Origin of the sequence: Cloacibacillus sp. (assembly GCF_020860125.1) — a bacterium.
Taxonomy (GTDB): Bacteria; Synergistota; Synergistia; order Synergistales; family Synergistaceae; genus Cloacibacillus.
Genome location: NZ_JAJBUX010000118.1, coordinates 1 through 57,671 on the forward strand (window position 1 = coordinate 1; position 57,671 = coordinate 57,671).

Annotated in this window: 43 protein-coding genes, 1 tRNA gene and 1 other annotated feature (1 of these 45 running past the window's edge); of the genes, 20 read left to right on the top strand and 24 right to left on the bottom strand. The window is 55.9% G+C overall.

The window, feature by feature from the left end:
* Window positions 1-195: 195 nt before the first annotated feature.
* The 9 genes from LIO98_RS14295 (at window position 196) to LIO98_RS14335 (ending at window position 12,517) form a co-directional block, all read left to right on the top strand.
* A complete protein-coding gene (locus LIO98_RS14295; RefSeq protein ID WP_291958672.1) occupies window positions 196-1,203 on the top strand; it encodes an ornithine cyclodeaminase family protein in 1,008 nt (335 codons plus the stop codon).
* 52 nt (window positions 1,204-1,255) lie between these two features.
* Window positions 1,256-2,446: a DUF3798 domain-containing protein gene (locus LIO98_RS14300; RefSeq protein WP_291958676.1), complete on the top strand. Its 1,191-nt coding sequence runs from the start codon at window positions 1,256-1,258 to the stop codon at window positions 2,444-2,446.
* A gap of 75 nt (window positions 2,447-2,521) precedes the next feature.
* Window positions 2,522-3,631 (top strand): Xaa-Pro peptidase family protein, encoded by a 1,110-nt coding sequence (locus tag LIO98_RS14305; protein WP_291958679.1) that lies wholly within the window; start codon window positions 2,522-2,524, stop codon window positions 3,629-3,631.
* A 16-nt stretch (window positions 3,632-3,647) separates the two neighbouring features.
* Entirely contained in the window at window positions 3,648-5,015 is a 1,368-nt protein-coding gene (locus LIO98_RS14310) for a M20/M25/M40 family metallo-hydrolase (RefSeq protein ID WP_291958681.1), read from the top strand.
* A gap of 433 nt (window positions 5,016-5,448) precedes the next feature.
* Window positions 5,449-7,653, top strand: a complete 2,205-nt coding sequence (locus LIO98_RS14315) for a lectin like domain-containing protein (protein WP_291958684.1) — start codon at window positions 5,449-5,451, stop codon at window positions 7,651-7,653.
* A gap of 373 nt (window positions 7,654-8,026) precedes the next feature.
* A complete protein-coding gene (locus LIO98_RS14320) occupies window positions 8,027-9,451 on the top strand; it encodes an amino acid carrier protein (RefSeq protein ID WP_291958687.1) in 1,425 nt (474 codons plus the stop codon).
* A 64-nt stretch (window positions 9,452-9,515) separates the two neighbouring features.
* Complete coding sequence (locus tag LIO98_RS14325) at window positions 9,516-10,658, top strand: saccharopine dehydrogenase C-terminal domain-containing protein (RefSeq protein WP_291958689.1); 1,143 nt, start codon at window positions 9,516-9,518, stop codon at window positions 10,656-10,658.
* A 107-nt stretch (window positions 10,659-10,765) separates the two neighbouring features.
* Entirely contained in the window at window positions 10,766-11,848 is a 1,083-nt protein-coding gene (gene eutH, locus LIO98_RS14330) for an ethanolamine utilization protein EutH (protein WP_291958692.1), read from the top strand.
* Window positions 11,849-12,070: 222 nt separating this feature from the next.
* Window positions 12,071-12,517, top strand: a complete 447-nt coding sequence (locus tag LIO98_RS14335; protein ID WP_291958695.1) for an Lrp/AsnC family transcriptional regulator — start codon at window positions 12,071-12,073, stop codon at window positions 12,515-12,517.
* Window positions 12,518-12,639: 122 nt separating this feature from the next.
* On the opposite strand, the gene LIO98_RS14340 is transcribed toward LIO98_RS14335, so the two are convergent.
* The 12 genes from LIO98_RS14340 to LIO98_RS14395 all read right to left on the bottom strand — a co-directional run bounded on the left by LIO98_RS14340 (window position 12,640) and on the right by LIO98_RS14395 (window position 33,042).
* Window positions 12,640-12,834 (bottom strand): hypothetical protein, encoded by a 195-nt coding sequence (locus LIO98_RS14340; RefSeq protein WP_291958697.1) that lies wholly within the window; start codon window positions 12,832-12,834, stop codon window positions 12,640-12,642.
* Window positions 12,809-13,000, bottom strand: coding sequence for a hypothetical protein (locus tag LIO98_RS14345; protein ID WP_291958700.1), 192 nt, complete (start codon window positions 12,998-13,000; stop codon window positions 12,809-12,811). Before LIO98_RS14345 ends, LIO98_RS14340 begins: the two co-directional genes overlap by 26 nt.
* Before the next feature lie 18 nt (window positions 13,001-13,018).
* Window positions 13,019-15,769, bottom strand: a complete 2,751-nt coding sequence (mgtA, locus tag LIO98_RS14350) for a magnesium-translocating P-type ATPase (RefSeq protein WP_291958703.1) — start codon at window positions 15,767-15,769, stop codon at window positions 13,019-13,021.
* A gap of 515 nt (window positions 15,770-16,284) precedes the next feature.
* Entirely contained in the window at window positions 16,285-16,788 is a 504-nt protein-coding gene (locus LIO98_RS14355) for a winged helix-turn-helix domain-containing protein (protein WP_291958707.1), read from the bottom strand.
* Between the two features lie 18 nt (window positions 16,789-16,806).
* Entirely contained in the window at window positions 16,807-19,470 is a 2,664-nt protein-coding gene (gene mgtA, locus LIO98_RS14360) for a magnesium-translocating P-type ATPase (RefSeq protein WP_291958710.1), read from the bottom strand.
* A 353-nt stretch (window positions 19,471-19,823) separates the two neighbouring features.
* Entirely contained in the window at window positions 19,824-19,946 is a 123-nt protein-coding gene (locus LIO98_RS14365) for a hypothetical protein (protein WP_291958713.1), read from the bottom strand.
* Window positions 19,947-20,162: 216 nt separating this feature from the next.
* Window positions 20,163-20,609 (bottom strand): CGGC domain-containing protein, encoded by a 447-nt coding sequence (locus tag LIO98_RS14370; RefSeq protein ID WP_291958716.1) that lies wholly within the window; start codon window positions 20,607-20,609, stop codon window positions 20,163-20,165.
* 147 nt (window positions 20,610-20,756) lie between these two features.
* The gene (gene pbpC / locus LIO98_RS14375) at window positions 20,757-23,069 is read right to left on the bottom strand and encodes a penicillin-binding protein 1C (RefSeq protein WP_291958719.1); all 2,313 of its coding nucleotides are present in this window, start codon (window positions 23,067-23,069) and stop codon (window positions 20,757-20,759) included.
* Window positions 23,056-28,440: an Ig-like domain-containing alpha-2-macroglobulin family protein gene (locus LIO98_RS14380; RefSeq protein ID WP_291958722.1), complete on the bottom strand. Its 5,385-nt coding sequence runs from the start codon at window positions 28,438-28,440 to the stop codon at window positions 23,056-23,058. Before LIO98_RS14380 ends, pbpC begins: the two co-directional genes overlap by 14 nt.
* A gap of 210 nt (window positions 28,441-28,650) precedes the next feature.
* Window positions 28,651-30,264 carry a M20/M25/M40 family metallo-hydrolase gene (locus LIO98_RS14385; RefSeq protein WP_291958724.1) on the bottom strand — a complete coding sequence of 538 codons (1,614 nt, stop codon included), beginning with the start codon at window positions 30,262-30,264 and terminating at the stop codon, window positions 28,651-28,653.
* A 4-nt stretch (window positions 30,265-30,268) separates the two neighbouring features.
* Entirely contained in the window at window positions 30,269-31,690 is a 1,422-nt protein-coding gene (locus LIO98_RS14390; protein ID WP_291958726.1) for an amino acid carrier protein, read from the bottom strand.
* A 257-nt stretch (window positions 31,691-31,947) separates the two neighbouring features.
* Complete coding sequence (locus LIO98_RS14395; protein WP_291958729.1) at window positions 31,948-33,042, bottom strand: Coenzyme F420 hydrogenase/dehydrogenase, beta subunit C-terminal domain; 1,095 nt, start codon at window positions 33,040-33,042, stop codon at window positions 31,948-31,950.
* A gap of 619 nt (window positions 33,043-33,661) precedes the next feature.
* Between LIO98_RS14395 and LIO98_RS14400 the strand changes: the two genes are divergently transcribed.
* A complete protein-coding gene (locus tag LIO98_RS14400; RefSeq protein ID WP_291958732.1) occupies window positions 33,662-34,039 on the top strand; it encodes an Lrp/AsnC ligand binding domain-containing protein in 378 nt (125 codons plus the stop codon).
* Between the two features lie 117 nt (window positions 34,040-34,156).
* Here LIO98_RS14400 and LIO98_RS14405 read toward each other — a convergent pair.
* Both LIO98_RS14405 and LIO98_RS14410 read right to left on the bottom strand, forming a co-directional pair.
* Window positions 34,157-34,232, bottom strand: a tRNA-Thr gene (locus LIO98_RS14405).
* A gap of 98 nt (window positions 34,233-34,330) precedes the next feature.
* Complete coding sequence (locus LIO98_RS14410) at window positions 34,331-35,965, bottom strand: class I adenylate-forming enzyme family protein (protein ID WP_291958734.1); 1,635 nt, start codon at window positions 35,963-35,965, stop codon at window positions 34,331-34,333.
* 77 nt (window positions 35,966-36,042) lie between these two features.
* Window positions 36,043-36,338: a binding site (T-box leader), on the bottom strand.
* A 182-nt stretch (window positions 36,339-36,520) separates the two neighbouring features.
* Between LIO98_RS14410 and LIO98_RS14415 the strand changes: the two genes are divergently transcribed.
* Entirely contained in the window at window positions 36,521-37,975 is a 1,455-nt protein-coding gene (locus LIO98_RS14415) for a right-handed parallel beta-helix repeat-containing protein (RefSeq protein WP_291958735.1), read from the top strand.
* Window positions 37,976-38,071: 96 nt separating this feature from the next.
* On the opposite strand, the gene LIO98_RS14420 is transcribed toward LIO98_RS14415, so the two are convergent.
* The 3 genes from LIO98_RS14420 to LIO98_RS14430 form a co-directional block, all read right to left on the bottom strand.
* Window positions 38,072-38,527: an acetolactate synthase gene (locus tag LIO98_RS14420; RefSeq protein WP_291958737.1), complete on the bottom strand. Its 456-nt coding sequence runs from the start codon at window positions 38,525-38,527 to the stop codon at window positions 38,072-38,074.
* A 124-nt stretch (window positions 38,528-38,651) separates the two neighbouring features.
* Window positions 38,652-39,959: a phenylacetate--CoA ligase gene (locus LIO98_RS14425; protein ID WP_291958739.1), complete on the bottom strand. Its 1,308-nt coding sequence runs from the start codon at window positions 39,957-39,959 to the stop codon at window positions 38,652-38,654.
* Window positions 39,960-40,265: 306 nt separating this feature from the next.
* Window positions 40,266-40,565 carry a hypothetical protein gene (locus tag LIO98_RS14430; RefSeq protein ID WP_291958742.1) on the bottom strand — a complete coding sequence of 100 codons (300 nt, stop codon included), beginning with the start codon at window positions 40,563-40,565 and terminating at the stop codon, window positions 40,266-40,268.
* Between LIO98_RS14430 and LIO98_RS14435 the strand changes: the two genes are divergently transcribed.
* Together LIO98_RS14435 and LIO98_RS14440 are read left to right on the top strand one after the other, a co-directional pair.
* On the top strand, window positions 40,552-40,995 hold the full coding sequence (locus tag LIO98_RS14435) for a sigma factor (protein WP_291958745.1): 444 nt from the start codon (window positions 40,552-40,554) through the stop codon (window positions 40,993-40,995). The two genes, LIO98_RS14430 and LIO98_RS14435, sit on opposite strands and share 14 nt — an antisense overlap.
* A 232-nt stretch (window positions 40,996-41,227) precedes the next feature.
* Window positions 41,228-43,075: an Ig-like domain-containing protein gene (locus LIO98_RS14440; protein WP_291958748.1), complete on the top strand. Its 1,848-nt coding sequence runs from the start codon at window positions 41,228-41,230 to the stop codon at window positions 43,073-43,075.
* A 761-nt stretch (window positions 43,076-43,836) separates the two neighbouring features.
* On the opposite strand, the gene LIO98_RS14445 is transcribed toward LIO98_RS14440, so the two are convergent.
* The 7 genes from LIO98_RS14445 to LIO98_RS14475 form a co-directional block, all read right to left on the bottom strand.
* Window positions 43,837-44,835, bottom strand: coding sequence for a GGGtGRT protein (locus LIO98_RS14445; protein WP_066747700.1), 999 nt, complete (start codon window positions 44,833-44,835; stop codon window positions 43,837-43,839).
* 12 nt (window positions 44,836-44,847) lie between these two features.
* Complete coding sequence (locus LIO98_RS14450; protein WP_066747697.1) at window positions 44,848-45,540, bottom strand: hypothetical protein; 693 nt, start codon at window positions 45,538-45,540, stop codon at window positions 44,848-44,850.
* A 121-nt stretch (window positions 45,541-45,661) separates the two neighbouring features.
* A complete protein-coding gene (locus LIO98_RS14455; protein ID WP_291958758.1) occupies window positions 45,662-47,050 on the bottom strand; it encodes a phosphomannomutase/phosphoglucomutase in 1,389 nt (462 codons plus the stop codon).
* A gap of 143 nt (window positions 47,051-47,193) precedes the next feature.
* The gene (locus LIO98_RS14460; RefSeq protein ID WP_291958761.1) at window positions 47,194-47,811 is read right to left on the bottom strand and encodes a nitroreductase family protein; all 618 of its coding nucleotides are present in this window, start codon (window positions 47,809-47,811) and stop codon (window positions 47,194-47,196) included.
* Window positions 47,812-47,839: 28 nt separating this feature from the next.
* Complete coding sequence (locus tag LIO98_RS14465) at window positions 47,840-48,364, bottom strand: prepilin peptidase (protein ID WP_291958763.1); 525 nt, start codon at window positions 48,362-48,364, stop codon at window positions 47,840-47,842.
* A 143-nt stretch (window positions 48,365-48,507) separates the two neighbouring features.
* Window positions 48,508-49,125, bottom strand: a complete 618-nt coding sequence (locus LIO98_RS14470) for a nitroreductase family protein (protein ID WP_291958761.1) — start codon at window positions 49,123-49,125, stop codon at window positions 48,508-48,510.
* A gap of 28 nt (window positions 49,126-49,153) precedes the next feature.
* Window positions 49,154-49,933, bottom strand: a complete 780-nt coding sequence (locus tag LIO98_RS14475) for an A24 family peptidase (RefSeq protein ID WP_291958765.1) — start codon at window positions 49,931-49,933, stop codon at window positions 49,154-49,156.
* 85 nt (window positions 49,934-50,018) lie between these two features.
* Between LIO98_RS14475 and LIO98_RS14480 the strand changes: the two genes are divergently transcribed.
* The 7 genes from LIO98_RS14480 to cas1c form a co-directional block, all read left to right on the top strand.
* Window positions 50,019-50,213, top strand: a complete 195-nt coding sequence (locus LIO98_RS14480; protein ID WP_066747684.1) for a 2-hydroxymuconate tautomerase — start codon at window positions 50,019-50,021, stop codon at window positions 50,211-50,213.
* Window positions 50,214-50,767: 554 nt separating this feature from the next.
* Window positions 50,768-53,047 (top strand): CRISPR-associated endonuclease Cas3'', encoded by a 2,280-nt coding sequence (locus LIO98_RS14485; protein WP_291958768.1) that lies wholly within the window; start codon window positions 50,768-50,770, stop codon window positions 53,045-53,047.
* A 15-nt stretch (window positions 53,048-53,062) separates the two neighbouring features.
* The gene (gene cas5c, locus LIO98_RS14490; RefSeq protein WP_273308441.1) at window positions 53,063-53,773 is read left to right on the top strand and encodes a type I-C CRISPR-associated protein Cas5c; all 711 of its coding nucleotides are present in this window, start codon (window positions 53,063-53,065) and stop codon (window positions 53,771-53,773) included.
* Entirely contained in the window at window positions 53,770-55,506 is a 1,737-nt protein-coding gene (gene cas8c, locus LIO98_RS14495; protein ID WP_291958776.1) for a type I-C CRISPR-associated protein Cas8c/Csd1, read from the top strand. Before cas5c ends, cas8c begins: the two co-directional genes overlap by 4 nt.
* 14 nt (window positions 55,507-55,520) lie before the next feature.
* Window positions 55,521-56,483, top strand: a complete 963-nt coding sequence (cas7c, locus tag LIO98_RS14500) for a type I-C CRISPR-associated protein Cas7/Csd2 (protein ID WP_291958779.1) — start codon at window positions 55,521-55,523, stop codon at window positions 56,481-56,483.
* A complete protein-coding gene (gene cas4, locus LIO98_RS14505; RefSeq protein ID WP_291958783.1) occupies window positions 56,483-57,154 on the top strand; it encodes a CRISPR-associated protein Cas4 in 672 nt (223 codons plus the stop codon). The genes cas7c and cas4 overlap by 1 nt, the downstream gene beginning before the upstream one ends.
* Window positions 57,155-57,170: 16 nt before the next feature.
* A protein-coding gene (cas1c, locus tag LIO98_RS14510) for a type I-C CRISPR-associated endonuclease Cas1c (RefSeq protein ID WP_291958786.1) crosses the window boundary here: on the top strand, window positions 57,171-57,671 show its start. Its footprint extends 534 nt past the window's final position; the window shows 501 of its 1,035 coding nt (coding positions 1-501); its start codon is at window positions 57,171-57,173; its stop codon lies beyond the right edge, outside the window.

The window sequence follows — 57,671 nt, forward strand, 5'->3', positions numbered from 1 at the left end:
CTATATATATAATTAAACTCTGCAAATGAGGCTAATTCTTTATTATTTTCTCCGTATTTTTCAAGAAAAAATAAATTATAGATAATTTAATTGACACGAAGAAACACAATGATATAATGAAGTCTAGGTTTTTATTAAATGTAGGATAATCCTATAGATACTACGGCTGGTTAAAAAAGCAGGGAGGTAATCTTAATGCCATGTAAATTGATCAATGCGGAGATCGTTGAGAATCTACTGACGATGAAGGACGCGGTAACCGCCTGTGAAGAGGCGTTTCGCGACTGGGGCAACGGCGAGGTCGTCTGTCCGACGAAAATCACTCTCGAACTTGGCGAGGACGCGGAGTGGCCGCCCTATAAGAACGGCCTGAACGCGATGCCGGCGTATATCCACAGCAAAAAGAGCGCGGGCATCAAGTGCGTCGGCGGTTCGCTGAACAACCCGCAGTGGGGGCTGCCCTATATCATTGCGCTGATTTTGCTCTTCGACCCCGCCACGGGAATATTCCGCTGCGTGATGGACGGCGCTCAGATAACGAATTACAGGACCGGGGCTCAGGCCGCCGTCGCCGCGAAGTATATCGAGGACAAGAAAAAGATAAAATTCGGCCTTTTCGGCGCCGGTGTGCAGGGCCGTACCCAGCTGATGGCCTTCAACGAGGTTTTTGAGATAGAGGAGGTCCACCTCTACGATATAAATCCCCAGGCGGCGAAAGCCTTTGTCGAGGAGATGTCGAGGGTGGTCGACACGAAATTTATCATAAAAGAAGATCCCAAAGATGTCATGGAGGTCACGGATATTGTCGTTTCCGTGACGCATGGCAAAAATAAGTTTATCAAGAACGAATGGTTCAAAAAGGGACAAATCATCTTCCCGATGGGTTCATTCACCGAATGCGAGGACGAACTTCTTCTGGGAGCCGACCATGTGATCGTGGACTCCGTCGGCCAGACGATGCACAGAGGGGCGCTGAAGAGCGTCGTGGACGAGGGGAGATTCAAGGAAGATAATATCAGCGCCACCATCAGTGAGCTGGTATGCGGTAAAAAGGAATACCGTATCTCACCGGATGAAAAGATAGTCTGCATCCCGATCGGGACCGGCGCGATGGATATCGCTGTCGCCACGATGATCTATGAGAAGGTAAAGGAACAAAACCTTGGCGAGTCCTTCGTCTTTAATAACGCGGTAGAAAATTAGTCATAAAATCACTTGAATCGCTGAAATGTAATGTGAAAATGGAGGGATGAAGATGTTTAAGTATCTGAAAGTTGGTCTCGCGGCGACGGCGGCGCTTTTATTGGGCGGCGCGGCCTGCGCCGCTCCGGCGTTCCATGTCGGGATCGTCACCGGTACCCTTTCCCAAAGCGAGGATGAAATACGCGGCGCCGAGTACTGCCTGAAAAAATATGGCGACGTATCCAACGGCGGTATGATCCGGCATGTAACCTATCCTGATAATTTTATGTCGGAGATGGAGACGACGATATCCCAGATAGCGGGGCTGGCCGACGATCCGCTGCTGAAGGTCATCGTCATCAACCAGGGTATCCCCGGCACTACGGAGGGTATCCGGCGGGTGAAGCAGAAGCGCCCCGATATAATCTGTCTTGTCGGCGAGGCCCACGAGGACCCGAACGTGATAACTTCGGCGGCGGATATGGCGACGACGATAGACTTCATCGATAAGGGTTATCTTCTCGCCTACACGGCGAAGCAGATGGGCGCGAACACCTTCGTGCATATTTCGTTCCCGAGGCATATGAGTTATGAGAGCATCGCGCGCCGGGTCGCCATAATCAAGGCCGCCTGCCAGGACCTGGGGTTAAAGTTCTCCTACGAGACCGCGCCGGACCCGACGAGCGATGTCGGCGTGGTGGGCGCGCAGCAGTTCATGATCGAGAAGGTGCCGGCGTGGATAAAGAAGTACGGAGAGAAGACGGTATTCTTTACGACGAACTATTCTCTCCATGAGCCGCTGCTGAGGCAGCTCGCACGGTACGGCGGCATGTATATCGAGGCGGACAGCCCGTCGCCGCTGGTCGGTTATCCGGCGGCCTTCAGCATCGACCTATCAAAGGAGACGGGGAACTGGCCCGCGATCCTGAAGAAGGTGGAGGATGCGGTGATCAAGGCCGGTGGAAGCGGCAGAATGGGCACCTGGGCCTATTCCTACGGTTACGCGAATACGCTGGCGCTGGTAGACTTCGGCATAAACGTCGTCGAGAAGAAGATGAAGCTGTCAAGCAAGAAGGATTTCCTCACCTGCTTTGACCGCGCGACGCCGGGGTCAAAGTGGAACGGCAATTATTATACCGACCTGGGGACCGGTGTGACGAGCAAGAACCTGATGCTCATTTACCAGGATACCTATATCTTTGGCAAGGGTTTCATGGGTGTGGCGGATATAAAGGTGCCGGAAAAATATCGTAAAATAAAGTAAATCTTTGTGCCGGACGGAGCCGTTGAGGGATGGAGAGGCGGCTCCGTTTTATTTTTTAACGAGGGAGTGACAGCGATGGCGGTTTTTGAAAAGATGGAACAGCTGGTCCCGCTGCTGAAAGAGGCGGGCTATGAGGCGGTCTTTATCGCGCCGTCTCCCGATCTTGAATATATATGCGGCTTGGACTGCCTTCCGGACGAGCGCTTCAAAGGGCTGCTGGTGACGGACAAGGGCCGCTTTTTCTTTATGACGCCGAAGCTCTACCTGGAAGAGATGTGCGGCATCGCCGGCGATCCCTCTCTCTGCGAGGTGTGGGAAGACCACGAGGGCTTTGTCGGAGCCTTTATCAACGGCTGTAGAAAGGTCGGCCTGGAATCGGGAAAGATCGCCTTCAACGACGCCGTGAGGGCGGTGGACATGCTCAAAATATCCGCCGCGATGGACGGGATCGTCTGCTGTGACGGGGAAGAACTTATTAGCCCGCTGCGCAGCGTCAAAACGGAGGAAGAGATATCCCTTATGGGAAAGGCGGCCAAGGTCGCGGACGACACCCTGGCGGAGGTCGTGAAATACATACGTCCGGGAGTGACGGAACGCTGGATCGAGGGAAAACTTACCGAAATACATAACGACCTGGGAAAGGGCGTATGCCGGCATATCAGCCACATCGTGGCCTCCGGCCCCAACGCGGCGCTGCCGCACTATAACGGCGGCGAACGGGTGATAGGTGAGAGGGACGTCGTGCTCATCGATTTTGCCGGCAGATATGGCAGCTATTTTTCGGATATGACGAGGACCTTCTTTGTCGGCGAACCGTCGGAAGAGGAAAAAAAGATTTATGGGATAGTCCTTGAGGCGCAGACGGCCGGAGAAAAGGCCGTACATGCCGGAGTCAGCGCCGGAGAGGTGGACCGTGTCGTGCGTAAAATAATCGAAGAGGCAGGTTACGGCGATTATTTTCCCTACCGGGTCGGCCACGGCGTAGGGATATCGGTCCATGAGACGCCGTTCATCAAAGCGTTTAATAAACATATCCTCCGTCCCGGCAATGTCTTCAGCATAGAGCCGGGGATATACCTGCCGGGGAAGTTCGGCGTCAGAATAGAAAACCTGGTCGCGGTGGGATACGACGGCACCGCCGTCGTGCTGAACAAGCTGCCCAAATCGATGCTCGTCCTTTCTTAGACCGGAGGCGCGGAGCATGAATGATCATGATGTGACGGCGGTATACAGATATATAGACGAGAATATGGAGCTTTATCTCGGCTGGCTCATGGAGGCGGTGCGCCAGCCGAGCGTCTCTATGTACAACGCCGGCATGGGCGAGATGGCCTCCCTCTGCGCCCGTTTTCTTGAATACAAGCTTGGACTGAAGGCCGAGATGATAGAGACCGGTGGCTCGCCGTACATATATGCCCACCTTGACGAGGGGGCGAAGGATACGCTGGCCTTTTATAACCACTATGACGTCATGCCGGCCGAGCCGCTGGAGGAATGGAAGTCATCCCCCTTCGAACCCGTCGTCCGTGACGGCAGGCTGTGGGGGCGGGGCGTGGCAGACAACAAAGGCAGCATGTTTTCCCGTATCTGCGCGGTGCACGCCTGTAAACAGGTGTACGGCAAACTTCCCGTGAACCTGAAATTTTTCTACGACGGCGAGGAGGAGATCGGAAGCCCTCATCTTGACGATTTTGTGCGCGCCAACGGCGGACTGCTGAAGTGCGACGGATTCTTTTGGGAGGGCGGCAGCCGCGATCTCGAACGGGGGCGTCCTCATATCACCCTCGGAGTAAAGGGCATCTGCAAGATAGAGCTATCATGCCGGACCGCCGGCAGAGATTTACATTCGGCGAACGCGGCTATCGTCGCCAACCCCTTTTGGCGTCTCGTGTGGGCGCTCGCCTCGATGAAAAACGAAAAAGAGGAGATCCTCATCGACGGATATACCGACGATATCATCCCGCTTTCAGATAAAGAGCGGAAGATAATCCACGATATGAGCTTCGACGAGCAGGCCTCGCTCAAATCATACGGCATCGGTTCATTTTTGAACGGCGAGAGGGGAAATTCCCTGAAAGAACGGCTGGTCAACTCGCCGACGATCAACATAAACGGTTTCAGAGGCCCGTCGAACGACGCGGATACGAAGACGGTGCTGCCGGGGGCGGCCTCCGCCTTTCTCGACCTTCGGCTGGCGGCGGGGCAAACCCCGGAAAGGACCCTGAAAAAGATCCGGGAGCACCTTGACGCGAAGGGGTTCAAAGATATAGAGATAAAATTAAAATCCTCATACGAGCCATTCCGCACCAGCTGCGAATCCACACTCATGAGAGCCGCGGCCGCATCCGCAAGGGAGATATACGGAATGGAGCCCAACATCGTCCTCAACGACTGGGGCAGCAGCGGCGTCTGTTCCGTATGCGGCAGGCTGGATATCCCCTGCATAATGATAGGCGTCATGAACGAGGACAGCAGAGAGCACGCTCCCAATGAGAATATCTATTTAGAGGATTATAACTGCGCGATGAAGATGATCGCCTCGATTATAACCAAGCTGCCAAGTATGTAAAAACGATTATCAAGCCGCCGCCCAGGCGGCGCATATCCGCCATAGCTGTACCGAGGCACACAAAAGAGAAGGAGCCTTAGGGTTTCTTCTCTCCTTTTCTATGGCCGCGTAATTTCCCTACGTAATGGCGGCAATAATAACTGTAAAATTTACGTTTATCTTATGAACTTACATATAGTAAATTTATAGATAATTGAGAGAGTATGGCTCGGAAAGCTGGCGGCGTGACTCCGGAATATTGGCGGACGGCAGCCGGAGGCGAATACGCCGTGGCCGCTGCACAATCCCCAACGAAGTTGGTGTGCTGCGCAGGTGCTTTGCCTGTGCGAAGAAATATGCCGTTGCACCCTTAATTGTGCGGGCGCACCGGCAGCGGGTAGCTTCGTGTCTGCCGGGCTTGCTTTGCGATTACAGCTGCCATTTACAGGAAAGGATGATGACTGACCAAATGAACAAAAAGATAAGGATACTGGCCCCGCTTCTCTGTGCGGCGATACTTGCGGCGCTCCCCGCCTTCGCGGCCGTCGCGCCGCTCAATCCGGCCTTCACCGAATATGTCGTGAAGCATGACGGCGGCGCGAAGAACGTGGGCGCCGTGAAAAAGAATATAAGTGGAGCGACGCGCGCGTCGGACTTTGGCTATGCGCCCTCGCCGCTTAACTGGTCGCATCTCCGCGGCGTCGTATACCCTGTCGGCGCCCCGCGCGGCGGCTCGGCAGCCCGTGCCGCGCGCGCCGCGGACCAGCTGCCCGCGACATACGACCTCCGCCCCTCGATGCCCGCCGTAAGAAATCAGGATCCCTTCGGCAACTGCTGGACATACAGCGCGATGGCGGCGACGGAGTCCAATTTGATCAAACAGGGGCTTGCCTCCTCCTCTGACATCGCGCTCTCGGTCTGGTATATTACCTACTACGCCTACAACTCCGGCAGCGGCTTCGTTCCCTTCACAAATGCCAGCGGACAGCCCTACTACAACGCCGGCGGCGACGACTGGCGCGCGGTGGCGCTGCTGGGACGCGGCACCGGCTCGCTTTACGCCGCCGAGGCCCCCGCGCCGCTCACGGTGGGCGCGGTATACGCGCCGGCGGCAGCTCCGCGGCGTTACAAGCTCAATAACGCCTTCTACCTCGGCAGCGACGAAGTCCGTGAGGTGCCGCTCTCGGAGGGGCGGCGCGATATGATAAAGGGCGCGGTGATGGAATACGGAGCCGCCTCCGTCGGCATATATCAGTTCAGAGACAACGACGAATCACAGCAGATCATCTCCAAAGACGTCTTTTCCGATGAAGATTTATCTTATTACACCGGCTTACAATATGGCGATAATGATATCGACGGCTCCGCAGTAAACTTTGTCACCAATCATGCGGTGACGATCGTCGGCTGGGACGATAACTACTCGAAGGAAAACTTCGCGGCGGGTAATCAGCCGCAGGAGGACGGCGCCTGGATAATCCGCAACAGCTGGGGCGCCGACTGGGGAGGAGACGGAGGCTATTTCTACGTCTCCTACGAAGAGGGAACTCTCTGCGACGGCGTCATATACGACACCTCCGCCGCGCGCTCCGGCGAGCGCGTCTATCAGTATGACCCGCTGGGCCCCATAACGTGGTACAGCTTCTATAAAGCTGGTTCTACGGAGCCGGTCCAGTATTTTGCGAACCTCTTCACGGCGGCGGCCGACGACCGGATATCCTCCGTTGCCTTCTACGTTCCCGAACCGGGTAACGGTTACGAAATAAAGATCTATCAGAACTGCGGCGCCAACTCGCCCGTCAGCGGCAGCCTTGCCTCAACGGTCTCCGCCGACGGCCTGCTGCCGGGGTATAACACCGTGGCGCTGAAAACGCCTGTCGACGTCGCAAACGGGACGAGGTTTTCCGTCGTCGTAAAGGCGACGACAAAAGATGGCGGTTATCCATACCCCGTTCCCGTCGAATACCGGCTGGAGGATTACTCCGAAGAGGCTTCGGCGAACCCCGGCGAGGGCTGGGTCTCGGGTGACGGCGTGAATTTTCAGGATATCATTGACGCGGGCGGAGTCGGAACCGCCAGCATCTGCCTCAAAGCCTTCGGCGAACGGCAGCATAATCCCACCGATACGGCATTGGAGCCCTCCGGCCCGGTGACCGTCGAGGCTCCCGAGGGAGTTATGGCTGCCGCGGAGGAGGTCTCCGCCGAGGATAACACGAAGGTTCAGCAGACGGTGATCGCGGAGCTGAAAGATGAGAGCGTCGAGGGTATCGCCGCGGACAAAAACGTCACGCTCAAGGGCGTCTTTGCGCTGACTGTCAGCCACGGGAACACCGGCGGCGCGGCCTCGTTCACCGTGCCCTTCTCAACGCCGCTTAGCTTTGTGGGAGAACCCTATGTCATCATCCCGAAAAAAGACGGCTCCGGTTTCGTCGCCTTCCCCGCAAAATATTCGGCGGGGTCGCTCTCCTTCAGCGTCAGCGATCTCAACGAGTTCTTCTCCACGGCTGAAATAACGGTCGCCGACGTGCGGGAATCCGCCGCTCCAACGCCAGCGCCCTCGGGCGGCGGCAGCGGCGGAGGCTGCGCCGCCGGCCTTGGCGCCGCGGCGCTCGTACTGCTGATCCCGCTGGCGCTGGTCAGAAGAGGGCGTCGGAGCTGAGCGTTTTTGTCCGATAGATAGTACGAAAGGTAAGTAAAACAGAGGCGGAGCCTGCGCGTTAAATAGGCTTCCGCCTCTGTTTTTTATTTAACTGACCGCCGGTGGGAATATCCTTCGGCAGATATAAAAACATCCATACCATGACCTCTTTTTGTACCTCTAAAGAGGGATTTTTGCGACAAAAAGCAAATATTCCTCTTCAAATATGTATCTGTAGTATGCCGGCAAAATAAAATTTGGAAAAGTCACTTTTTTCAGACGGTTGTCCGTATATCAGGCAATTTATGAAATAATATTTATTATATATTTGCTTTTTTAATATAAGATACTATCATTCAGCGCTGAATAGATTATAAGGGGGAGTGATAGTTCTATGGAGCAATTTTTAGATTATATTGTCGGCATATTATGGGGACCGACTTTACTTATCGGTCTTTTAGGAACTGGAATTTATTTTAGTCTCATAACTAAATTCTGGCAGATACGCCATTTCTTTGATTCATTCCGCTTCTGTTTTTTACCCGGGAAAAGTGGCGAACTGCTGCCGGCCGATAAGACAAAGGTCACTCCATACCAGGCCGCCTGTGTCGCGATCGCCGGTAGTATCGGCTCCGGCAATATCGGCGGCGTGGCGAGCGCCATCGCGCTTGGCGGCCCGGGCGTCCTCTTCTGGATGTGGATGACGGCGCTTGTGGGCATGATGACGAAGATGGTGGAGGTCACGCTGGCCGTCTATTACAGAAAGCTGGACTCTGACGGCAGAAAGACCGGCGGCCCGCTCTTTTATATCGAAAGGGGACTGGGAAGTAAATTCAAGTTTTGGGGCATCTTTTCGCTTCTGTTTACCGTGGGGATATTCATGCAGCTTGTCCTCGCCCCCGAGGCCTATACGGTCGGCGAGTCTCTGCATGAGGTGACGGGGCTGAGGATCATCTATCTTTCGGCATTCTTCTGCCTGATGTGCGCGCTGGTAATATGGGGCGGCCTCCGCCGGGTCATCGGTTTCGCCTCGTTTATGATGCCGCTGATGTCCGTACTATATATCGTCTTCGGCGCTTACATCATTCTGATAAACATCACCCATATCCCCGCCGCGATTGCTCTGATAGTGAAGTCCGCCTTCACACCGATGGCAGCGGTGGGCGGTTTCGCGGGAGCCTCCTTTATGCTGATCGCCCGTACGGGCATTGCTCGTGGCCTCTTTAGCAATGAGGCTGGCTGGGGGACCAGCCCGATGGTGCACGCCACGGCGGATCAAAGGCATCCCATCGAACAGGGCATGTGGGGAGTCATGGAGGTTTTCATCGATACGATCGTCATCTGTACGATCACGGGCATGGTCATCGTCCTGACGGGCGAGTGGAACTCCGGCGTCTCGGGGTCGACGCTCACGATAAACGCCTTCTCGCATGGCCTGGGAAAGAGATTCACCGCCTATTTCATCGCGATATCGCTCTTCCTCTTTTCATGGACGACGGTCACGGGGTGGTATTCCTACTTCCACTCGATATTGGAATATGTCTTTAGAAACAGCACGCCGATGAGAAGGACCGCGCTGCGGATACTGAGGATCACAACGCCCTTCTTTGGCCTGCTGATGGCTTATATGATCGACGTGCTGAACACCAACGTATCCTACGCGTGGCTGATCGTCGACATCTCATCTTCGGTACCGACTTACGTGAACCTTGTAGTGCTGCTGCTGCTCTCAAAGACATTCGTGGCGATACTGAAAGACTATGAGGGACCGGGAAAGCTCTTTGGCCTGGACGAGTACTGCAAGGTCAAAGTCGATTAGTTATCAGATCTGACGGCAGGTTACAGAGGCGGTCAGTTCAATTCAATAAAAAGGAAAGATAATTATGAAAAAAGCATTGGTGTTAGGCTGCGGCCTGATTGGTAAGACGGTAGCGCTTGATCTGGCGGAGGATTTTTCCGTAACTGTAATGGATCCCTTTGAAAAGGCGCTGGCTACTCTGGCGGATAGGAACGATATCAAAAAGATTCAAAAACCGGCGGACGACGCGGCGGCTCTCGCCGAGGCGGCAAAAGATGCGGACATCGTCTGCGGGCTTCTGCCGAGCCACCTTGAAGGCGCATCTCAGAGGCAGATCCTCGAGATGGGGAAAAACTATGTCAGCCCAAGCGGATTCCTGCACAGCGAAGGGATGGACGAGCTTGCGAAAAAGAGCGGTTCGGTGGCGGTCTTTGATATGGGAATCGCCCCCGGAATGTCAAACTATCTTGTCGCCCGCGGCGGCGCGATGGTGGATGAACTTGACTTTGGCTGTATCTACGTGGGCGGCATCCCCGACAAGCTGGACCCGCCCTTCAATTACCGCACGGTCTTCTGCCTTGAGGATACGATGAATGAATATTGCGCGCCGGCGAAATATGTCAAGGATGGCAAGCTTACGGAGGCGCCGGCGCTCAGCGGCCTGGAAGAGATAGATTTCCCCGGAGTAGGCAGGCTTGAGGCCTTCTTCACCGACGGCCTCCGCTCCGCGGCGGTCAATGTGAAGGGCAAGTTTGTCGCGGAAAAGACGATGCGCTGGCCAGGTTATGTCGACACTATCAACATCATGAAGGCCGCCGGCTGTTTCAGCAGAGAACCTGTCGTCGTCGACGGCAAAGAGGTCATTCCCTTCAACGTTACCACGGAACTCTTCCGTCCGCTGTGGACGCTGAGGCCGGAGAAGGGGGACAGGGACCTCACCGTCATGCGTGTGGTGGCTCAGGGGCCGAAGGACGGCAAGTATGTGACAAATACCTGGGACATGGTAGATAAGTTCGACGAGAAGATGATGCTCCACTCGATGGCGCGCACCACGGGCTACGCCTGCTCGGTGACGGCGCGGGCGGTCGCGAACGGCATGATCACGGCTCCTGGCTTCCACGCTCCTGAGGCGCTGGCCGGGGACGACGCCTTCTACAATTACCTTATGCCCGCGCTTGCGAAATACGGCATCGTATTCAAGCACAGCCTTTTGGTAGAAGAGAGATAAGAATAAACTGCCCCCGGGCCGCCGGTCCGGGGGCCTCCAGCCGCCCTGCCGGATAATTAACGGCCGGGCGGCCGTATTGTCGGCGTCAATAATGTGGGGGGATGAAGATGGATATAAATACGATCGTTATGTCGCTGGTGGCGGTATTCATCTGCCTGGCCTGCGCGGATAAGATCGCCGGAGGCCGCTTCGGTCTGGGGGGACTGATCGACGAAGGCTTTTATACTCTGGGGCCGCTGGCGATGATAATGATCGGGATGATTATGATCTCTCCGGTGGTCGCCCGTATTTTGTGCCCTCTGGTATCGCCGGCCCTGCTGTCGATAGGCGCCGATCCTTCACTGTTTGTCGCCGCGATCCTGCCCAGCGACTCAGGCGGCGCCCCCCTCGCTTTGGATATCTGCCTTCTACGGGAGGCGGGGCTCTTCAACGGTCTCATCGTCGCGTCGATGATGGGGGCCTCGCTGGGGATAATCCCGCTCGTCCTCTCGGCGACCGACGGCGAAAGGCAAAAATATGTGATCTTGGGGCTGCTGATCGGTTTTATGTCTATTCCCCCGGCCGCCCTCATCTCAGGGCTGGCCGCCGGGCTGGACAAAGAGATGCTGCTGCATAATCTGCTGCCGGTTACGGCCCTCTCCGCGGTGATCGCCGCGGCGTTGGTATACGCGCAGTCATGCACGATCAAGGTTGTGATCTGCCTGGGGAGGGCGGTCTTATTCGTCGCCGTCTTAGGTTTCGCCGCCTCGACGGTGCGCGCGCTTACGGGGCTCGAGGTCATCGCTGGAATGGCTCCGATAGAGGACGCCTTTGTGATCCTGGGACAGATAGGGATAGTGCTGGCGGGAATATTTCCCCTGCTGCACCTGATTAAAAAAATTTTTCGCCGCCAGCTCGCGATGCTTTCGATAAAAATGCGGGTGGACGAACTTGCCATGATCGGCGTCGTTACGACGGTGGCCAACTTTTTCCCCGTCATCCCGATGCTGAATAAAATGACGAAAAGGGGCATCGTTGTCAACATGGCCTTTGCCGTGCCGGCCGCATATGCGATAGGCGACCATCTGGGGTTCACGGCGGGGTTTGAGCGTTCCTTTGTCTTCCCGCTGGTGGTCGGGAAATTATGCGGCGGTATGCTGGCAATAATCGCGGCTTCGCTCTACTGCAGGCATCTTGGACTGAAAGAGTGACAGCCCGCGTAATAATTTTCGAGTTAAGGAATATAAACAGAATAAAAAATTGATTAAGATGATAATTTTAAGTATATAATATTTAAAATATGCGTATCTTATGGATGTTATCAAACAGTGATTACCCAGTGAAGTTATCGCTGTTTTTTCTATTTGTCCTGTCTTATTGAGAATTTACGGGAAGCGAGGTACGCGGAAATCATACAGACTGGGAGTGATGAGATGATAAGAATGGTGAAGCCGGATTTGGATGAGATTGATTTCAGGATCGCCTATGAGCTGAAAAATGACTGTCGGATATCATATAAACAGTTGGGCAGTAAGATCTCGCTTTCTTCATCTTCCGTTTATGAGAGAACGAAAAAAATGGAGGAGAAGAACGTCATCCTGTCCTATAACGCGAAGGTCGACTGGGGCAAATTCGGATATTCGATCCATGCCTTCATCTTGTTAAAGGACGATAAGTTTATCGGAGATATGCCCTCCTTTCTGAAAAACAGGGACGAGGTCTTTAATCTCTATATGGTCTCCGGCGAGTATGATTATATGCTTGAGGTGCATATCGCCAATAAAGACGATCTGGGAAATTTTATTGATTATTTATACCGTAAGGTCGGCAGGACCTATACGCTGCTGATTCTGCGGGAGATCTGCGAGGTCCCCGAGTAGCTGTAGCGGCGGGAGGCCTGGTGAAATATTAACGGAGCCACGCCCGCGGAGATGAAAAATAACGGCGGGGCGGCGGGTATTTTTCACCGCCGCTCCGCCCTCTGTTTTTTCGCGGATCTAATCTAAAAGATGTGGTCGTAGACCTCCAGCTCCGGCAGGCGCTCTCCGCGTTCTTCCATCGAGGCGACGGCCATGCCGTGATCGGTGGTTATCCACAGATAGCGTTCGCCTGTCTTCGTGTCCAGGATCACATGGATCTCCTCGCAGTAGTTTTGCTGCGTGAAGACGGTCTCAAAGCGCTTTTTCTTTCTCTCCATACGTATCACCCGCCCTCCTGCCGCCGAGGGGTTTCATGCCCCAGAAAAGTAGATTCATCCCCGCCACCGCGGCGGCGCATATCAGCATGGACGCCCAGAATCCGATGTTTACGCCGAGCCATTCTGTTTTACCGAATAGGTCAAGCCAAATAGCGGTCCAGTTCATAGAATATTCCTCCTTTATCTACAGCAGTTCGCCGTAATGCCGCACGTAGGCCTTTTTGATGCTGGTCGCCAGCGCCATGTAGAGCAGTATGCAGGGGATCAGGTAGGCGAAGTACATCGCGGGGAGCGGCACAAATCCCAGCATCGCGCCGAATGGCGTAAAGGGAATAATTGTCAGCGCCACGATGCCCGTGAAGGTGATCAGCGTCACCGGAGCCGAAGCGTGGCTCTGTATGAAGGGCAGCTTAGGCGTGCGGATCATATGGATCACCAACGTCTGGCTCCACATGGATTCCACAAACCACCCCGCCTGGAAGAGCGTGATGTAGGCCGCCTGGATCCCGGCCAGCTCCGCGCCGGAAAAATGGGCGGGCAGGTCGTTGAAGAGGATGCCCTGCGAGACGAAGAGCGGGCAGAGTACGAAATACATGAACGCATAGGTCGTCCAGTCAAAGATCGAGCTGGTCGGCCCGAGCCAGAGCATGAAGCTGCCGACCGACGATGCGTCCCACTTCTTCGGAACGGCGAGGTACTCTTTGTCCACGTTGTCCCAGGGGATCGCCGTGCAGGAGAGGTCGTAGATCAGGTTCAGGAAGATCAGCTGCACGCTCATCATCGGCAGGAAGGGGAGCAGCGCCGAGGCCGCCAGTACGGAGAACATGTTGCCGAAGTTCGAGGAGGCGGTCATCTTGATATATTTGATCATGTTCGCGTAGGTCTTGCGCCCCTCGATGATGCCCTCTTCAAGTACCGAGAGATCCTTTTCCAGCAGGATGATGTCCACCGATTCTTTGGCGATGTCCACCGCCGTATCGACTGATATCCCGATGTCCGAGGATTTCATCGCCGCCGCGTCGTTGATGCCGTCGCCCATGAAGCCCACGCTGTGGCCGCCGCTACGCAGAGCGCTCACGACGCGCGCCTTCTGCTCCGGCGAGAGTTTCGCGAAGACCGCCGTCTCTTCCGCGGCCTTGATGAGTTTTTCCTCATCCAGGCGGTCGATGTCGCCGCCCAGAAGTATTCTTTCAACGGGGAGCCCGACGTGGCGGCAGACGCAGCGGGCCACCTTTTCGTTGTCGCCGGTCAGTATCTTGACGGTGACCCTGTGATCGCCGAGCGCTTTGATGGCCTCTTCCGCCGACTCCTTCGGCGGATCGAGGAAGGCCAGATATCCCAGCAGCACCATATCGCACTCGTCCTTGACGCCGAAGGCGCCGACGGGGGAGGGACTGGTCTTCTGCGCGAGGGCGACGACGCGCATGCCGTCCGCGTTGAGGCGGTCGACGGTCTTCAGCACCTTTTGCTTGAGGGATTCGCTCAGCGGCTCGATCTTGCCGTCATATTCCACGTAGGCGCAGATCGAGAGCATCTCCTCGACCGCGCCCTTCGTCACCATCTGCGTCTTGCCGTTCTTATCGCTGACTACGGTGGAGAGGCGGCGGCGGGTGAAGTCAAAGGGAACTTCGTCAACCTTCACATAGGCGTCGGAGAGGTCCGTAAGGCGGGGGTTTTCCGCCTCCTCCTCCTCGGTCTTTCTGATGATTGCCAGGTCCATCAGGTTTTTATAGCCGGACTGGAAGTAGCTGTTCAGGTAGGCGTGGCGGAGCACGCGGGCGTCCTCCTCGCCCATGACGTTCATATGATATTCCAGAACGACCTGGTCCTGCGTCAGGGTGCCCGTCTTGTCGGTGCAGAGTATGTCGATCGCGCCGAAGTTCTGAATGGAGTTGAGGTTCTTGACGATCGTCTTTTTCTTCGACATGGAGACGGCGCCTTTGGCGAGGCAGGTGGTGACGATCATCGGCAGCATCTCCGGCGTCAGCCCGACGGCGACGGAGATGGCGAAGAGGAAGGCCTGTACCCAGTCGCCCTTGGTAAAGCCGTTGATGAAAAAGACCACCGGCACCATGACCATCATGAAGCGGATCAGCACCCAGGAGACGGAGTTGACGCCTTTGGAGAAGCTGGTCTCCACCGCCTCCTCCGCGACGGCGGAGGCCATCGAGCCAAAGAGGGTGTCGTCTCCCACGGCGACGACCACCGCCGTGGCGCTGCCGCTGATGACGTTGCTGCCCATAAAGACGATATTGCCGTAGTCAGTGACGGCGTCGCCGGTCTTGGGGCCGCCCTCGGCGCTCTTCTCGATCAGGTCGCTCTCCCCCGTCAGCGCGGACTGGCTGATGAAGATGTCCTTTGCCTCGATGAGCCTCGCGTCCGCGGGCACCATATCACCGGCGGAGAGGCGGATGATGTCGCCCGCCACAGCGTCCTCAAGCGGTATCTCATGTCTTTTCCAGTCGTGCCTGTCGACGGTGCAGGTGACCGTGATCATGGCAAGCAGCCTCTCCGCGGCGTCGCCGGAGTGCGATTCCTGCACGAAACGCAGGATGCCCGAAATGCCGACCATCGTCATAATGATGACGACTGTGAGCACGTCAGCCTCTTCCGGCATATCCTGCATGACCGGCATCAGGATGTCGGTCACGGCGGAGACCGCTGCAAGGCAGAGCAGGATCGCCGTAAATGGATTGATAAAGGCTCCCGCCAGCCGCTGCGCCAGTGACTTTCTCCTTTTGCGCGTCACCCTGTTGGCGCCGTAGCGCTGGCGGTTTTTCTCGACCTGTACCTCTGAGAGGCCGCCGAACGAAGAATGGTATTTCCATAAAACGTCGTTTATGGGCGCGCCAGCGGCGAAGCGGAGGCGCTCGTTGATCTGCTCTCTGCGCGCCGCCTGCTCGGCGGTCTGTACTGTGATGTTTTTCTTTTTCATTTTTTCCATACCTCCTGACGAAGCGCCTGTCATTGACCGGGCGCGTCTGTTTCGCTGATTACCGGCGAACGGCCGAATTTTTAATTTCGCGCGGTTCGTCCGCGCATCAGAGGTGCCGTCCCCGTTATGGACAGACATAGCCTGCCCATAACGGGGCGATGCGTATGATCAGCTGTTTTTGCGGTGGGAAGCAGGATGAGGGCGGAGTTTAACGGCGGTGAAGCGGCAGCCCGCGTTTCGCCTGTTGGTGACTTTGCCCTGGGTCCTGTTTACTTTGTCCTGCGAAACTGTCGGGTTCCATCTGCTTCACTCCCTTCTCCGTTGTTGGCTGGTATGCGGCGGCACGCCGCAAAGGGGAGGGGTGTGCGTAGTTCTCCACGCGCTCCTTTCCCTGTCGTACTGCCAGTATAGCCGCCGACGTTAGTCCATCCAATGGCTGAAATCTTGCGATTTTCTTGCGATTCGGTAAGAAAATAGAGGCGGGGCCGGTTATCGTTTCCGCCGCCCCGCCCCGTCTATAATTGGTCGTTGAATTTGTAGCCGATCCCCCAGATGGTGAGGATATATTCCGGCGCGTCTGGATTCGGCTCGATCTTCTTTCTCAGTTTGCGTATAAAGGCCATGATGTTGCTGTCGGCGAGGAGAAAATCTCCGTCCCAAACGGCGCGGTAGATCTGTTCTTTGGTAAAGACCTCTCCGCGGTTTTGCGCGAGGAAATAGAGGATGTCGAATTCCTTCGGCGTCAGGCTGATCTCCCTGCCCTGCCGCAGCACCTTTCTGCTCTTCGGGTGGATCGCAAGCTCTCCCGCGTAAATACCGTCGTCGGCGGTATCCGATAGGTTGCCCCTGCTGCCGGCGACGCCGAGCACCAGTGTCGAGGCCTCGTCGTTAAGAAGCTCTTGGAGTCCGGCAAGCAGCCCCTTCGCGTAGGCGCTCTGCGGCGGCTCCTGTTCCAGCCTGTCGCGGAGCCATTCGGCGAGAATGGAATCCAGTGATATGAAGTGGATGTTCTTTTTCAAAGTATGGATTCCCCCTTCCTAGATCAATTCCCCGTGCCGCCTGATGTACAGCCGTTTTATAAAACTGACCAGCAGCATATAGAGAAGGACGACCGGCAGCAGAAAGCCGAAATATTCAAGCGGCAGCCGCGTCAAGCCCAGCGGATGCGCGAGCGGCGTCATCGTCAGACCGGTGAATACGACTATCCCCAGCAGCGTGATCAGCAGGACCGGGCCCGAGGCCCGGCTTTGCAGGAAGGGGATCTTTTTCGTGCGCAGCATATGAAGGATCAGCACCTGCGTCCACATGGATTCCAGGAACCACCCCGTCTGGAAGAGCGCCGCGTAGCGCAGCCTCAGCTCCGGGTCAGCGAGCTGCGTGTAGAGCAGGCCGCCGCACAGCCGCGGGCAGAGGATGAAGTAGAGGAAGAGGAATGTCATGATGTCGAAAATCGAACTGATCGGCCCGAAGGAGAGCATGAAGCCGCTCAGCGTCTTTCCCGACCACTCGCGGGGGGCCTCCGTATCCTCGGCGTCGACGCTGTCCCACGGCAGGACGATGCAGAGCGTATCGTAAAGCAGGTTCAAAAGCAGCAGCTGGATCGCCGTCATCGGGAAGAAGGGAAGCGCCACGCTGGCGCAGACGACGGAGAGGATATTGCCGAAGTTGGAGCTCGCCGTGATTTTGATGTATTTGAGCATATTGACGAAGGTCCGGCGTCCCTCCATGATGCCCTGTCCGAGAATGTTGAGCTCTTTTTCGAGCAGGATAACGTCGGCGGCCTCCTTCGCCGCGTCCACGGCGGTGTCCACCGATATCCCCACGTCGGCCTCGTTGAGGGCGGGGATATCGTTCATGCCGTCGCCTAAGAAGCCGGTCGTATGGCCGTTATCCCGCAGCGCCGACAGCAGACTGACCTTTTGTCCCGGCGTCAGTTCGGCGAAGATATCAGTTACTTTCACCGCCGCGCGCAGCTCTTCATCCGAGAGGCCGCCGATCTGCGCGCCCGTCAGCAGGGCCGCAGCGGGCAGACCCACGCGGCGGCAGATGGAGAGGGCGGTCTGCGAATTATCGCCGGTCATGACCTTCGGGGTCACGCGCAGCCGTTTGAGATCCTCTACGGACTGGGCCGCGGAGCGCTTAGGCGCGTCGAAAAAGACGAGGTAGCCCACGAGGGTCATATCATTTTCGTCGGCGGGAGAGAGCGTCTCCTGAGCGCCGAGCTCCTTTTTCGCCACGGCGATCACCTTCATGCCCTCTTCCAACATCTCGTCCACAATAGCGGAGACGCTGCCCTCCTCGTTTTCCCCTATGGGTATGGCCTCACCCCGGTATTCGGCGAAGCGGCAGCGTGAAAATACCCGCCGGATGTCGCCCTTCACAATCAGCAGGTGGCTGTTCTCCGACGTCCTTACCAGTGTACTGACGAATTTGCGCTCGTAGTCAAACGGTATTTCGTCAGTTTTACGGCAGAGTTTGGCAAGCTCTGCAAGGCGTCCGCCCCTGTCGGGCATTGTCCGGCAGGCCAGTATCGCGCTGTCGATGGGATTGGAGAGGCCGGAATGATGAAAACTGTTCAGATAGGCCAGCTCCAATGCCTCTGGGCTTTCGTTGCCGAGGATATCAAGATAGTATTCCAGCAGGATGCTTTCCTGCGTCAGCGTGCCTGTCTTGTCGATGCAGAGAACGTCCATGCTTCCCAAGACCTGCATGGCGTCGATGTTTTTAACGATGGCCCGCTTCCGCGACATGGAGAGGCTGCCCCTCGCGAGGCAGGCGTTGATCACCAGCGGCAGCATCTCCGGCGTCAGCCCGACGGCGACGGAGAGGGCGAAGGCGAAGGATTCCAGCCAGCTGCCGCGCGCGACGCCTGAGACCAGAAATACGGCGGGGACCAAAACGGCCATAAAGCGTATCAGCACCCAGGCGACGGAATTTTCTCCCTTTTGGAAGGCGTCGGAATTCTTGGAGTCAGGTCTGACGAAATTTCCGTAGAGTGTTTCCCGCCCTACCGCGATAACGACGCCCTCGCCCCTTCCGCTGATCACGGAGGAGGCCATGAAGGCGAGGTTCTTCAATCTTGTGAAGGGCGTCCGTTCGGCGTCGATACAGGGTGCGCTGTCTTTTTCGAGGATCGCGCTCTCTCCGGTGATGGCGGCCTGCGAGACAAAGAGGTCCATAGTCTTTATCAGCCGCAGATCGGCCGGTATCCGACCGCCGGCGGAGAGCATCACCAGGTCTCCCACCACCAGTCTTTCCGCGGGGATATCCACGAGGATTCCGCCGCGTTTGACGGTGACGTTTGCGTGGATGAGGCGGTCCAGACGGTCAGAGGCCCTCTTGGCCCTCGTCTCCTGAACGAGGCGGATGGCGCCGCTGACGAGGATCATGACGCAGATTATCAGAGACGTCGTGATGTTTCTTGTAAAATTAGAGGCCAGCAGCACATCGGTGACGAGAGAGATCACCGCCAGCGTGAAGAGGATCATCGTGAAGGGATCGACGAAGGCCCGCCGCAGCCGGTGCGGAAAGGTATCGTTTTTTCTGCTGGAGAGCCTGTTTTCGCCATATTTCGCGCGCATCGCCTCTACCCGCTCCTGCGGCAGTCCCGCGGGCGTCGTCGGTATGGCGCGGAAAATCTCCTCCGCGCCGCAGCCGGCGTATCTTTTCATGCGGGAGTCGGAAAGCATTTTCTTTGGCAAAAGGGTCTCTCCTTTTTATGAAATAGCCGTGACCCGACCGGTCAATAATAACCAGTAATAATTTATAGTTCAACCGTATATTAAAAGAATAAATAAAAGGTAAGCCGGAGTCGTTGCCGCCGCGCGGCGCGCATAGAACCCCGCGTGAGGGAGCAGACGGCAAATCCGCAGCCTGTACGCTGCAGTTTTGTTTTTATTTTTGACCTTTGATTGAATGATTTGGATGGTTTCGGCCCACGGCACCGGTTCAGCGGTTTTATATCTGTGTGAAAACCCTGAACCTGTGCTTGCCAAAACGCCCTTAGGCGTATATGTGAAACATTTTTGTTACCGTGGTGCTTTGGTTGAACTGACTATCTTGCCTTGAATACGATATGCTCTACGGGGACGCCGTCTTTTAGCTCGGCCGCCGTGAAGCTTCCTTCGGGCGACATCCAGTAGGCTACGCCGCCGATATAAACGAGTTTATTGCTCATTCATCCACCTCCTAAAAAATATTTATGGAAGTCATCCTTCCATATGTGGACATTCTACAGGTTTTTTAGAAATTGTCAAACGTTTGGTGTGCAGCAAAAGTGATAATTTACATATATGTAACCATGAAGTCTCTTTCACGAAGGCTTTTCGCCCCCGCCCGTTCTGGCGAAGGCGGCCACCCCCGCGTAAAAGGAATGGCCGCGTGATGCCGTTCTTTAGTCTTCCGCGCCGCAGAATGTTTCAAGCTCGTGATTTTTGTATATTCCCGCTTCGCGTTTTTCCGTCGCGTTGGTGCTGCGGAAGGTACCGTCGACGATGTTCTTATAGCCCTTTTTGCGGACTATCCCCTTGATATATTCGAGGTTCGGGCAGCGGTCGTGGTGGTAATTGTCGGTGACCATGCAGGAGGAGAGGTGTACGGCGACCTCGTCCTTTTTGACGTCGGTCTGGCGCGCAAGTTTGTTTGAGAAGTGCTCAAGTTTCGAGGCGATGCTGCCGCCGCAGCATCCGCCGCAGGTAAAGGCGATGTAGCGCGTTCCGTGGGGGTAGCCGCAGTCTTTGAAGAAGCCCTCCCGGTCGTAGAAGCACTTTGTGCAGGCGAAACCGCTGCATCTCAGCCTTGCGATGTCACACTGGATGATGATGACGAATTTGATGCCCATATAGATCCCCTCCGTTGTAAAATGTTGGATTTTACCGTCCCTACACCTGTGATTATACTATCGGCGCGCGGTTTTTCTCAAGCGGCGGCAGCGGCATAAAGCCTCTCTCCCGCCTCTCTGCCGCCGCAAACGCCATTTTTAGAGAGGTCAGCGGTTTTCTTCCAGCAGCGGCAGTTCCTCCGTTCCGTCGTCGGCCCGATTTTTTACCGTGATCTCTATCTCATCCGCCGCGCCGTATTCGTCCGCGGCGGCGATTTTATGGACGCCCTCGCGCATCTTCCACGCGATGGGTGCTCCCTCGCCGCTGTCGCCGGCCAGCTCGCCGTCGACGAACCAGTAGACGGGGCCTCTGCCGCCTTTGGATGAGAGGATAAGTTTATTATTCTCCGCGCCGACCGCGTAGACAGCGCCGCCCTTCGGCGAGGTGATAGTCAGTGGCTGTTCAGCCTCCCTGTTACCGCGTCCGGCGAAGAACCCCTCCAGTTCAGGCGGCCATTTTATCGAAATTTCCCCATCTTTCATCGTGTGAAGGAGGCAGGGCGCGGCGTCCGATACGCCCTCGATGAAGAGGTCGCGGCGTATCTGAGGGCACCACTGGTTTCTCGGCGCGCCGGAGAGTGCGCAGAGCTCCTTTCTCACAACGGAGGGCGGCAGTGTGAACCATGGATCGTCCTTTTTCGTGAGCTTCAGCATTATTCTGACGGCGGAGGGGGCGGCGGCTTTGAGTCCGACGAGGCCGCGGTGCGGTCTGCCGCCGGGATCGCCGAACCAGACGACGAGGGTCCATTTCCTTGTGACGGCGGCGGTCCAGGCGTCGCGCAGGCCGTACGAGGTGCCGGTCTTGAAGGCGACGGTTTTGCCGTCCGCCCCCGCCTCGCCGTAGAGCGGCAGGTTGCGCCGCGTATCTTTGAGGATGTCGAGCGTGAGCGCGGCGGCCTCCGCGGAGATGACCCTGGTTCCGGCTGACAGACCAGCCCTCTCGTTCCAGACGAGGGGGCTGTCGAGGCCGCCCGCGGCGAGCGTGCGGTAGGCGCGCGCCAGTTCGAGCGGCGATACCTCGCAGCCGCCGAGCGCGAGGCTGTCGCCGTACCATTCCGCCTCGCGCGTCAGCTGTGAGAAGCCGAGGCGGCGGAAGAGGCCGAGGACGTTTTCCGCGCCGGCGGCACGGAGGATGCGCACGGCGGGGATGTTAAGGGAATCGGCAAGCGCCGTCCGCGCCGACACGGGGCCGCGGAATAGGCGGTCGAAGTTGCGCGTCCCGCCGCCCGAAGGCTGCTGCGGCGTGTCGGCGAGCATCGTCGCCGGTATCGCGCGCCCCGATTCAAAGGCGAGCGCGTAGACGAACGGTTTCAGCGTGGAGCCGGGCGAGCGCGGCGATAGGGCGCAGTCCACCCAGGAGGCGCCGCTGCCGGTGCCTTCGCGCGCGTTGCCGACGTAGCCGCGTACCTTTCCGGTTTCATTCTCCACGAGCACCGCCGCCGCGGTCACTCCCGGCTCCATATTGCCCAGCGCCGCCGTCAGCTCGCCGGTGAGCAGCCGCTGCATGGCGCTGTCAAGTGTGGAGCGGAAACGTCCGTAGCCGTCGCGGGCCTCCGCTGCGCCTCCGTAACGCGCGGCGGCCTCCGCCGCCTGTATGCGGGCTGAGGATATCGCCCGGCGTTTTGTGGGCAGCGGTTCGGCCTTCGCGCGCCGCGCCTCCTGCGGCGTGGCGACGCCGCGGCTTTCGAGGGTGTCGATGAGCCGGTTTCGCAGCGCGAGCGCCCGTTCGGGATGGCGGTCGGGGCGGTAGTAGGCAGGGCCTCGCAGAAGCCCCGCGAGCAGCGCCGCCTCGGCGAGCGAGAGCTCTTTCACCGGTTTCCCGAACCATGAGCGCGCGGCGGCCTCCACCCCGCGCGTATTGCCGCCGAAGGGCACGCTGTTGAGGTAGGTCTCAAGTATTTCGTCTTTGTCCATGAAGAATTCCAGCGCCGCTCCCTGGGAGAATTCAACGGCCTTTGCCCAGGGGGTGCGCGGGCGGTCTACGGCGAGGCGCACGACCTGGCTTGTTATCGTGGAGGCGCCCGAGACGACGCGTCCGCCGGTGAAATTCTGCCACGCGGCGCGCGCGATCGCGATGGTATCGATGCCGCCGTGAAGGTAGAAACGGCGGTCTTCCAGCGCTATGGCCGCCGCCGGCATCCAGCGCCCCATGTCCGCCAGAGGGACCGGTAGCCGCCATTCCCCCGCCGCGGAAAGAGTGCCGCGCAGGGGGCGTCCCTCCCTGTCCGTCACGACGAGCGAGGCCGGGCGGTTCAGTATCGCGCCGAGCGGGAATGTGACGACGAGCGCCGCCTTCGCGAGAAGCAGGAACAGCAGTAGGACGAGGGCCGCCCTCTGCGGCAGCCCCCTTTTGCTGAAGCGTCTCCGTGCCGCCGCAAGCGCATCGCTCACGGCGGCGGGAAAATTTCTATTTAGCGGCATTTACCGCCTTTGCCGTCCCCTGCCGCGAATCAGCGGCGGCGCCGACGGTGATCGTCCCGCCGCCGCTGATGCTTGAGATTCCGGGGTCGTACATACATTCGGCGTATATCTGCGGCGAGGCGAAGGCGCCCTCCGTCACGGCGCGCAGCGAGTAGTGCCATTTGAGCGGCTTGCGCAGCTCCTCGATGAAGAGTATGAGCCGGTCGTCGCGTATCTCGGCGCGCACGCCCTCCGCGTTTTCCTCGCCGGTTCCCGTGAGGCGCGGGTTTTCGATCTCAAAGCCCGCGGGCAGCGGCATGACGGCGACGACTCCCCGCAGGCTGCCGGCCTTCGGCGTCACCGTTACGGCGGCGGTCAAGGCCTGGCCGCGCGCAGCCCTCCCGGAGATTATCTTTCCCTGCCTGTCGGCGATACGCTGTCGTATCTCGATGCCGTCGTCACGCGGCGGCACCGCGCCGGAGGGGATGTAGGAGAGGTTCCACGCCGAGTAGAGGCGCGCCTGGCCGCTGTTTACCGCTTTGTAGCCTCCGAGGCCGCCGGCGGTGACGCTTCTGTTGTTTTCACTCACCGTGCCGACGGTCTTCGCGCCGGGTTCCTTTATCAGTTTCCCCGAGATCGCCCCGCCGCGCGGCTGCGCGGAGAACCAGCGTCCGAGGGCGAGCATTGAGAAGCCGCCTTCCTGCGTGCTGCAGAGTCCGCGCTCTTTAAGCTCCTTCATCAGTCCGGCGGCGGAGGCCGCCGCCCCTGCTCCCGCCGGGTCTATATATGTCGCGGCGAGCAGCGACAGCGCGCCGTCGCGGAGGTTAGAATCGTAGTTTACGTTTTTGCCTGGTATCTCTTTCAACGGCGCGCCTCTGTGTCCGGTTATCTTTTCCGCCTCTTTCTTATCTCCCGCCGCGGCGTAGGCGCAGGCGAGCAGAAGCCGTCCCGAGGGTTCCATTTCGCCTGTCTTGTCGCGCAGGCTCTCCATCCAGCCAAGCGGCGGTTCGCCGGCGAGGGTAAGGACGAAGGAGGCGTAAGCCCTGCGCATCAGAGTCTCGCGCCAGGCCGCGTCGCCGTCGCTGTCCGGCATGACCGGCAGCAGCGCGCGCGCGTAGTCGACGGCGGCTTTAAGGGCGTCGGGCGAGACTTTATTGCCCAGGCGTTTCGCTTCAAGCAGGAAGTGGGCGCCGTAGAGGCTTTCCCACGGCTGCGACCAGGACTCGCCGCTCCAACGCGGGAAGCCGCCGTCGTAGCTCTGCATACTTTCGATTTTATCTATACGGCGCGCCAGAGCGCCTCTGTCCGCGAGGGCCGGGTCGGTATATTTGACGAGCTCCGGCTGCACGAGCAGCGGCCAGGCGGCGGAGACGGTCTGCTCAAAGCAGCCGTAGGGATAGGTGACGAGGAAGTCCGCGAGGGCCGAGAGCGAAATTTGCGGCATCGCCGAGAGCATTACAAGGGCCTGTGCGAAATTCCTCCCTTTGCCATCTCCTGAGAGGCTGAAGGATAGCGTCTTTCCCGGCTCGATCACCGCCGAGCCGCTCTCCGTAATGCGCGGCGCGGCGGGACGCACGGGGAGCTCGACGGTGTCTTCGATCACGCCGCCCTGCCATTCCGTCCGGTATGTCATTAGGGCGGTGCCGATGCCCTTCGCCTCATAACGGAGGGGCAGGGTCACGGAGCCGCCTCCCTTTATGGTTACCGTTCGGCTTTCATTAGCGCCGCTTTGCATCGCCAGTTCGGCGGGGGACTTTTTGCCCTCTGCCGAGAATTTGACGGTAAGCTCCCGCTCCGTCATATTGAAGAGCTGTACGTTTGCCGTAAACTTATCGCCGGGGGCGGCGAAGCGCGGCAGCACGATCTCCGCCGTTACGTCGCGGCCTATCTGCGTCGTCGTTTCCGCGCCGCCGGAGGCCGAAGCGGTGGCGGCAACGGCCATTATACGCGCCTTTCCGGAGAATTCAGGAATGTCGAATTCAACTTCGCATCTGCCGCCGGAGTCTGAGCGGCCCCTCTTTACCAGAGATAGCATTTTGAAGCGGCGCGCCTGTACGGGGCTGAGGCTGGACTTCATCGCCATGCCGTCCTCCATGCCGCCGCCCCCCGCTGTCAGAAGCGGCGTGGATGATTTTTCCGGCGTGATGAGCGCGCCGTAGAGGTCGTAGGTCTCCATCCCCGGCATCCTGCGGGCGGTGAAAAATTTCCAGGGGTCGGGCGTCGTGTACCCCGTCAGGCCGAGGACGGTTTCGTCGACGAGCATCACCGTGACGTCGGCGGCCGTACCCTTGCCGGAGCCGTCCTTCACCGTGAGGGTTATTTTATTTTTGCCCGGCTCCAGCTTCGGAACCCTGGCGATCTCCACCTTGAGACGGCTGGCGCCGTTGTCGGTCATCAGCGGCGCGATGCCGAAGGCGCGCGCCGGCGAACCGTCCTTTTGCGCGGGGCGCACGACCTGCGCCGTTATCCAGGCGTTGGGGCGCATATCCTCCGTCACTTTGAGGGAGAACTCCGTCTCGGCGCCGCGTGTTCCGCGCGTTTCGTTCCAGACGACCTCGGTAGTCTCCGCGTCAACAAGCAGCGAACCCGCAAAGGGGGCTTTCACCTTTACCTTCGCCGTCTCTCCCATTTTATATATCCGTTTATCTGTCGTGACCTCCGCCATGTCGGGGAAGGAGGAACTCTCGCCCTCGTCCGCGCCGTAGGCGTAGATCACCGCCGAGGCGCGCGATTTTCCGTCCGCCGTCTCGACGCGCAGAAGATATTCTCCGGCCTCCTTAAGTTCCGCCTGTGCGGAACCGACGCCGCCGGAAAGTTGTATCAGCCCCTCGCCGCGCGGTATCAGCTGTTCCTGGATCTCCCTCGTTATCCGTCCGCTGCTCTCAAATACCACGGCCTGACGCGCGCGGCGGAATAGAGAATATTTCATCTCTTTGACGCTGGCGGCTTTGCCGTCAACGGAGACCGCCGCGGCGCGGAAGGAGAGCGGTTTTCCGGGGGCGGCCTCGCGCGGCGCTTCGATGCCGGCCATTACCGACGAAGGATACCAGGGGATCGTGACCGTCTTGTATGTCCAGCGCCCTCCGTCGTCCATAACGCCCGCGCGTACCGAGAGGTCGAGCATTGATGGGGCGTTCCAGCCGCCGCCCTTTAGTGAGGCCTTTGCCTTGCCCTCGGCGCTTAGGTTGCCGGAGGCGATGAAACTCGATTCCGGGGTAAATTTCTTGTCGGCCTCTCTGAAAGAGAATGATTTCCAGTCCTTATGCGTAAAGGTGCGGTCGACGGTGCGAAGCTCCGTCTCCCACTGGAGCCCCGCGGCGGGGTTGCCGAAGGTGTAGCGGCCCGTTATCGACAGCTCGCAGCCGCCGTCCGCCGTGATCGACCGCGGCGCGGCCGTCGCCTCCACGAAGATTCGCGGCGCGGCGAACTCTTCGACGTATATCTCTTTATAGCCGACCGAATTTTCTCCGCCCGGCGTGAACAGCGCGATATTCCACGGCCCCGTCGGGGCGTCGGAGGGGAGAGCGAGCGACGCGGAGAAGGTCCCCTCGCCGGAGAGCTTCGCGCTCTGTGTCTTCCAGAGCCTGCCGCTGGGCGAGAATACCTTCATCGTCAGCGGGAAGGGTTTCGGAGCCTTTCCGTCCGTGCCGCGCACGATGGCCTGTACCGGCACCTCCTCGCCGGGGCGGAAGATATCCCTCGGCGTGTAGCAGTAGGCGGAATAACCCTTATGGAGCCACGGGCTGCCGGTGGTGTCGAAGTCGTCATTGCCGTTGTAGAGGCCCCTCTCAAAACGGATATAAGAGGTGTCACCATCCTTTTCCGCGAGCGCGACGACCGGCGCGCCGCGTCCGTCAGTATCTTTCAAAGCGATCCTGACAACGCCGTTTTTATCCGTCTTTCCCTCGCCGACGAGCTGGTTGGCCCATGACCAGAGGGTCACGCGCACTCCGGAGAGAGGCTTGGCCTCCGAGACGGAGAGCACCCGCGCAAACGCCGAGTCTTGGCCGAGCTTCACGGTGAGCCCGAGATCCGTCACGTTTATCGTCTGACGGCTCTCGCTCCAATCCCTGGAGCTGCGCCCCTGCGCTACGACGAGGAATACGCCGCGGCGTCCCTCGAGCAGCGGCTTCAGGTCCAGAGCGCGCCGCGCCGCCTCGTTCGGCTTTGCCTTCACAAGATATTCCTTATTGGCTACGAGCCGCGAAAGGTCCGTCGGATAGCCGCCCCAGCCGCTGCGCATCGCGAGGGGGATATTGTTGTCGTATAGCTGCCAGACGAGGATGTTGACCTTATCGAAGTTGACGCTCTTCAGCGGTATCCGCATCAGCTCCGCCGGGAACAGCACCCGCCCGGGGTCTGGGAAGCGCACCTGCGCCTCGATGTCGGGGAAGATGAAGGCGCGGCTCCAGTCCGCGGCAAGCGTCCATCCGGCAGCTTTCCTGCCTCCGGCGGCTGGCAGCCCCTTACGTACCGTGACCTTTATCCGCTCCTGCGGTTTAAAGTCTCCTGCGATCATAAAGCCGCCCTCATTCGGTTCCACGGTGAATTTAACGGCCGGCGACAGCTCTATGAAGGCCGCGGCCTTCGCCAGATCCACGGGGGAGGTCGTATCGATCCAGATGCGGCCGCCTCCCATCTCGGAGATCACGCCGGAGTCCCGCAGCTCCATGATCATCGCGCGTTTCAGTTTGACGGACAGCCCCTTCTCAAGGCCCAGGGGTCCGGCCTCCGAGGGAAGACCGGCGGCAAGAGATAGTTCGGCTTCCATTTCCGACAGACCGCTGACCGTGAGCCTGATCTTCCTCGATGCGGGGCCCTGTGTGATGGAGAAGTTCAGCGGGCGCTTTGCCGCGTCCTTTACCTCGGTGTAGCCGCGCAGGCGCGCGGGCGACACTGGCAGGGAAAATTCAAGTTCGAAAGCGGCGCTGCCGCTGTCGGGATCGAAGTTGGTCTGTTTCGCGCCTTTAAAGGCCAGCGCGGGAGTATTGAAAGAGAAGCTCTGCGTACCGGAAAGCGGCCGCCCCTCGCGGTCGCGCAGGCCGCTTTTCGCCGTCGCCGTGTATCTCGTGGCGGCGGAGAGCCTGCCGCCGTTGGGAATAAAGACGAAGGTCGCGGCGTCGCGCCACTTGCCGGAGCCCGATATCGGCGGCGAGAAGGAGAGCGGGTACTCGGAGGCCTTGAGTGCGTGCCCGACGATATCCTCGGAGACCGCCGCCTGGCTGAAAACGACCGTTATCTCCGCGCCGTCGGCGACCGTCCCCTGCGGCGAAAAAGAGCGGATGATAAAATCCCTCTCCCCCACGCCGAGAACCGGCGCGACGATGAAAAACATGACCGCCGCGGCAAGCGCCGTGATCAAAGCTCCAGAGCGATATTTTTTATCTCCCATCGTTAGACCTCCGTATATAGATGATTTTACTGATATAGTCAATGTACCATACCCTAAGCATACACTGAAAATGTGCGGATGATAAGGGGATAGTGTGAGTTTTTTTATGGAATGACGGCAGCGCCGCCGTCTTCGCCGCCGGAATAGAAAAACCTCCCCGCGGGCGGCGGGGAGGTGGGTTTTTAGTCTCTATTTATATATAAGAATATTTTACGCCCTCTCGATGATCTTCGCGATCGTCTCCGGCACGACCTTTTCAACGTCGGGGAGCCATACTCTCTCGAGCATCTGGTGGACATTACCGCTGTGCGGGCCGAGGTTGTAGCAGGGGATGTTGAGCGCCGCGATGTCGTCGAAGGGGATGTCGTAGAGCGAACGCGGGACGGAGAGCTGTTCCATGAGGGTCTTTTCCGCCACGGGATTCGTGCAGGACATATAGCTGATGTCGGCCATGCCGGGCAGGTATGGCATCATATCCAGCTCGTAGCCGTATCTGCCGGTTACGACCTCACGCACCGCATCCTCAAATACGGATATGTCGCAGTCAAGGTGCTCGTTGCTGTTCGCGGGATAGTAGGGCGGGGCCATGCCGATGACGAAGGCGGGGTAGTCGATGAGCGAGGCCTCGATCATCGTCCTGATGTGGGCGGCGGCGGCCTGCTGCATGTTCAGTTCGCCGGAGTTTATCTTTTCGGCGAGCTCCGCCTCTTTTTCTTTGATAAATTCGACGTAGCCCTCCCCCTTGACCTCCTTCACCTTACCGCACAGCTCGCTGAAACTCATTACCACGGGCTCCGCTTTGAGACGCAGTGATTCGGTGACGAGCCCTTTATCTTTGCAGATCTCGAAGGTTGCGTTGTAGCGTGTCATCACATTTTTGAAGGAGTCGAGGCATATATCACGCAGCTTCGCCATGATCTCCCGCTGGCGGCCCTCTCCGAGAAAGAGGATGTTGGCGCACCCCACGGCGTATTCCGGCATGGAGACGTCGTAGGTGGTCTTCATATCCTTCATGATCTGGAACGACGGCGACTGCGTGCTGATGCCGAGGTCGTCGCTCATGAGCTCGGGGTTCAGCTCGATATTGCGCACGGCCTCCGCGAGCATGTAGGCGGCGTTGAGCCCCTCGATATTCTGCGCGCAGTGCGCCAGCTTGCCCTTCGCCATTATCATTGGCAGCATCTTGCCGGTGCCGCCGCAGTAGACGCTGAATTTGTTGGGTTCGTCCGGAGAGGAAAGCTGCGGCTCGGTTACGACGCAGAGCCTGTAGTCAAGCCCGAACCGGCGGCGCAGCTCCGAGAGCAGCGGCATCATCGTGCGGCAGCCGGCGGAGAGGTTTTCCTCGTCGCAGACGGCGGCGAAGAGAACGCTCGCCTCCGCGTTCTCCGTGGTGAAGAGCGTGTGCAGGTTTATCGCGATGCCGGCCTTCATGTCGGCGGCGCCGCGCCCGAAGAGCCAGTTGTCGTCCTCCGTCGCCGCAAGCGCCGCGTTGTCGGAGCGCACGACCTCTTTAAGGCGTTCTTTGAGTTCGTCCGGTTTCAGCGCGTAGGGTTTGAGCTCGCCGTAGGAGTCTATCTCGACGGCGTCGTAGTGGCCGGAGAGGATGACCGTGCGGTTTGTGGAGCCCTTTTTAAGCGCCCAGACGACGGAACGCCCGAGGAAGTCGCCGCCGCTCTCCATTCCGCATAATTCCGGATGTTTTGCGAAGTATTCGTTCCGGCGGATGATATCGAATATTTTTTCGCCCATCGCCACCTCAAGTTTCGTGCCGGTGTCGCTCTGTACCGACACAAGTTCGTATAACAGCTCTCTGATTTCGCTCATATCTCTATTCCTCGTTTCCAATCAATATTTTTGCTTCTTCATGCTGGTATTTTGCGGTATCTTTCAGGTAGTAACGCGGATCGCTGAAGAACTCTTTTTTTAGCTCTGCGGCCTTGCCGCTCATCATCAGGAGGTCGACGATGTTTGGGATCACCGTTATCCCGAGGACGAAATCCAGGAACTGGAAGATGAATTCCAGGCCGCCGACGGCGCCGAGGAAGATGGCGGCGATGTAGCCGAACTTGACCATTTTGGAGAAGAAGGTGCCGAAGAGGTATTCGGCCTGTTTTTCACCGTAGTAGATGATGACGATGACCGTGGAGAGGACGAAGAGCAGCATACAGACGGAGACGACCCCGCCGCCGAACCGCTCGCCAAGCACGCTCTGGAAGGCGATGGAGGGCATCGCCGCGGCGTTTGCCGTGCCGACCTTTGTCCAGACTCCCGAGGTGAGTACGACGAGAGCCGTCATCGTGCAGATGATGATCGCCGAGACCGTGACCTCGAAGATGCCCCAGAATCCCTGACGCACGGCATGATCCGTAGTCGCCGCCGAGTGGGCGATCGGCGCGGAGCCCATCCCCGCCTCGCTGGAATATGTGCCGCGGGCTATGCCCCAGCGCATCGCCGCCGCGATGCCGGCCCCGGCGAAACCGCCGGCCGCCGCCGAACCGGAGAAGGCGCTTTTAAAGATGAGGACGAATACCGCGGGGATCTGCGCCGCGTTGGCGGCGATGACGCCGAGCGAGCCGAGTATATAGAGCACCGCCATGAAGGGGACCAGCTTTTCCGTGACCGAGGCGATCCGCGTGATGCCGCCGAAGACGACGACACCGACGAGCAGCATGAGGGAGACTCCCGCCAGCCAGGGCGCCACTCCGAGCACCTCCACCGTCTGGGTCGCGGAGACGGACTGGGCGGCGACGGAGAAGAAGATGACGACCATCGTGCCGAAGGCGTAGGTGAAGGCCATCGAGCGGCCGAGTCTTTTATTTTTCAGCCCCTTGCTGAGATAATACATGGGGCCGCCGACGTAATATCCCTCGGAATTTTTTTCACGGTAATAGAGGCCGAGGACGACCTCGGTAAACTTTGTCGCCGAGCCGATGAGCGCCGTAGCCCACATCCAGAGGACCGCGCCTGGGCCGCCGAAGGCGATCGCCACGGGGACGCCGATGATATTGGAGGCCCCGATCGTGGAGGCGAGCGCCGTCGTGGCGGCGGCGAAGGGGGATACGGAGCCCTCGCCGTCGATCTTTTTGAGCATGGAGCCAAAGGTCTGTCTCATGATGTAGGGGAAATAGACGAACTGGAAAAAGCCCAGACGCACGGTGAGAAAGATGCCTCCTCCGACGATAAGGACCAGCATGGGATAGCCCCAAAGCCAATTTGATACAGCGGTAACAGCAGAGATTATCTGTTCCATTAATCTCACTCCCTAATAACGGATTGTTTTTAGCGGCTCTTTTGAACGTTTATAATATACACAAGAATTGACTGAATAAACAGTGAATTATCACTAAATATTTTTGTCTGATTAGGAATATTAACTTTTATGGGAGGGATTTTTAGTGTAATTTTACCGGCGTAGGTGCAAACAGGCGAAAGAACGAAGAAAAGCCGCCCATCGGTGAAAAATGGGCGGTGAATAACGGCGCTTTATTATATCCGCCGCGGCGGTTTTCAGAGCGCGGATTTCAGGCCGGAACGCCGTACCAGCTCCCAGAACTCGCCGCGCTCCGGCGGGAATTTGCCGGGGGAGCTCAGCCGCTGCTGCTCGGCGGTTATCTCCTCTTCCGGCCGCTCGGATATCCTCATAGCCCCGGATATCGCCCCGAGCATCGCCGCGCCCTTGGGGGTATTTACGATGAGCAGCGATACGCCCAAGCCGTCGTAGAGCTCCGGCGCGTACTTTTCTATTCCCCAGCAGTCGGCGATCGTCATGTCCGAGGCGCGGCGCACGTCGGTGAAGCGGCACTTTTCGCACGACGGGCGCGCGATCGTACCCCTGTGAATGAACAAATTGTAGAAGCGGCCGTCCTCAAGAAAGCCGTCCGCACCATCCATCCTGTACATGAATCCCTTATTGCTGTTTTTGCGAAGCCAGGGATATCTCTTGGAGCGGAAGCGGACCTCCGCCAGTCTGCCGCCGTTCTCCTCCTCCAGTAACTTCTTATACTCTTCCCATATCAGCGGACTGGGCACGCTGTGGCAGATTAGGTCGCAGACGAAGAGGTTTTCCGCCAGCGGGCTGCCGTCAAAGAAAGAGCGCACTCCGGCGCACTGGCAGGGGGTGCCGGTGAATAAGACCTCGCTCCTGCCAAGCTCCTCCGCCAGCTTCTCATAAACGCCCCGCATGTCGCTCTGGACATATTTCGAGAGCCTCATCCGGTCACGTCCGGCGGCCGTCCTCGAAATACGGTGGACGACGCGCAGGCCGCCGTCGAAATCCGCGCCGCAGACGGCGCCGCCCCTGCCGAGGATGACGTCGGAGACGGCGGTGAAGGCGCCGCCGGAGGTCGAATGGCGGAGGACCTCTTCCGAGTTGTGAGTGGCGGAGAAGAAGCGCGGACGGCCCTCTTCCTTGAAGCTGCCCTCATGCCGCAGGGGACAGACCCGCGCGCAGATACCGCAGTCGATACAGTGTTCGTGGTCGATGACAGGGTAGAGAAAGCCCTCCTCGTCTGGCGTCATCCTTATCACGTGACGCGGGCATCTCGCCTCGCAGACGCCGCAGCCGCAGCAGTTTTCTTTGTCTCCTTTATAGACCGTATCCATATTTATCCTTCCTCTCAAGAGAGCCTCCGGCTCTCAGATATCCTGCGTATTCAAAAAACAGACAGGCGGACATAAAAATCCAGCCCGCGGCGATCGCAACGTCGACCGAATTCATTCCCAGCCATCCGGCCAGGATATAAGCCGGCGCGGCACGCACCGGTATCTGTATGATTGTAGCTTAAAACGTGAAGTCCATCCCGCCGATACCACGGAAAAAACCTGAAACGTATTGCAGCAGGGCATTTTTTGACTCCTGCGTGAGCTTTTCCGCGAACGGGGAGAAGTTCCTTGTGCTCGTCGGTAAGAGAAACCGGGAGTGCAGCGAAAAGCGGCTCGTAAAGATGGAAAAATATCTAAACATGACGGGTCAGTATTAGAAAGTTTACTATCTTTCATTAATAAACTAGCATAAACTACCTTTTTGCCGGTCGATTTTAGTATAAAATAATACCAGTGTGTGATACCTCTCAGACGAAGGGTGGTTCCATAAATGGCGGCTAAGGACGACAGGTACAATATCGACGATATCGGCTGGAAGATAATCGAGGAGCTGCAGAAGAACGCGCGGATATCGTTCAAGTAGCTGGCGGAAAACGTCAACCTCTCCACCACCGCGACGGTGGAACGGGTGCGCAACATGGAGGACGCCGGCATCATCGAGGGCTACGGTGCGCGGATCAACCCGCGCAAGGTAGGTTACTCCCTGAGCGCCATCCTCAACTTCACGATGAACTACGGCAATCCCACCTCGGCGATAGAAAAGATTGTCGCGGAGACTCCGGAGATCGTCTCCTGCTGGTCGATAACCGGCACCAGCGACGTGATAATGGAGGTCAACCTGCCCTCGCTGGAATTCCTCTCCTTGATACTGTCAAACCTCACGAGGCACGGCAAGGTGACGACGAACATCGTGCTGCCGGGACGCTTCAAAAAGCTCGACGTCAAGCGCCCGCGCGAGGTGCCGAAGGAGCTGCTAGAGGAACAGGAATTTAAATAGAGGCGAAGGCTGCACGCCTGATTTTTGGGATAGCCGTGTCTTATAGCTTGTCAGGTTCCATACGGCGGCTGCAAAGGCAGCAAAAAAGCCCCCGAAAGGGGGCCTGTTTTTATTAAATGGAGCCGGCGAGAGGATTCGAACCCCCGACCTGCTGATTACAAGTCAGCTGCTCTACCAACTGAGCTACACCGGCATAGACATATCCGTAAATATGTCGGAGAGTATTATACCTTATCTGCCCTTTTTGTCAAACAGAGGCATGAGCACCGCTTATGCAGAAAGCCGGGCGGCTCAGCTGTTTGTCTGCATCGCGACGAGGTTCTCCGCGCGGTACATCTGGCGCAGCTTCGGCTTTTCGATCTTGCCCGTCGGGTTGCGGGGGATCTCGGCGAAGATTATGCGGCGTGGGCGCTTGTAGCGCGGCAGGTCGAGACAGAACTTTTCGATCTCCTCCTTTGTGCAGGAAAAGCCCTCTTTGATCTCGATGATCGCCGCCGCGATCTCGCCGAGCCTCTGGTCCGGCAGACCGATCACCGCCGCGTCCTTTATCGAGGGGTGGGCGCGGAGGAAGTCCTCCACCTGAACGGGGTAGATATTCTCGCCGCCGCTGATGATAACGTCCTTTTTGCGGTCCACAAGGTAGATGAAGCCCTGTTCGTCCTGGCGCGCCATGTCCCCCGTCGCCAGCCAGCCGTCGTGCAGCACCTCGGCGGTGGCCTTTGGGTCGTTGTAGTAGCAGGTCATTACGCCGGGCCCCTTCACGGCCAGCTCGCCGACGCTGCCGTTGGTGACGGGGCGCCCCTCGTCGTCGACGATCTTCACCTTCCATCCGTAGCCCGGAACGCCGATCGCCCCGACCTTGTCTATATTGCCCACGCCGAGGTGGACGCAGCCCGGCCCGATAGATTCCGACAGGCCGTAGTTCGTATCGTACCTATGTTTCGGGAACACGCGGCGCCACCGGTTGATGAGGCTCGGCGGCACCGGCTGCGCGCCGATGTGCATGAGCCGCCACTGCGAGAGCTCGTAGTCCTCCAGACGGACCTTTCCCGCGTCGATCGCGTCAAGGATATCCTGTACCCACGGCACGAGCAGCCAGACGATGGTGCACTTTTCGTCCGAGACGGTTTTGATGATCGATATGGGGTCCGTGCCCTTGAGCAGAATGCCTTTGCTGCCGGATATGAGGCTGCCGAACCAGTGCATCTTCGCCCCCGTGTGGTAGAGCGGCGGGATACAGAGGAAGACGTCGTCGTGTTTCTGCCCGTGGTGGCTCTGCTCGACCTTCGCGGCGTGCATGAGGCTCTCGTGGTTGTGCAGTATCGCCTTGGGGAAGCCGGTCGTTCCCGATGAGAAGTATATCGCCGCGTCGTCCTCGTCGGAGAGCAGTATACGCGGCGCGTAGCTCGAAAGGTTCGCCGTCAGATGCAGATAATTTTCCGCGAAACGCGGGCAGCTGTCGCCGATGTAGAATATCAGCTTCACGCGGGGGATCTGCTCGCAGATATCCTCCACTCGGCCGATGAACTCCGGGCCGAAGAAGAGCGCGTCGACGTCGGCGAGCTCGAGGCAGTATTTTATCTCCTCCGCCGTATAGCGGAAGTTGAGGGGGACGGCAAGGGCCCCCGTCTTTAAAATACCGAAATAAAGCGGCAGCCACTCAAGGCTGTTCATCATGAGGATGGCGACCTTGTCGCCCTTTTTGATGCCGCGCGAAAGAAGCAGATTCGCGCAGCGGTTCGCCTTTTCGTCAAAGACGCTCCAGGTGATCTCGCGGCGGTAGCTCTCCGTGGGGCTGGATTCGATCAGCTCGTATTCCTTCCACGTGACGCGGCGCAGCTCCTTGACTTCGGGGTTTATCTCCACGAGCGCCGTCTCGTGGCAGAACTCTTTGGCGTTTCTCTCGAGCAGGTCTGTGATCGGCATTTTTGTCTCTTCCTCCTTAAACTGTGCGTAACCTTTTTCGGAGGGTGGGCATATAAAAATCCCCGTCCTCCTGTTATCCAGAGGACGGGGAATAATCACCCGTGGTACCACCTCAGTTTGACGTCCTCTCACGAAAGACGTCCTCGTCGGGTACTGTACGAAAAGCGCTTTACAAACGTAGTATACCCTGTCCACGATTACGGGCGGACCCGTCGCAGCCTACTCGGGAAGGTCATCAAAGATAAGAGGGACTCCCTTTTAGTGCGCTACTCTTGGAATGTATTTCAGTTCGCCCGTCCACCGCCTCGCACCACCCGGCGGCTCTCTGTAAGACAGCCGGCAGAACCTACTTCTTTCCAGTCATCGCATTTGCCATTATTACATTATAGGATATTCTTGCGCAGAGTTCGATTTATGTCAAGCTCTCCTTTCTATTTATTGGAACAAAACGGGCTATAAAAAAATTAAATTGACTAAAAATAGACAACAGATATCTATGAAATATAATGAATACTATGAAACATAGTTGCATAAAATAGAATAGGAGGAATATCTTTGAAGCGAATCACCGGAAGGTTTTTTGTACTGTTGCTTTGTGCTCTTTTGTTTGCCGGCAGCGCCGAGGCGGGGAATTTCAGCGAATTGCAGGGCGCAATAAATGGAACCAACGAAGGCGCGACTTTGACGTTATCGGATGATTACACATATGATGTCTCAAATGGTGAGACAGAAATAACAGTAGAGGGAATAATTATCGACAAGCCGATAACTATTGATGGAGCTAACCACGTAGTTGACGCTATGGGTATGGCGCGTATCTTTAAAGTTACGGGAACGAATGTTGTATTTAAGAACCTTACGATAACAAAGGGAGGATACGCGGCTGCCGATTCTAAAAAAGGCACCGTCAGTGGCGGCGGAGTTTATGTCGGGCGTAACCTGGTAGTCGCTTTTGATAATGTGAAGATTACAAAGTGCGGCACCGAGAAGGGGGTGCATACGAAGGATGGAGGCGCCGCTCTTTTTATCGACGCCAAAGCTAAGGTGACGTTCAAGAATTGTGAAATATCCGAAAATACGGGAAAAGACAGGGCTGGCGGCATATACTTAATTGGAAATGCAGTACTTGAAAATACAAACATAATTAATAATATATGTGGATCACGCGGCGGCGGTGTTTATGTTGATCCTGGTTTTACATATCCTGAACGCGGGGGCGAATGGGGCGGCAACATTAAAATGTATAACTGCACTGTCTCTGGCAATAGAGGCGGCCGCGGCGGTGGGGTTTATATAAATCCGGAAAACGAGACGCTGAATATTTTTGAAAACTGTACTATAGCGTCGAACGATGTGTCGACTGATGGTGTTGGCAATGGCGGCGGAATTCTTTTTTATTGTGCAAACGGAAAAGCAGTAAATTGCAAAATGGTTGATAATAAAGCAAAACGCGGGGGCGACATCATCCTTGACGTAGCCAGCAATGTCGAACTTGAAAACTGCACCGTCACCGGCAACGAGGCGACCGTCGACGGAAGCGGACTCTACGCCTTTGACGGCTCGCACGATGAAAATGTCATGAAGCGGATCGGCGAAGCGACATTCAAAAACTGTATTATCAAGGGAAACTATGTCGTCAGCGGCGATGTGAAAAACGCGCAGGACATCAGTATCAACTATACCGACGAAGCCACGGCTGAAAAAAGGCGCGATGTAAATAAAGAGAAGTTCCCACCCGATGGCATGATAACGGAAGAGAGCGACCCTGATGAATATCCCTTCTGGACGCACGAGCTCTGGACGGCGCGTTACGACGGTAGATTTACTAGCAGCGGCGGCAACACGATCGGTAAGGTCTTTAGAAACGATAATATAAGGCTGGCCGCCACCGACAAGGTGGAGGCGGTCGAGCCTCCCTACTCGGACGGCTCTTCCGGCTGCAGCGCCGCCCCCTTTCCGCTTCTGCTGCTGGCGTTCGGCGGCGCGGCAATATTTTTCAAAAAGAGGTAGTTACCGGCAATAAACGCAAGATTTTCGATACCGTCCCAAAACACAGTGGACCGCCAATAGACGGTCCACTGTGTTTGTTTATGCGGATGCGAAAAGTTACAGGTCGTAAATATCTTCCTGGGCCACGATGCCGATGCCGTTTTCCGCGAGAAGTTCTATCGCCTTGTCAATGCTCTTGTCCGCGACGCGGAAGACCATATATGCCCCCTGATCCTTGCGTGTCGTGAAGGCGTAGGTGTATTCGAGGTTGACGTTACCCTCTTTGAGTATGTCAAGAATATGGTAAAGCGCGCCCGGCTCGTCGGATACCTCGACGGCGAGCACCGGCGTCACCGCCGAGATGCTGCCAGCATCGGAGAGCACCTTCTGCGCCTTATCGGGGTCGCTGACGATCGTGCGGAGCACGCCGAAGTCGGCGGCCTCGGCGAGCGAGAGCGCCCGCATGTCGATGCCGTTTGCGCGCAGGAGCTCTACGAACTCCGCCAGTTTCCCCGGCTTGTTTTCTACAAAGACGGAAATCTGTTTGACTGTCATGGTCTTTTCCCCCTTCATTGTATAATTCCTCCTTTTATTATAATCAATTTTTCTTTATATCCCTACGGATAATTTATGATTGTTTTCAGCGCCGCGTTTTTTATGTTTTGCCGCGGCTGACCGCGGCGCGGTCCCCTGCCTGTTAATAGAGCTTACGCTTGTCGATAATGCGCACCGCCTTGCCCTCGCTGCGCGGGATGCTCTTCGGTTCGACGAGATGGACCCTCGCGTATATTCCAAGGAAGCCCTTCAAGGCGTTGACAAGCGTCTTTTCGCGCGTTGAGATCTCGCCGAGGGTGTCGCTGAACGTTTCCTGGTTCATCTCAACGTTGATGTCGAGGGTGTCGCTGTTGTTGACGCGGTCGACGATGAGCTGGTAGTTCGGCGAATAGCCGTTGTCGATAAGCACCGTCTCTATCTGCGAGGGGAAGACGTTGACGCCCTTGATGATGAGCATGTCGTCGCTGCGGCCCATCGGCTTCGCCATGCGGACGTGGGTGCGGCCGCAGGAGCATTTTTCGTGGGAGAGCACGCAGATGTCGCGGGTGCGGTAGCGGATCATCGGGAAGGCCTCTTTATTGACGGAGGTGAAGACGAGCTCGCCCTTTTCGCCGTCCGGCAGCACTTCGCCGGTATTGGGGTTGATGATCTCGGCGATGAACTGATCCTCGCAGATGTGCATGCCGCGCTGCTCGCAGCATTCATAGCTGACGCCGGGGCCCTCAAGCTCCGTGAGGCCGTAAATGTCGTATGCTTTGATCCCGAGCTTCTTCTCAATGTCATGACGCATCTCTTCGCTCCAGGCCTCCGCGCCGAATATTCCCGCCTTGAGCTTTATCGTATCCTGCAGCCCCTTTTCGACGACCGTCTCGCCCAGATAGGCGGCGTATGAGGGGGTGCAGCAGAGGATCGTCGAGCCGAGGTCCTGCATGAACTGTATCTGACGGTCGGTGGAGCCAGATGACATCGGCAGCGTGAGGGAGCCCAGCTTATGCGAGCCGCCGTTGAGCCCCGCCCCGCCGGTGAAGAGGCCGTAGCCGTATGAGACGTGCACGACGTCGTCCTTGGTGCCGCCGGCCGCGACGATCGCGCGCGCGCAGCCGTCGTCCCAGGCGTCGATGTCATGCTGGGTGTAAAAGGCGATGACGCGCTTGCCGGTGGTGCCGCTCGTGGACTGGATACGGACGCATTCGGAGAGGGGTTTGCAGAGCAGCCCGTAGGGATAGGCCTCGCGCAGGTCGTCCTTGCTGATGAAGGGAAGCTTGTGCAGGTCCTCGACGCCCTTGATGTCCTCCGGCTTCACGCCGTGTTCGTCCATCTTCTTACGGTAGTAGGGCGAGTTTTCATAGGCGTGGCGGACGGTCTTTACAAGACCCTCGCTCTGCCATTCTCTGATCTGTTCACGTGACGCGCATTCGATTTCGGGCTGGTAATAATTCTGTTTCTCCATTTTTCTCATTTCCTTTCTCGGGTCTCTCCCAAATGTTTTTTAAAAATTTATGCTGTCGCCGGGCAGCAAAAAAGCAGGGCCGCAATGTGCGGGCCCTGCTTCAACGACATATACGCGGTGCGTAGATTCAAATGGCGCTATCTATGAATCAAGCAGTCTTCGCGCAGATCCCGTGAAGAGGACCCGCGCCGATAAAGGAGAACCGTGTGACACGACTGTCAAGCGATGAAGCTGTTATCTTATTCGTCATGTCCCATTGCCTCCTTTCAGATGATTTACATCGATTGTCTTTCAATGGGTGAAATTTTAGATATAAACGGAGCGATTGTCAACCCCCTTAAGTGAATAAACCGGCGGTTTGTCAATTGCAAAAGTAAAAGCGCCCCCAAAGAGAAATGAGTGTCGCGTTAACTTCTGCAAAAAAGACAAGAGAACGCCGGTCGCATTAACTTTTGCAAAGGAGTCATTTTCTTTTTCCTTTCCATCTTTCCCGATCTTATCCTTTTCCCCAACTTGTAACCGCCCCTCCCGCCGGACACTGTTACCTTTATCAGAGACCGAAAGACCACAAAACAAAAGGAGGGCAACAGAAATGCAGAAAAGCAAAAACTTCCACCTGTTATTGACGAAAGAGACGGAACCTCCAGCAGCGTCTCCCGCCGTCCGGCGGCGCTTCGCCGCCCCTTGCGCGCCTCCGCCGCCCGTGCCGCGCCCGCCGCTGCTTCCCGTGCCAAACCTTCCGCCCGCCGTTCCCGCGCCGGACATCCCCCTGCGGCTGCGCGAAATAATCGAGGACTACACCCCGCTAGTACTTGCCACCGCCTGCCGTTATCAGGGGCGCGGCGCGGACCTCGACGACCTCAAGCAGGAGGGCTACCTCGCGCTGATTCGGCTCGTCCCCCAATGCCCCGATATGAAATGGCTTGCCTACTATCTGAAGACCCGCCTGCCGGGGCATGTGCGCGACGCGGCGGCCCGTCTGCGCAGGGCGCGCGCCGAGGGAGGCGCTGGCGGTGGAATAATGACGGATGAATAATCGCGGGAAAAAAATAAAAAGGCTTCACAAACGCCAAAAACTGCGGTAGGATAATGCGCGAACCAACAAAATATCTACAGTAATAATACTTAATCAGGAGGCAAAAAAAGATGAAAAAACGTCATGACGGCCACAGACTAAACCGGAATACCCCCCCCCAGAACTAAAATCAAGTTTACATTATCGATTACCCTCTCTCTTACTCCTTCTCTTACTGTCACTTACACTAGTATTGGGCGCGGCGCGGAACGCCCCGGCGCTGACGAGCGCGGACGTCGTATATTACGGCAGCTATCCGCAGAGCGGGACCTCGCCTGACTTCAAGGTTGAGCCTATACTTTGGCGCGTGCTCGATACGGGCGGTGGACAGTCGCTGCTGCTCTCGGAACTGATACTTGACGCGGGGATAGCATTCAACCCAGATGTCGACCGCGATGATCCTTACGCTTCATGGTGGAGCGAATCGCAGATTCGTCTCTTCCTCAACGGGAGAGAATATGAGCCGTCGGTCTCCGCGGACGTGACGGGAATAAAGGTGACAAACCCGAAAGGCTATTTCTTTTACGAAAAAGCCTTTAGCGTGGGTGAAGGCGGCGGGATAATAAAAGATAAGGTAGACAACAGTGTAAGATATAATTACCATACCAAATTTGACGCAGGCCCGGAGACGGAGGATAAAATATTCCTCCTCTCTTACGCCGATGTCGATCAGGACCCAAGTAATGAAAATCCTGATAAGGCGCTGGGTAAGAAATACGGCTTTGACAGTTACGAGTCGCACATAGCGGAAGCTACCGATTACTATTTGTGGCAGCCAGGCTTCAATCATAAGGATGAGGAAAGTGGCAAAACGTATGGCGTTTGGTGGCTTCGCTCTCCCGGCTACTACACCTACTCTGAGTCCTACCTCTATTATCTCGGCTACATCTACGATAACTACGTCAACGGTAAGGTGCTCGGTATTCGTCCAGCTTTCCGTTTAAATCTCGGTTGTCTGCTCTTTACCTCCCCCGCCGCGGGCGGAAAACAGGATGGCCTCACCGCCTCGCTCCATAAACAGAGCTACACCTCCGACGATAAAGGAAAATACGAACACAAACTGACCCTCGCTACAAACACCTACAAACTCATGTCGGCAGACGTGACCTCTGGAAAGATAACCGCCGCCAGCGTCGACGTGACCTATTCCGGGGCCTCCACCGGCGCGGGCTACTACCTCGCCACCTCCGTCACGAGCGGCGACCGTGCCCTATACTACGGACGGATAAAGAGCCTTGAGGCCGCCGCCGACAAAAACGGAACCGTCACCTTCGTCATCCCCGAATACCACGACGGCGAAGAGGTCTACATTTTCGTCGAGGGCCGTAATAACAACGGCGACTATAAGACTGACTTCGCGAGCGTGCCGATCTGTATCGCGGGAAGCGGCAGGACGATAAAACCGCTCTCCAAAGACGTGGCAGAGCCACGCCCGGATACCGATTCCATAACTGTAAATCCCTCGGCGCTGACCATCGTAAAGGGTTATGACAAAAAACTCACGGTCTCCTTTGCGCCCGAGGGAGCGCTGGAGGAGGTAGCCTGGAGCAGCAACAAACCTGACTTTGCCGCCGTCGACCCCGTGACGGGAGTCGTCAGCGCGCTGAAGGCGGGGAGCGCGGAGGTCACGGCGAAGACGAAGACGAGCTGCGAAGAGGCCTCCTGTACCGTCACGGTGATTGAAAAACCGCTGAATCCCGCTCTGATCCTCACGCCCGCGGCGATGACGGTCAGCAGGGGTATGACGGAAAAGATAACCGCCGTTTTTCAGGATATAACCGAACAGCCGCTGACCTGGAGCAGCAGCGACCCGACAGTCGCCACGGTGGACAAAGAGGGTAAGGTTACCGCCAAAAGCGAAGGAACATGCGTGATAATGGCGGCCACCGAAGACGGCGCATACAGTGCCTCCTGCGAGGTGAAAGTGACGGCGGCGCACCACGGCGGCGGCTCAGGCGGCTGCAGTACCGCCGGGTTTGGCATGTTCGCGCTGCTCATATCGATGCCGCTCCTCTTTAGAAAAAGCGCGGGCCGTAAATAAGCCCCGTAAGGAGACGGCGGAAATAGTTAAAGCGACGAAGGTTCCTGAATAACAAAAAAAGAGGGAGGTGATGTTCACCCTCCCTCTTCTCTTTCCAATATGTATTAGGAGAAATATTACCTCATCGCCTCTTCAACGGCGACCGTCATATTGCCGCGTGTCAACTTGAGATTGACAATAATCTACGCGTAGCGTAGACTATTAGTAGCTCATCTACTAGCGTAGAAGGAGTTTCTGGGGGCGTATTGATAATGCGCTCCCTGCTTTTTATTGGCGAGAATATCTCTCATATCTTTGGCGCAATTTGCGTAGGGAATGTTCATAGTCGATATAATAACCGGTAATTAATAAACAATATTCTTCCCGTTCCTCGGCTACGACGACGTACTTTTCTTCTTCAAGCATTATATGGATACGGTATGTTGATTTCCATGGTTCTTTCCAGAGCTTTATCCCGCTGCAGTCAGGCAGACATTCATTTTTCCGGCAATTATGGTTTTCCATAAAAGCCCTGACCCAACTGATTCTTTCGCTGCGTCTCAGGTCAGGTTCTCTTTCCGTACTGTCCGTAGAGTAATTTTTACAAGTTACATGGTAGAAGGCTTCTTATGAAATTCTTTTGATGCGCTGAATCTTTGACGTTGGTAATCTGTAGCGTTATCTAAAAATCTTATAAACCAAGGCGAAACATGAAATACAGCGGAGCATAAATAAGAGGGGCGGAGATGTCTGCATCCGCCCCTTTGGAATCATACGTTATATTACCTCATCGCCTCTTCAACGGCGACGGCTACGGCGACGGAGGCGCCGACCATCGGGTTGTTGCCCATGCCGATAAGGCCCATCATATCGACATGCGCGGGGACGGAGGAGCTGCCCGCAAACTGCGCGTCGCTGTGCATGCGGCCCATGGTGTCGGTCATGCCGTAGCTCGCGGGACCGGCGGCCATGTTGTCGGGGTGCAGCGTGCGTCCCGTGCCGCCGCCGGAGGCGACGGAGAAGTATTTTTTGCCGTTTTCGACGGCCCATTTTTTGTAGGTGCCGGCCACGGGGTGCTGGAAGCGCGTGGGGTTCGTCGAATTGCCGGTGATGGAGACGTCGACGCCCTCGTGGCGCATGATCGCCACGCCCTCGTTGACATCATTCGCGCCGTAGCATTTGACTTTCGCCTTGTCGCCGTCGGAGAAGGGTTTTTCCATCGTCACCTCAAGCTCGCCTGTGTACTGGTTGTAGAGCGTCTCCACGAAGGTGAAGCCGTTGATGCGCGAGATGATGTAGGCCGCGTCTTTGCCGAGGCCGTTGAGGATGACGCGCAGCGGATCTTTGCGCACTTTGTTTGCCGTGCGGGCGATGCCGATGGCCCCCTCCGCGGCGGCGAAGGACTCGTGTCCCGCGAGGAAGCAGAAGCATTTTGTATTCTCATGCAGCAGCATCGCGGCGAGGTTGCCGTGGCCGAGGCCGACTTTGCGCTGGTCGGCGACGGAGCCGGGAACGCAGAAGGCCTGAAGCCCTTCGCCGATCTTTTCCGCCGCCGCGGCGGCTGTCTTCGTGCCGCTTTTTATGGCGTTCGCCGCGCCGAGGGTGTAGGCCCAGACGGCGTTGTCAAAGGCGATCGGCTGGATGCCGCGCACGATGGCCGCGACGTCTATTCCCTTTTCCAGGCATAGTTCCCGTGTCTCATCGATGCACTCGAAGCCGATTCCGGCAAGGAATGCATTTATTTTGTCTATCCTGCGGTCGTAACCTTCAAAGTTTGCCATTGCCGTTCCCTCCTACTGCCTGCGCGGATCTATGATCTTATCGGCCTCTGCGTAGCGGCCGTATGTGGCGGTGTTCTTCTCAAAGGCCTCTTTCGGGTCCATGCCTTTGCGTATCGCCTCCATCATCTTGCCGAGCGAAACGTAGCGGTAGCCGATGATCTCGCCGTTTTTATCAAGCGCCTGGTCGAGGATGTAGCCCTCCGCCATTTCAAGGTAGCGCGGGCCCTTTTCCAGGGTCCCGTACATCGTGCCGATCTGCGAGCGCAGCCCTTTGCCGAGGTCCTCAAGCCCCGCGCCCACCGGCAGACCGTTGTCGGAGAAGGCGCTCTGCGTCCTGCCGTAGGCTATCTGGAGGAAGAGTTCGCGCATCGCGGTGTTGATCGCGTCGCAGACGAGGTCGGTGTTGAGCGCCTCAAGGATCGTCTTTCCGGGAAGGATCTCCGCCGCCATCGCCGCGGAGTGGGTCATGCCGGAGCAGCCTATCGTCTCGACGAGCGCCTCCTGGATGACGCCGCCCTTGACGTTGAGCGAGAGTTTACAGGCGCCCTGCTGCGGCGCGCACCAGCCCACGCCGTGCGTAAAGCCTGAGATGTCGCCGATCTGCTTTGATTCGACCCACTTTCCCTCTTCGGGAATAGGCGCGGGACCGTGGTTGGCGCCCTTTGCCACACATACCATTTCTTCAACTTCGCGAGAGCACTGCATGTAATATGTCTCCTCCTTAAGTTTCCACTTTTGGAATAAATCTGTCCGCATATTTTGTCTCATGCGGCTGTTTTAACTGCTCCGCAGGCGCGGGATTCGCTGTGCTGCTGTTTTGCGGCGATTAGTAGCCCCACTCGAAATCGGGACTTCCCGCCGCCAGCAGACGCCGCTTCATGTCCTTTGTTATCTCGTCCAGAGCCTCTTCGGTACGTCCCTCGCAGCGCGCGACGAGCACCGGCTGGGTGTTTGAGGGGCGCACGAGCCCCCAGCCGTCGCGGTATATTATCCGCACGCCGTCAACGGTGATCGTCTCAAGTTTTTCCGCGAGAGCCTCCTCCTTCACACGCTCGACGACGCCGAATTTGACGTCGTCGGGGCAGTCGTAGCGCGTCTCGATCGTCGAGGGGTAGATGGGGATGGCCGCCATCAGCTCGGTGAGCGTCTTGTCCGTGTTTGAGATGATTCGCGCCAGCCGTCCCGCGGCGTAGAAGGCGTCGTCATAGCCGAAATATTCGTCGGCGAAGAACATGTGGCCGGAGACCTCGCCGGAGAAAAGGGCGTGTTCTTCGCGCATCTTCGCCTTGACGAGTGAGTGTCCCGCGTTCCACCAAATCGGACGGCCTCCGAGCCTTTCCACCGTCTCCGGCAGCGCCATCGAGCTCTTTACCTCGCAGATGGCCAGCGCGCCGGGATGCTTCGGCAGTATCTCGCTCCAGTAGAGCGCCATCAGGCGGTCGCCCCAGATGACCTCGCCGTTGTTGTCCACCACGCCTATGCGGTCGGAGTCGCCGTCAAAGCCGACGCCGAAGTCCGCGCCGCTCTCCTTCACCGCGGCGATCAGCGCCGGGAGGTTCTCGCGCTTAGTCGGGTCAGGATGGTGGTTGGGGAAGTGTCCGTCTGGCGTGCTGTAGAGCTCCGTCACCTCGCAGCCGATGCGGCGCAGGAACTCCGGCGCATAAAGGCCGCCGGTGCCGTTGCCGGAGTCGCAGACTATTTTGGGTTTGCGCGGACCGAGGGTTATCTTTGAAACGAGCATGTCGATGTATTCGGCGTTGATGTCGGCGCTCTTACAGCTGCCCGGCCTCTCCGCCTCAGCCATGTCGTCGGCCTCTATCATTTTGTATATCGACTGGATGTCGTCGCCCCACAGCGTGGCCTTATCGTAGGCGACCTTCAGTCCGTTGAACTCCTTCGGGTTGTGGCTGCCGGTCACCATGATGCCGCCGCCGACGTCGAAGCGATAGAGGCTCCAGTAAAAGGTCGGTGTCGAGACGAGCCCGATGTCGGTGACGTTGACGCCCGCCGCGTTGAGTCCGCGTGCGGCGGCGGCCTTTATGCGCGGGGTGGAAAGCCTCGCGTCTCCGCCAAGGGTGGCCGCGGTGACGCCGCGGCGCATGAGCCAGGTGCCAAAGGCCCTGCCGATGAGAAATACGTGCTCGTCGGTGAGCTCGGCATCTGCAATGCCTCTTATATCATATTCGCGAAAGATGTGCGCGGGGACAAAACTCATAGTAATACCTCCGTTTCAGCGGTAAAACATTTCAAATAAAGTATATAGCTTTTGCGCGGCTTTTGCAACAGAGAGGTGCGCGAATATAGTCAGCGGCCCGAGGCGTTCTCAGGCCGCTGGCTCAATAGCTGGTATCCCGTCGGTTACTGTCTGCCGACCACCATGACGCCCGTTATCTTCATAATCGGGCCGAGCATCAGCGCCGCCTCGATGTTTACCTTATTGAAGGAGGCGAGGAAGCGGGTTTTGAGACCGAGCGCCTCGGCGGCGAGGTAGACGTTCTGTGACATCGCGCCGGTGGCGATGTAATTGTAATTATCGACGTTCATAGTGCCCTTGCTGACGAAGACCAGGATGCAGGGGGCGCTCTTGGCATAGTCCTGCGTCACGGCGCGGCTTGTCAGCTCCTTTTCCGTGGTCTGCTGCATCAGGGCGTTCTTCTCCCAGTTGTAAAGATAGCCGCCGCTCTTGAGCAGCACATATACGGAGACGTAGGGCTCGCGGCCCATCGCCATCGGCACAGTCCAGCCCTTGGGCTCGCGGTTTTTGCCCGTCGCCGCCCAGAGGATCGTGGAAAGCTCCTTCAGCGAGAGCTCTTCATTGGAGAAAGCCTTCTGCTCGGCCGAGGCCCGGCCGGCGATCGCCTCCATAACGGAGGGGCCGCCGGTTTTATCCGGCTCTACCAGAACGATGTTGCCCGCCATCGCGGCGGAGGCGGCGGCAAGCAGGAGCGCCGCGGTGAGCGATAGTATCTTTTTCATAAGTTGTTCCTCCTTAAATTGTTTTCACCTAAAAAATATTCCATGGCCACTGTGTGATATACCCCAGATATGGCAGTATTTTACTCCCAAATAGCATAGAGAGGACCATTCCCACGCAGAGAAAAGGCCCCAGCGGCACCGCTGTTTTGCGTGTCACCCTCTTCGCGAGCAGCAGGGGGATCACCACGAGGCCGCCGCACATAAAGCCGAGATAGAGAGAGAGAAGCGTCAGCTTGAAGCCCATGAAAGCGCCGATGCCTAGCATCAGCACCGCGTCGCCGAGCCCCATCCGGCCGCGGCTCGCCACGATTATCGCCCCGATCACCCCGAATCCCGCTAGCGCGCCAAAGAGGCCGTCCAGCAGCCCCGGCCAGCCGTGGGCTGCGCGCAGCAGCATGCCGCAGACCGCCATCGCCACCGCCCATGAGCCGCGGCGCATGAGCCAGGTGCCAAAGGCCCTGCCGATGAGAAATACGTGCTCGTCGGTGAGCTCGGCATCTGCAATGCCTCTTATATCATATTCGCGAAAGATGTGCGCGGGGACAAAACTCATAGTAATACCTCCGTTTCAGCGGTAAAACATTTCAAATAAAGTATATAGCTTTTGCGCGGCTTTTGCAACAGAGAGGTGCGCGAATATAGTCAGCGGCCCGAGGCGTTCTCAGGCCGCTGGCTCAATAGCTGGTATCCCGTCGGTTACTGTCTGCCGACCACCATGACGCCCGTTATCTTCATAATCGGGCCGAGCATCAGCGCCGCCTCGATGTTTACCTTATTGAAGGAGGCGAGGAAGCGGGTTTTGAGACCGAGCGCCTCGGCGGCGAGGTAGACGTTCTGTGACATCGCGCCGGTGGCGATGTAATTGTAATTATCGACGTTCATAGTGCCCTTGCTGACGAAGACCAGGATGCAGGGGGCGCTCTTGGCATAGTCCTGCGTCACGGCGCGGCTTGTCAGCTCCTTTTCCGTGGTCTGCTGCATCAGGGCGTTCTTCTCCCAGTTGTAAAGATAGCCGCCGCTCTTGAGCAGCACATATACGGAGACGTAGGGCTCGCGGCCCATCGCCATCGGCACAGTCCAGCCCTTGGGCTCGCGGTTTTTGCCCGTCGCCGCCCAGAGGATCGTGGAAAGCTCCTTCAGCGAGAGCTCTTCATTGGAGAAAGCCTTCTGCTCGGCCGAGGCCCGGCCGGCGATCGCCTCCATAACGGAGGGGCCGCCGGTTTTATCCGGCTCTACCAGAACGATGTTGCCCGCCATCGCGGCGGAGGCGGCGGCAAGCAGGAGCGCCGCGGTGAGCGATAGTATCTTTTTCATAAGTTGTTCCTCCTTAAATTGTTTTCACCTAAAAAATATTCCATGGCCACTGTGTGATATACCCCAGATATGGCAGTATTTTACTCCCAAATAGCATAGAGAGGACCATTCCCACGCAGAGAAAAGGCCCCAGCGGCACCGCTGTTTTGCGTGTCACCCTCTTCGCGAGCAGCAGGGGGATCACCACGAGGCCGCCGCACATAAAGCCGAGATAGAGAGAGAGAAGCGTCAGCTTGAAGCCCATGAAAGCGCCGATGCCTAGCATCAGCACCGCGTCGCCGAGCCCCATCCGGCCGCGGCTCGCCACGATTATCGCCCCGATCACCCCGAATCCCGCTAGCGCGCCAAAGAGGCCGTCCAGCAGCCCCGGCCAGCCGTGGGCTGCGCGCAGCAGCATGCCGCAGACCGCCATCGCCACCGCCCATGAGTCGTAAATGTAACCTGTTTCGAGGTCCGTCAGCGTATTGAAGGCCAGGAAGGGGAGTGAAGCTCCGGCAAAGGCGAGAGCGGGCGTCAGTCCGAAACGCCAAGTAAAAAGCGCCGCGAGCGCGCCGCATGAGAGTTCCGCCGTAAAGTGGCGCAGCGGAATCGGCGCGCGGCAGCTGCGGCACCGTCCCTGAAGGACGACGAAAGAGATGACGGGAATCAGATCGCAGGAAGAGAGCACCCGCCCGCAGCTGTCACAGACCGAACGTTCCCGTCCCCACCATTTTTTCTCCGCCACCGTGCGCATTGCCGCCGCGTTTGCGAAAGAACCGAGGGCCGCGCCAAGACAGAAGCCCAGAAATATATAAATACCGCCGACCATATAGACACCCCAAGCGTAGAGCGATTAAAATATAGATTATATTTTACACGCAACCGCCGATATTTCATAATAAGGAGATGCGAAAATGCCGATCGTTATGGTAAACATCAAAGAGGGGCGCACCGTGGAGCAGAAGCGCGCGATGGTGACGGGTATGACGAAGGTCGTCAGCGAAACGATGGACGTGCCGCAGAGCGCCGTGCGCATCATCATCAACGAGATGAAAGGGGAAAACTTCGCGATCGCCGGCACGCTGGTCTGTGACGCTCCCGCGAAATAGGCAATAAAAAGACAGCAAGAAACGGACGCGGCTATCCTCAGAGGCGGTACGGTATTTGTACCGTATCTGAGAATGGCCGCGGCTTTTGTCGGTTATTTGCGTAAAAATCCTTGCAGGGTCCCTCGGCAGGCCATTCTTGATGTCAATCATCGCCGTCTCGCTGCCACTTAATCTGACAAGATATGGAATAGTAGTGCCGAGTAACGAGATGTCGCCGTCATTGGAATAGTAAAGCCCCTAAAAAATAAAAGATTTCGCAGGCAAACTTACTTTAGCTAAGAAAAAAGACGCTCGCACGTAATGTAGAATTTTCCTTATTTATTTAAGGGCTTATGCTATAATACTTACATTCATAAATTGTCGCGTGTAAAAACGTGTTTAGTTGAAACTATGTCATAGTAGGGCGTCTACCCGGTAGCAATGGGTAGCGCTTTCTTTGTTATGTTAATGATTACTAAGAAAACATATTGCTTATATACCAACTATAACATAGAATAAAAATATAAAAAATAGCTATTGCAAATACAAAATATTAGTTTTGGAGGGTATTTGTTATGGAATATCTTGCTCATATATCCGGTGACTTGACGCGAACGCAGCCTTTGGATGAGCACTTGACGAACACGGCAAAGACCGCCTCGCAATTTGCTGCTGCGATGGGCGAATCTGCATGCGCATATATGATAGGGATACTGCATGATCAAGGTAAGTACCGCAATTCATGGATGTGTTATTTAAAAAAGGCCTCCGGATATGATCCCTCAATTCCTGACGAATTGTGTGAACGTGGCACGCATTCCACCGCCGGAGCCGCTTGGCTGTTAAATAATATGTCACAACCGGAATCTCTGCTTCTTTCATACACAATTCTTGGCCATCACGCCGGGCTTCCGGATTTTTATGATGGCTGCGGGGAGAGTCTGACGTCAAGGCTTTTCGAAGATGGTATATTAAAGGCAGGGCTTCTTGAAGAGATAAATTTCGGCGAAGTAAAGATCCCGGAGGTCGTCTTTCCCTCTCAAAAAATTGCGGAAATGCAGGATGAATATAAGCATCTTTGGGTCAGGCTGATCTTTTCATCTTTGGTGGACTCGGATTATTTAGACACCGAGAAGTTCATGGATAACGATGTAAATGCGGCAAGGGGCACGCGTGCCACGCTTGCACAGCTCAAAGAGAGGTTTGACTCTTTTATGGAGTCCAAATGCGCTTCCGCATCGCAGACCCAGGTCAATAAGATTAGAGCGGAGATACTTAAGCAATGTATTTTGGCCGCTAGGGGTCCTGCGGGTTTTTATTCGCTGACTGTTCCCACCGGAGGCGGCAAAACTCTTTCTGCGATGGCTTTTGCATTGGAACATGCCCTGAAAAATAATAAGCGGCGCGTCATAATGGCCATTCCATACACCAGCATTATAGAACAGACTGCCAAAACTTATAAATACGGAACCGATGACGATGAAAAAATAAAAATAATGAAGGAGCGCGGCGAATTTCTTTTTGGAGAAGAAAATGTGCTGGAACATCACAGCAATATTGACCCGGATAAAGAGCTTTATATGAATTTCCTCGCCTCACAGAATTGGGATGCTCCGGTGGTGGTGACGACCAATGTCCAGCTCTTTGAATCACTTCTTGCCGCGAAGCCTTCCCGCTGCCGCAAGCTTCATAATCTTGCGCATAGTGTCATTATTTTAGACGAGGCTCAGAAGATCCCGGCGGAGTATCTGCATCCGGTATTGTCGGTCCTTAAGGGACTGGTGAAATACTTTGGCGTCACGGTCCTCTTCTGTACAGCCACACAACCGGCACTTACCGGCCAGATTGGTTCATCCAATACATGTATTGAGGGTATCAGCGGGTGTACTGAGATCATAAAGGACCCTGTACGGCTATATGAAGATCTGAAGCGTGTAGAGTATATGGTCTATAAAAACGATATAAATGTCAGATCTTCATGGGAAGAGATTGCTGAAGAGCTGAAAAAAGTTTCGCAGGTGTTGTGTATAGTAAATAAACGCCGAGACTGCCGCGAGTTAATGAAATATATGCCTGAGGGAACAATACAGCTTTCAGGGCTAATGTGCGGCGAAGAGATAAGCTCCATTATTACTGAAATAAAGCAGCTCCTTAAAGAGGGCAGACCTGTGCGTGTTGTCTCAACACAGCTCATTGAGGCTGGCGTGGATTTAGATTTTCCCGAGGTTTGGCGCGCTCTTGCCCAGCTGGATTCAATTGTTCAGGCGGCTGGGCGAGCCAACAGGGAGGGAAGGTTAAAAGATGATTCCGGTAACCCCAGACTTGGCAGAGTCGTTGTTTTCAATCCCGAGTCGGAACCTTTCGGTGAGATAAAGATTGGGGCGCAGATAACGTCCAGCTTGGCGCGCAAAGCCGACTATTTTGATTCCCTATCTGCCGGTTCTTTTAATTTGTATTTCAAAAAATTCTATGCGGAGCACCAAAAACTTGATAAATGTGACTATGAAAAGCTGCTTGTCGATGAAACGGACTGCGGCAGGTTCCAGTTCAGGAGTTTTGCGGAGGAGTTTAAGCTCATTGATACCTCCGGACAAAAAACTGTTTTTGTTCCCTTTGCCGATGGCGAAAAACTGATCTGCCAGCTGCGCGAAGGACATCCGGACCGCAGACTGATGTGCCGGCTGCAGCGTTTCTCAGTAAACATTCCCGTCTGTCTTTTTAACGATATCTATCAGAAAGGAGGCATCGAGGTCGTAAATAATTATTATGTTTTAAACAACGGTTTTTATGAACCCGGTAAGGGGGTGCTTATGGGCGAATTCTATAACTATGACGACCATAACTTTATCTATTGATGAGGAGGGGTGTGGATGGAATTTCATGATCCTGTCTATTGTCTGGAAGTATGGGGAGATTACGCCTGCTTTACGCGTCCGGAGCTTAAAGTTGAACGCGTCAGCTATGACATAATAACACCGTCTTCCGCGAGGATGATTTTTCAGACTGTATTTTGGAAACCGGCGATCAGATGGCAGGTCGAAAGGATTGATCTGCTAAATCCTATACGCTGGATATCTGTCAGACGGAATGAAACGGCAAAGCTGTGTTCTCCTAATGTAAAAAGTTTCTACATTGAGGAGGTGCGGCAACAGAAGTCGGGGCTTTTTCTGCGGGATGTTAGATACAGGATTTTCGCGAGGCAGATATATCTTCCCCCGGATAAACGGCCGCAGGCTAAAAAAGCGATCAGCGAGGAATTCTATGATATGGAGGAGCGTGAGACTAACCGCAGAGACGAGAATCCCGGAAAGTACCATGCTATGTTTGAAAGAAGAGCGAAAAAGGGGCAATGCCTCTTCCAGCCATACTTGGGATGCCGTGAATTCAGCTGTTACTTCAAGCTTATAGCGGAAGCCGCGGCAGAGGCGCCTCCGATACGAGAAACGCGGGATCTGGGTCTGATGCTCTACGATATGGATTACAGCGACGAGGCCGATATCACGCCGATGTTTTTCAGAGCGCAGATGAAGGACGGTACAGTCCTTGTGCCGCAGCCTGAGAGTGAGATGATATACAGATGATATTACAGGCGCTCGCGGACTATTACATTAGAGAATCTAAAAGAAAACAAAGCCGTATAGCCCCCTACGGTATGGAGAAAAAAGAGATCAAGTTCATTATTGAAATTGATGAAAATGGCGATTTTGTTAATTTGATAGACACGCGAACTGACGGTAAAAATGGCAAAATAATTCTTGTGCCAAAATCAATAGGCAGATCCGGCTCTAACAGCTGGCAGACAGCCAACCTGCTGTGGGACCATTATGGATATGTTCTGGGACAGTCTCAGCTTAACAAAGATAATATCAATGCGTCGGGACAGAAGGAGTCTTTTATCGCCAAGCTCGAGTCTTTGCCGGAAGAGTTAAAAGAGAACAGGGAGATCTCTGCCGTCAGGAAGTTCTATAAAGGGGATGGCGTTCGAAAGGTCTTAGAGCATCAGAACTGGCCAAAGTGCCATAAGATACCCGGGTGTAATCTCACTTTTCAGCTTGACGATGAAAGCGTACCTGTGACAGAAAATGTTGAACTTCGCAGATGGCTATCCACTCAAAATGAAGAGCAGGAAAATTTTGACGACAAGACGGGGAAGATAATTGGAAGATGTCTCGTCACCGGAGAAGTCGGTGAAATTGCCAGAACGCATTCTAAAGTGAGGATTGGCGGAAATCAGGCTACTCTTGTAGGATTCCAAAAAGACAGCGGTTATGATTCATATGGCAAAGAGCAAGGATATAACGCACCGATATCTCAAAAGGCGCAGTTCTATTATGTTACAGCTTTAAACACGCTTTTAAATTCAGAGTATAACCGGATGAACCTGGGAGACGTGGTGTTGCTCTTCTGGACGGCTCCTAAAATTCTTACTGACGAGACGGCGGAAAAGGCTGAAAAGGGCGTTAAGCTTATGTGTAGTTCTCTCAAAGACAACGCCAATCTGGGGACTGAAAATGTAAAAAATATTTTTGAATCAATTTTTACCGGTAAAATTCCAAGTGATGTTGGAGACCGTTTTTACATTCTCGGTCTGTCTCCAAACAAAGCCAGGATCAGTGTAGTTTTTTGGAAAAACGGCAGCATTAAAGAAATAGCACAAAACATTCTCCAATACTTCAAAGACATAGAAATTATTAAAAATTCAGAATGGAGGGATATTACATTTAGGGATATTTTATCTTCTTCGGAATATAAGGGGAAAGTTGAAAATGTTCCGCCGAACATGATACCGGCTTTGATATACTCCGTGTTTAACGGTATGCCATATCCATCGGCGCTCTTTGGCCACATTATGGAAAGGGTACGGGCGGAAAGAAATCCCACTGTTTCGCGAGTTGCATTTATTAAGGCGTATCTGAATCGAAAATATAAAAATATAAAAGGAGTTGAAATAATAATGGGCCTCGACAGGGAAAATGTACTCCCAGCCTACAGGCTGGGGCGGCTCTTTGCCGTTCTTGAAAAAATTCAGGAGGAGGCGAATCCCGGGATCAACGCAACGATACGCGACCGGTTCTACGGTGCAATGTCCTCATGCCCGGCCTCCGTTTTTCCCATCTTGATAAGGCTTATGAATCATCATCTGGGAAAGCTCTCGGTGGAACGTAAAAATAAATTAGAGAGTGAAATCACGGAAATATTCTCATCATTGCAGCCGGAGGTGATGCCAAAGCACCTTTACCTGGAGGAACAGGGATATTTTGCCATCGGGTATTACCACGAACGTCAGTATCTATATCCACAAAAAGAAAATTAAAGGAGGATATTGTTATGAGTGAACTTAAAAATAAATACGATTTTATGTTCTTTTTTGATGTTAAGGACGGTAATCCAAACGGTGATCCCGACGCGGGAAATCTTCCGCGCATTGACGCCGAAACTGGCGATGGACTTGTAACGGATGTCTGTATCAAAAGAAAGATACGCAATTATTTCCAGACGGTATCGCCAGATAAGTATGGTTTTGACATTTTTGTAAAGGAAAAGGCCGTCTTAAATAACATGATCGGGGCAATGTACGATGAACAAAACGGCGGCAGGGTTCCCACAACTCCGACCGAAAGCCAGGAATTTGAAGATAAGACGCAGGCTGGGATGTGCAGGAAATATTTTGACATACGGGCTTTTGGCGCGGTGATGAGCACCGGAAATAAAGAAGAGGCAGAGGGTTCTTCCGATGCGGCTGAATCATTAGAGGAAGAAAAAGGCGATAAGAAGAAAAAGGGAGCGGGAAAGGGGAAAATAGTTAAAAAAGCCGGACAGGTGAGAGGGCCTGTGCAGTTTACCTTTTCCAGATCCGTTGAACCAGTTATCGCGCAAGAACACGCAATCACCCGAATGGCCGTGACGAATGAAAAGGACATAGAGAAGGAACGTACAATGGGACGTAAATTTACCATTCCCTACGGCCTCTATTGCGGATACGGTTTTATTTCGCCGCAGCTTGCAGGAAAAACAAGATTCACAGAAGAAGATCTGCAGGAGCTCTGGAAGGCGATGGAAAATATGTTTGAATTTGATCATTCAGCGGCGCGGGGACTGATGAGCCTTAGGAAACTGATTGTCTTCAAACATGATTCAGCGCTAGGTGACAGACCTGCGCAAGAGCTTTTTGACAGAGTAAAATGTGAACGTGCCACAGAAGGTCCTGCTCGCAGCTTCAGTGATTATATAATCAACGTAGATGGAAAATCCAATAAAAAGGTATTTGAAGAGATCCCGGCGAAATCGTAATGTACGCCGATGATGATCTCCTTCTGATATCAGGTCTGCAGCATCTGGCCTTCTGCGAAAGGCAGTGGATGCTCATTCATGTCGAACAGCTATGGGCCGAGAATCTTCTTACCATCGAGGGAGATCATCTGCACACGAATGTGCACCAGATCGGGAGTGAAAGCCGTGGCGAGGTCAAACTCGCCACGGGTCTCCAGCTCCGTTCGTCGGAGCTTGGCCTTTACGGCATAGCGGATATGGTTGAATTCTATCGCGACGACGAAAATGGCGTCATCATACCAAGCTTTAAAGATAAGACAAAAAGATGGAGGCCGTATCCCGTAGAATACAAACGCGGGCGCAGACGTTGGGATATCGCGGACGAAGTGCAGATGTGCGCACAGGCTATTTGCCTTGAGGAGATGTTGTGCTGCTCTATTACAGAGGGCGCTATCTTTTATGGTGAACCAAAGAGAAGAACAAAAATAGCACTTACTGAGGAGCTGCGCAGTGAAGTTGCCGCAAAATGCAACAGGGCGCGCCTTTTGGCCTCCGGCGCGGAGACACCGGCCTATACGCCTGGAAAACAATGTAAAAATTGTTCTATGCGGGAGCATTGCATGCCAGAAGAAACTCATTTGGCGGACAGATCGCGGAAATATTTAGACAATATATTTAAGCAGAAATGTTGACCTTGGGGGAAAGACAATGAAAAGATTGCTGAACAGCCTCTTTGTAATGACCCAGGGAGCGTGGCTTTCCCAAAAAGGAGAAAACATAATAGTTCACCTGAATAAAGAGGAAAGCCGTGCCTTCCCGATTCACATATTTGACTCTGTGCTGTGTTTCGGGCAGGTAAGCGTGACACCGCCGCTTATGGGGGTTTGTGCTGAGCATGGAGTGTCAATCTCTTTCTTCACTGAATATGGGAAATTTTTGGCTTCGGTTCATGGTCCTGTCAGTGGAAATGTCCTCCTTCGCAAAGAGCAATATCGTATATCAGACTCACCGCAGCGCAGCGCCAGCATCGTACGGAGCCTTCTTGCGGCAAAAATAAGCAACAGCCGTGTTGTCCTCCAACGTTTCTTACGGGATCATCCGCAGGGTGGTACTATAGAAAAATTTTTTAGGGAGAATATCGGCCAGCTTGAAGGGTATCTTGCGCAGCTTCGCGACAAAGACAACATAGAAGAGATGCGTGGGATAGAG

Coding starts and splice junctions, on each gene's coding strand:
- LIO98_RS14295 (WP_291958672.1), top strand. CDS start 196: ATGCCATGTAAATTGATCAATGCGGAGATCGTTGAGAATCTACTGACG.
- LIO98_RS14300 (WP_291958676.1), top strand. CDS start 1,256: ATGTTTAAGTATCTGAAAGTTGGTCTCGCGGCGACGGCGGCGCTTTTA.
- LIO98_RS14305 (WP_291958679.1), top strand. CDS start 2,522: ATGGCGGTTTTTGAAAAGATGGAACAGCTGGTCCCGCTGCTGAAAGAG.
- LIO98_RS14310 (WP_291958681.1), top strand. CDS start 3,648: ATGAATGATCATGATGTGACGGCGGTATACAGATATATAGACGAGAAT.
- LIO98_RS14315 (WP_291958684.1), top strand. CDS start 5,449: ATGATGACTGACCAAATGAACAAAAAGATAAGGATACTGGCCCCGCTT.
- LIO98_RS14320 (WP_291958687.1), top strand. CDS start 8,027: ATGGAGCAATTTTTAGATTATATTGTCGGCATATTATGGGGACCGACT.
- LIO98_RS14325 (WP_291958689.1), top strand. CDS start 9,516: ATGAAAAAAGCATTGGTGTTAGGCTGCGGCCTGATTGGTAAGACGGTA.
- eutH (WP_291958692.1), top strand. CDS start 10,766: ATGGATATAAATACGATCGTTATGTCGCTGGTGGCGGTATTCATCTGC.
- LIO98_RS14335 (WP_291958695.1), top strand. CDS start 12,071: ATGATAAGAATGGTGAAGCCGGATTTGGATGAGATTGATTTCAGGATC.
- LIO98_RS14340 (WP_291958697.1), bottom strand. CDS start 12,834: ATGGAGAGAAAGAAAAAGCGCTTTGAGACCGTCTTCACGCAGCAAAAC.
- LIO98_RS14345 (WP_291958700.1), bottom strand. CDS start 13,000: ATGAACTGGACCGCTATTTGGCTTGACCTATTCGGTAAAACAGAATGG.
- mgtA (WP_291958703.1), bottom strand. CDS start 15,769: ATGAAAAAGAAAAACATCACAGTACAGACCGCCGAGCAGGCGGCGCGC.
- LIO98_RS14365 (WP_291958713.1), bottom strand. CDS start 19,946: ATGAGCAATAAACTCGTTTATATCGGCGGCGTAGCCTACTGGATGTCG.
- LIO98_RS14370 (WP_291958716.1), bottom strand. CDS start 20,609: ATGGGCATCAAATTCGTCATCATCATCCAGTGTGACATCGCAAGGCTG.
- pbpC (WP_291958719.1), bottom strand. CDS start 23,069: ATGCCGCTAAATAGAAATTTTCCCGCCGCCGTGAGCGATGCGCTTGCG.
- LIO98_RS14380 (WP_291958722.1), bottom strand. CDS start 28,440: ATGGGAGATAAAAAATATCGCTCTGGAGCTTTGATCACGGCGCTTGCC.
- LIO98_RS14385 (WP_291958724.1), bottom strand. CDS start 30,264: ATGAGCGAAATCAGAGAGCTGTTATACGAACTTGTGTCGGTACAGAGC.
- LIO98_RS14390 (WP_291958726.1), bottom strand. CDS start 31,690: ATGGAACAGATAATCTCTGCTGTTACCGCTGTATCAAATTGGCTTTGG.
- LIO98_RS14395 (WP_291958729.1), bottom strand. CDS start 33,042: ATGGATACGGTCTATAAAGGAGACAAAGAAAACTGCTGCGGCTGCGGC.
- LIO98_RS14410 (WP_291958734.1), bottom strand. CDS start 35,965: ATGCCGATCACAGACCTGCTCGAGAGAAACGCCAAAGAGTTCTGCCAC.
- LIO98_RS14420 (WP_291958737.1), bottom strand. CDS start 38,527: ATGAAGGGGGAAAAGACCATGACAGTCAAACAGATTTCCGTCTTTGTA.
- LIO98_RS14425 (WP_291958739.1), bottom strand. CDS start 39,959: ATGGAGAAACAGAATTATTACCAGCCCGAAATCGAATGCGCGTCACGT.
- LIO98_RS14435 (WP_291958745.1), top strand. CDS start 40,552: ATGCAGAAAAGCAAAAACTTCCACCTGTTATTGACGAAAGAGACGGAA.
- LIO98_RS14445 (WP_066747700.1), bottom strand. CDS start 44,835: ATGGCAAACTTTGAAGGTTACGACCGCAGGATAGACAAAATAAATGCA.
- LIO98_RS14450 (WP_066747697.1), bottom strand. CDS start 45,540: ATGCAGTGCTCTCGCGAAGTTGAAGAAATGGTATGTGTGGCAAAGGGC.
- LIO98_RS14455 (WP_291958758.1), bottom strand. CDS start 47,050: ATGAGTTTTGTCCCCGCGCACATCTTTCGCGAATATGATATAAGAGGC.
- LIO98_RS14460 (WP_291958761.1), bottom strand. CDS start 47,811: ATGAAAAAGATACTATCGCTCACCGCGGCGCTCCTGCTTGCCGCCGCC.
- LIO98_RS14465 (WP_291958763.1), bottom strand. CDS start 48,364: ATGAGTTTTGTCCCCGCGCACATCTTTCGCGAATATGATATAAGAGGC.
- LIO98_RS14470 (WP_291958761.1), bottom strand. CDS start 49,125: ATGAAAAAGATACTATCGCTCACCGCGGCGCTCCTGCTTGCCGCCGCC.
- LIO98_RS14475 (WP_291958765.1), bottom strand. CDS start 49,933: ATGGTCGGCGGTATTTATATATTTCTGGGCTTCTGTCTTGGCGCGGCC.
- LIO98_RS14480 (WP_066747684.1), top strand. CDS start 50,019: ATGCCGATCGTTATGGTAAACATCAAAGAGGGGCGCACCGTGGAGCAG.
- LIO98_RS14485 (WP_291958768.1), top strand. CDS start 50,768: ATGGAATATCTTGCTCATATATCCGGTGACTTGACGCGAACGCAGCCT.
- cas5c (WP_273308441.1), top strand. CDS start 53,063: ATGGAATTTCATGATCCTGTCTATTGTCTGGAAGTATGGGGAGATTAC.
- cas8c (WP_291958776.1), top strand. CDS start 53,770: ATGATATTACAGGCGCTCGCGGACTATTACATTAGAGAATCTAAAAGA.
- cas7c (WP_291958779.1), top strand. CDS start 55,521: ATGAGTGAACTTAAAAATAAATACGATTTTATGTTCTTTTTTGATGTT.
- cas4 (WP_291958783.1), top strand. CDS start 56,483: ATGTACGCCGATGATGATCTCCTTCTGATATCAGGTCTGCAGCATCTG.